This is a genomic window from Enterobacter sp. JBIWA003, from assembly GCF_019968825.1.
In the GTDB taxonomy this organism is placed as follows: Bacteria; Pseudomonadota; Gammaproteobacteria; order Enterobacterales; family Enterobacteriaceae; genus Enterobacter; species Enterobacter quasiroggenkampii.
Genome location: NZ_CP074170.1, coordinates 4,979,304 through 5,036,974, shown reverse-complemented (window position 1 = coordinate 5,036,974; position 57,671 = coordinate 4,979,304). Strand labels below are relative to the sequence as shown.

Here is a 57,671-nt window from a genome sequence, read left to right as displayed (position 1 = left end):
TTGGGTGGCGATGCTGCAGCAGTATTTCGCAACGGCATGGGTGCCAAATAACGACGGTACCAACAACTTCTACACCGCGAACCTGGGTAACGGTCTTGCCGCCATCGGCTACAAATCTCAGCCGGTTCTGGTACAGCCGGGTCAAACTGGTAAGCTGGCAAGCACCCTGTGGGTTGGCCCGGAAATTCAGGACAAAATGGCCGCTGTTGCGCCGCACCTGGATCTGACCGTGGATTACGGCTGGTTGTGGTTCATCTCTCAGCCGCTGTTTAAGCTGCTGAAGTTCATCCACAGCTTCCTGGGTAACTGGGGCTTCTCCATCATCGTTATCACCTTCATCGTTCGTGGCATCATGTACCCGCTGACCAAAGCGCAGTACACCTCCATGGCGAAGATGCGCATGCTGCAGCCGAAGATTCAGGCAATGCGTGAGCGTCTGGGCGATGACAAACAGCGTCAGAGCCAGGAGATGATGGCCCTGTATAAAGCAGAGAAAGTGAACCCACTGGGTGGTTGCTTCCCGCTGCTGATTCAGATGCCAATCTTCCTTGCGCTGTACTACATGCTGATGGGTTCCGTTGAGCTGCGCCACGCGCCGTTCGCACTGTGGATCCATGACCTGTCCGCACAGGACCCATACTACATCCTGCCGATCCTGATGGGCGTGACGATGTTCTTCATCCAGAAGATGTCGCCGACCACCGTGACCGACCCGATGCAGCAGAAGATCATGACCTTTATGCCGGTCATCTTCACCGTGTTCTTCCTGTGGTTCCCGTCAGGTCTGGTGCTGTACTATATCGTCAGCAACCTGGTGACCATTATCCAGCAGCAGCTGATTTACCGTGGTCTGGAAAAACGTGGCCTGCATAGCCGCGAAAAGAAAAAGTCCTGATCCGATAAGTTAACGCTAAAATAAGGGCGGTCGATTGACCGCCTTTTTTATTTGTATTGAACGAGAGCAACCATGAGCCATAACGACACTATCGTCGCCCAGGCAACCCCACCGGGACGCGGCGGTGTAGGCATTCTGCGCATCTCCGGCCTGAAGGCGCGCGAGGTCGCTGAAGCGGTACTGGGTAAGCTGCCAAAGCCGCGCTACGCTGATTACCTGCCGTTTAAAGATACCGACGGCACGCCGCTGGACCAGGGCATTGCGCTGTGGTTCCCCGGCCCGAACTCCTTTACCGGTGAAGACGTGCTGGAGCTGCAGGGCCACGGCGGCCCGGTTATCCTCGACCTGCTGTTAAAACGGATCCTGACCCTGCCGGGCCTGCGCATTGCGAAGCCGGGCGAGTTCTCCGAACGTGCCTTCCTCAACGACAAGCTCGACCTGGCGCAGGCGGAGGCGATTGCAGACCTGATCGACGCCAGTTCTGAACAGGCGGCCCGCTCCGCCCTGAACTCGCTACAGGGGGCATTCTCCGCGCGTGTGAATCACCTTGTGGAAGCACTTACTCACCTACGCATCTACGTGGAAGCGGCTATCGACTTCCCGGATGAGGAGATCGATTTTCTCTCTGACGGTAAAATTGAAGCCCAGCTCAACCAGGTGATGGCCGATCTCGACGCCGTTCGCGCCGAAGCGCGCCAGGGCAGCCTGCTGCGCGAAGGGATGAAGGTGGTGATTGCCGGACGCCCTAACGCCGGGAAATCAAGCCTGCTGAACGCCCTGGCGGGCCGTGAAGCGGCAATCGTGACCGACATTGCCGGTACCACTCGCGACGTGCTGCGCGAGCACATCCACATCGACGGCATGCCGCTGCACATCATCGATACCGCCGGTCTGCGCGATGCCAGCGACGAGGTTGAGCGCATCGGTATCGAACGCGCCTGGCAGGAGATCGAGCAGGCCGACCGCGTGCTGTTTATGGTGGACGGCACCACGACCGATGCCGTTGACCCGGCGGAGATCTGGCCGGACTTTATCGCCCGTCTGCCGGCTAAACTGCCGATCACCGTGGTGCGTAACAAAGCGGACGTGACCGGCGAAACGCTCGGTATCAGCGATGTGAATGGTCACTCACTGATTCGCCTGTCGGCACGGACCGGTGAAGGCGTGGACGACCTGCGTAACCATCTCAAGCAGAGCATGGGCTTTGACACCAGCATGGAAGGCGGCTTCCTCGCGCGTCGCCGTCACCTTCAGGCACTGGAAGAGGCGGCGAACCATCTCGTTCAGGGTAAAGCGCAGCTGATCGGCGCGTGGGCGGGTGAACTGCTGGCGGAAGAGCTGCGTCTGGCGCAGCAGAATCTGAGCGAGATCACCGGGGAGTTTACCTCGGACGATCTGCTGGGAAGGATCTTCTCGAGCTTCTGTATTGGTAAGTAATATTCCCGCTAATCCATGGTGATTTCCTCCAGGGAAATCACCATTGTCCAAATGGCAACTCGCCTATTCCCTTTTCACCCCCTATCCTGCATGCCTGCATCTATGGGGGGTTTATGGCGCGTTTTCTGTTTTGTAGTTTCGCATTAGTTCTGCTTTATCCGTCCGGTATTGATATGTATCTGGTGGGATTACCGCATATCGCCCGCGATCTGGGCGCCAGCGAAGCGCAGCTGCATATTGCGTTTTCGGCCTACCTCGCGGGGATGGCGTCGTCGATGGTCTTTGCCGGGAAGATCGCGGATAAAGCAGGCCGTCAGCCTGTCGCTATCGCCGGAGCCATCGTTTTTGCCCTGGCGTCCCTTCTTTGTTCACAGGCGCAAAACAGCACCGTGTTTCTGACCGGGCGCTTTATCCAGGGCATCGGGGCGGGCGGTTGCTACGTGGTGGCGTTTGCCATTTTGCGCGACACCTTAAGCGCCCAGCGTCGCGCCAAAGTGCTGTCGATGCTGAACGGCATTACCTGCATCATCCCGGTGCTGGCCCCGGTCGTGGGCTATCTGATCATGCTGAAATTCCCGTGGCAGAGCCTGTTCTGGACCATGGCGGCGATGGGCGCGCTGGTGTTTATCCTGTCGATCGCCGTGCTGAAAGAGACCCACCCGGGCTCGCGGAATACCGGCCATACCGCAACCATTCACCCGGCAGAGAAGCTTCTCAACCGCTTTTTCCTTAGCCGTCTGGCCGTGACCACGTTAAGCGTGGCGGTGATCCTGACCTATGTAAACGTTTCCCCGGTGTTGCTGATGGAGACCATGGGCTTCGATCGCGGTGAGTATTCCACGGTAATGGCATTAACCGCTCTGGTCAGTATGGCTGTGTCGTTCTCCACCCCGTTTGCGCTGAATATCTTCCGCCAGCGCACGCTGATGCTGGCCTCACAGGTTTTATTCCTCGCCGCAGGCGCGATTCTGGCGACCACCAGCTCACATGCGGTGATGCTGGTGGGCATTACGCTCATTTGCGCCGGGTTCTCGGTTGGCTTTGGCGTGGCGATGAGCCAGGCGCTTGGTCCCTTCTCGCTGCGGGCAGGCGTGGCCAGCTCGGTGCTGGGTATCGCGCAGGTCTGCGGCTCGTCGCTGTGGATTTGGCTGGCGGCAGTCATCGGGCTTAACGCGCTGAATATGCTGATCGGGGTTCTGATTGGCTGTAGCATACTCTGCATTACCTTACTTATGGTCATCCAGCCCGCGGCGCACTATGAAGAAGCCCATCAGCAGTCTCGATCTTAACCTGTTGCTCTGCCTGCAGCTTTTGCTGCAGGAGCGCAGCGTTACCAAAGCGGCGAAGCGGATGAACGTGACGCCGTCAGCGGTGAGCAAATCGCTGGCTAAGCTGCGCGACTGGTTCGATGATCCGCTGTTTGTCAAAACGCCGCTAGGGCTGCTGCCGACGCCGCTGACGGTGAGCCTGGAGCAGGATCTGACTGACTGGATGCAAATTGGCAACCAGATCCTCGATAAATTCCACCATGACTCTCCGGGCGGGCTGACGTTCGTGCTGGCCGCGGAAACGCCGCTGATGCTGATCCGCTTCAATACCCTGCTGGAGCAGGTGAACCAGCGCTATCCGCAGGCGACGGTGAAAATGCGCCAGTGGGATTACGACTCGCTGGACGCGATTACGCGTGGCGAGGTGGATTTGGGCTTCACCGGGCGTGAAACGCATCCGCGATCCCGCGAGCTGCTTAAGCTGATGCCGTGGTTTATCGACTACGAAATCCTGTTCAGCGACCGCCCCTGCGTCTATCTGCGCGAGGATCATCCGGCGCTTCAGCAAGAGTGGAATCTGGAGACCTTCCTGCGCTATCCCCATATCAGCATCTTCTGGGAACGCAGCGATACCTGGGCGCTGGATGAGGTGCTAAAGGAGATGGGACGCGAGCGCACGATCGCCATGAGCCTGCCGGGCTTCGAACAGGCGATGTTTATGGCGGCGCAGCCCGGCCATCACTATATCGCCACCGCCCCGCACTACTGTCACCACTACAATGAACTCCACCAGCGGAAGCTGATCGCCCTTCCCATTCCGATTGATGAGGAGCAGGCGGAAAAATTGACCGTGCCCTTCACGCTGATCTGGCATAAACGGAACAGCCACAATCCAAAAATCCTCTGGCTGCGGGAGACCATCAAGGCGCTGTACGGTGCGAGCGATCCAATTTTTGCCTAAGAAAATGTAAAGTTCGGTCCTAAGGCTTCTCTTACGCCCATTTACTGATTAAAACAGGAGGCAAGTTAAGCGATAATCATGTAACCGTTTAACCGATTACGACCATTATCAAGGAGCGAAAAATGGCTACGCACTTTGCAAGAGGGATACTGACAGAAGGACGTCTCGTATCGGCAAGAATTTCTTCAGCCTGTCACCGTGAAGCACTCACGCTTCCGGAGCACCGCAGGTCGCGGTTTTTAGCGTCCCGGGCGCTTCTCGCGGAACTGCTGTTTATGCTGTACGGCACCAGCGAGCTGCCGGATATCATTACCCAGCCAGAAGGCCGTCCGGTCTTTGCTGACCCGGATCTCCCTCGTTTTTCCATTGCCTACACGGGCAATATCATTGGCGTCGCGCTAACCACCGAGGGGGACTGTGGGCTCGATATGGAACTTCAGCGTGCGACGCGCAGCTTCCATGGCGCTAATGCGCATGAAGACTATCCGCTCTCCAGCAATGAGAAGCTGTGGGTACGCAACCAGAACGATCCTGTCGAAGCCAGAGCGCAGCTCATTACCTTGCGCCAGAGCATTCGTAAGCTCTGCGGATGTGCCTCAGACGACGCCAGCCTGCTGCAGCTGTTGCCAGGCTCTGGACGTCTGCGCGCCACCCAGGCCACGCTGGTAGAAGCGCTCTGCGACGCTGAGGATGTGCTCATTTGGTCCATCGCGGTGACCCCCGCCATCGAACGCATGAAAATCTGGGAATTTGACAGTCAACAGGGATGGCGTAGCCTTCCTGATGTGCCCGAGCGCGCCAACGAGCCCGCCGCACGTCTGATGCGATTAACCAGTTTACCGGCAGAAAAAGCATTTACCCTAAGCTGATCCAATCAGGGTCATCATGATGAAACAGGAGTAATCATGTCTGATACGTTGAAAGTCGTTACGTTACTGGGAAGCCTGCGCAAAGGTTCATTTAACGGGATGGTCGCCCGCACGCTGCCACAGCTGGCGCCTGCAGGTATGGAAATTAGCGCCCTGCCGTCTATTGGCGATATTCCGCTTTATGATGCTGACGTACAGCAGGAAGAAGGGTTCCCGCAGAGCGTTGAAGCGCTGGCCGAACAGATCCGCCAGGCTGACGGCGTGGTTATCGTCACGCCAGAGTACAACTACTCTGTACCCGGTGGTCTGAAGAATGCCATCGACTGGCTGTCCCGTTTACCTGAGCAGCCGCTGTCAGGCAAACCGGTGCTGATCCAGACCAGCTCCATGGGCGCGATTGGCGGCGCGCGCTGCCAGTATCACCTGCGTCAGATCCTGGTCTTCCTCGATGCGATGGTGATGAACAAGCCGGAATTTATGGGCGGAGTGATTCAGAACAAGGTCGACCCGCAAACGGGTGAGGTGGTGGATCAGAGCACGCGCGACCATCTCTCTGGCCAGCTGACGGCGTTCGGGGATTATATTAAGCGGGTTAAAGCCTGATAAAAAAGCCCGGTGGCGCTAGCGCTTACCGGGCCTACACTCGTCAGTAGGTCAGGTAAGCGAAGCGCCACCTGACACCACAAACCGCACCTTAGTGCGCGTCAATAAACACAATCTTCAGCACAAACAGCAGCGCCACAACGATGACGCACGGGCTGAGGTCGCGGAAACGACCGGTACCGATCTTCATTACGCAGTAAGAGATAAAGCCCAGCGCGATACCTTCGGTAATCGAGAAGCTGAACGGCATCATCACGGCGGTAATAAACGCCGGCACCGCTTCGGTTAAATCATCCCACTTCACGCGAGACAGGCTGGAGGTCATCAGCACCCCCACGTAGATCAGCGCACCCGCCGTCGCGTACGGAGGCACCATGCCCGCCAGTGGCGAGAGGAAGATCACCAGCAGGAACAGAATACCCACCACAACCGCCGTCAGGCCGGTACGGCCACCCACAGAAACCCCGGAAGAGGATTCAATGTAAGCGGTAACAGACGAGGTTCCGATAAATGAGCCGGTCACAGAGGAGATACTGTCCACAAACAGCGCCTGCTTCATGCGCGGGAATTTCCCTTTCTCATCAGCCAGACCCGCTTTGTCGGTCACGCCAATCAGCGTACCGGAAGAGTCGAACAGGTTCACCAGCATGAAGGAGAAAATCACGCCCGCCAGGCCCAGGTTCAGGGAACCCGCCAGATCAACATGGCCAACAACGGTAGAGACGCTCGGTGGCGCGGAAACGATGCCGTTATAGTGAACGTCGCCCAGCATCCAGCCCAGCAGCGTGGTCACCACAATGGACACCAGCACCGCCGCATGAATATTGCGGGAAGCCAGGATCGCGATGATAAAGAATCCCAGCACGCCCAGCAGCACGTTATGAGAGGTCAGGTGACCGATGCTCACCAGCGTATCCGGGTTCGCCACGATAACACCGGCGTTTTTCAGCCCCATCATCCCGATAAACAGACCGATACCACTGGTAATGCCCACGCGCAGGCTCACGGGGATGTTCGCAATCATCCAGTAACGCACGCGGAAAATGGTCAGCAGCAGCAGGCCAACCGCGCCCCAGAAGATGGCGCCCATACCCACCTGCCACGGCAGACCCATCGCCTGAACCACCACGAAGGCAAAGAACGCATTCAGACCCATCGCCGGGGCCAGCGCGACCGGCAGGTTAGCGAACACGCCCATCAGAATGCTGCCAAGGGCTGCGATCAGACAGGTTGTTACGAAGACGGCGCTGGTATCCATGCCAGCAACGCCCAGAATTTGAGGGTTAACAAAAACGATATAGACCATCGTCAGGAAGGTGGTGAAACCGGCGATCACTTCGGTACGTGCCGTCGTGCCGTGCTCGCGCAGTTTAAACACGCGCTCAAGCAGACCCTGACCAGATGTCTGGGTAGTGTGTTGTTGACTCATCATCAATTTCCGAACAAGGAGGGAAAATTCGTCGCTATCCTATACCAAAATGCGACAATAGTGGCGGTTACGTGATACTTTTTTCATTGAATTTGCTTATACGGCAACGATTGCGTTCCGGTGAACTGCCGTACGTAAACGTTAAACTGGTTAAAAGGGAAAGGCATGTCCGGAATTGAAGCGGTATTTTTCGACTGCGACGGTACGCTGGTCGACAGTGAGGTCATTTGTTCCCGCGCGTATGTGGCCATGTTCCAGGAATTTGGCATTACGCTGGAACTCGAAGAGGTGTTTAAACGCTTTAAGGGCGTGAAGCTCTACGAGATCATCGACATCATTAACGAAGAACACGGCGTCGTTCTTGAGAAGGCGGCTCTGGAACCGGTGTACCGCGCCGAGGTTGCACGCCTGTTCGATTCGGAGCTGGAGGTGATTCCGGGCGCAAACGCGCTGCTGGATGCCATGACGGTGCCGATCTGCGTGGTCTCCAACGGTCCGGTCAGCAAAATGCAGCACTCGCTGGGCAAGCTTGAGATGTTGCACCACTTCCCGGAAAAACTGTTCAGCGGCTACGATATCCAGCGCTGGAAGCCGGACCCGGCACTGATGTTCCATGCGGCAAAGGCGATGAACGTTAACGTAGAGAACTGCATTCTGGTGGATGACTCGTCTGCGGGCGCGCAGTCGGGGATTGATGCGGGAATGGAGGTGTTTTACTTCTGCGCCGACCCGCACAACAAGCCGATCGATCATCCCAAAGTCACGACCTTCACCGATCTGGCGCAGCTACCCGCGCTGTGGAAGGCCCGCGGGTGGGATATTACGCGTTAAGCAGACCCTCCCGGCAGGGAGGGCGACAGGTTTATCTGAAGAGCTTTTGAACAAACTCAGCATAGGCCGGACGCCAGACATCCATTTCGTGATTCAGACCGGGGTACATTTTATAGTCGAATTTGATGCCCTGCTTTTCCAGCTCCGCTTTCAGACCGGCGATATCTTTGCCGGTCACCGAATCGCGCTCTCCCACGACGACGGTGAAGTTATGCAGCTGACGGTTAATGGCCTCCGGCTGCTTAAAGCGTGCGGCCACGCCGTCGTCAGGCACGGTTGTTGTGGTAACGCCGCTGAACGTCCCCAGCCAGCCGAAGCTCTCCAGATGGTTCATACCGGATACGAGCGCCTGATAGCCGCCCTGTGACAACCCCGCCAGCGCCCGGCCGTCAGCATCTTTACGCACGTTGAAGCGTGTATCCACCAGCGGAATAATCTCGCTCATCAGTTCACGGTCTGCGGCTTTCGCATTAAGCGGGTAGAAGGATTTCCGGCGTTCTGCCGGGGGGAAATTCTCGGGAATGGCCTCAGCGCTCTCCGTCTCGGTGTCGGGAACGACCACCAGCATCGGTTTTATTTTCCCCTCGGCCATCAGGTTATCCATCATTTGCGGCAGGCGGCCCTGATCGATTGCCGAGAGCCCGGTATCCCCAAAGCCATGGTAGAAGTAGAGCACCGGTAGAGGTTCCCCTCTGCCGTTGTAGCCAGGGGGAGTCCATACATAAACGCGGCGCTCTGACTTGAGTGACGGCGAGTGCCAGGTCAGGGTGGTGAGATCGCCATGCGGTACGGCACGATCGTCGAGAATGCTGCCCGGAACCAGAATCAGGCTGGTGTTCACCTGCCGCTGAGGTTTTTGATAACGGCTTCCCGTGTCGACTGAACGGAAACCATCGATGTCGAAATAATATTCGTAGAGATTCGGGGCCATCGGCTCACTTTTCCATGTCCAGACGCCATTTTTCTCTTTCGTCATATCATGGGAAACCTGGGTTTCAGGCATTGACCCCGTCACCACGGAGACTCGCGTTGCGCCGGGCGCAAACAGGCGAAACGTAATGCTTTTATCCGCATTGACCTGCGTCACATAGCGGCTGACCGGGGTAGCCGGGTCGGGTGTCGCTGGCAACGGTGCGGCAATCACGTTTGTTCCAGCACCGATCCCGATGCTGATAGCCATCGCCAGGCATGCTAATGAATTTTTCATATCCCATCCTTTGCTGTTTTTTTCGTCTCACGTTAGCGCGTTTCGAACGTCAGGCAACGGATGAAGGGGAGAATTGTGATTACTATAGAAATAATAACGCCGGTAAGTACCGGCGTTATTATCAGATGACAGGATTACTCTTTCGGATCTTTACCCGCCAGAAGCTTGTCCAGCTCGTCGCCGCCCACGTGACGGAAGTCCTGACCCTTCACGAAGTAGAAAATGTATTCGCAAATGTTCTGGCAGCGGTCGCCGATACGCTCGATGGAGCGCGCGCAGAACAGGGCCGTCAGTACGCTTGGGATCGTACGGGAATCTTCCATCATGTAGGTCATCAGCTGACGCACGATGCCTTCATACTCCTGATCGACCTTCTTATCTTCACGGTAGATACGCACCGCTTCGTCCAGATCCATACGCGCAAAGGCATCCAGCACGTCGTGCAGCATCTGCACGGTGTGGCGGCCCAGCGACTCCAGGCTGACCAGCAGCGGCTGATGCTGCTGAGAGAACTTCTCCAGCGCGGTGCGGCAGATTTTATCGGCGACGTCACCGATACGTTCCAGCTCGGCGATGGTTTTGATGATCGCCATCACCAGACGCAGGTCGCTCGCCGTCGGCTGACGCTTCGCGATAATGCGCACGCAGGCTTCGTCGATAGCCACTTCCATCATGTTGACGTTTTTATCGCCTTCAATGACGCGCTTCGCCAGCTCGCTGTCCTGGTTGTGCATCGCCGTAATCGCATCAGAAAGCTGCTGCTCGACCATGCCGCCCATGGTCATCACCTGGGTGCGAATGCTTTCCAGCTCTGCGTTGAACTGGCCGGAAATGTGTTTATTAAGATTGAGGTTGTCCATGGTTTCTCCACATGCACTAAGGCAAATCAACCGTAGCGGCCAGTAATATAATCTTCGGTTTGTTTCTTCGCGGGCTTAGTGAACAGATCGTCCGTGTTACTGAACTCAATCAATTCACCCAGGTACATAAACGCCGTGTGATCGGAACAACGTGCAGCCTGCTGCATGTTGTGGGTCACGATAACCACGGTGTAATCCTGCTTCAGCTCGGTGATCAGTTCTTCAATACGACCGGTTGAAATCGGGTCCAGCGCTGAACACGGCTCATCCAGCAGCAACACTTCCGGGCGAATCGCAATACCGCGCGCAATGCACAGACGCTGCTGCTGACCACCGGAGAGAGAGTACCCGCTCTGGTGCAACTTATCTTTGGTTTCGTTCCATAATGCGGCCTTGGTCAAAGCCCACTGCACGCGCTCATCCATATCGGCACGGGAGAGCTTTTCAAACAGGCGAACGCCAAAGGCGATGTTGTCATAAATGGACATCGGGAACGGCGTGGGTTTCTGGAACACCATCCCCACTTTCGCGCGCAGCAGGGCAATATCCTGAGCCTGGGTCAAAATGTTTTCGCCATCGAGGATGATTTCCCCTTCAGCGCGCTGCTCCGGATAGAGCGAATACATTTTGTTAAAGGTACGCAGCAGCGTGGATTTCCCGCAGCCGGACGGACCGATAAATGCCGTGACCTGGTTCTTTGCGATATCCAGGTTGATGTTCTTCAGGGCATGGAATTTGCCGTAGTAGAAGTTCAAATCACGAACCTGAATCTTACCCGGGGCAGTATCAACCATACTCATTGACTCATTTCCTCATTCGGCGCCGCGAGCTGCCGCGCCGTAAAAAATTAACCGTGTTTCTTCTTCGCGAAAATGACGCGCGCCAGAATGTTCAGCAACAGTACGCAAAGGGTAATGATCAGCACCCCGGCCCAGGCCAGCTGCTGCCATTCCGCGAAGGGGCTCATCGCAAATTTAAAGATCGTCACCGGCAGGTTGGCGATCGGCTGCATCATATCCGTGCTCCAGAACTGGTTGGAGAGGGACGTAAACAGCAGCGGTGCCGTTTCACCCGCGATACGCGCCACCGCCAGCAGGATACCGGTCATGATCCCGGAGACCGACGCCTTCAGCGTAATCGCAGAGATCATCTTCCATTTCGGCGTACCCAGCGCGTAAGCCGCTTCACGCAGGCTGTCCGGCACCAGTTTCAGCATGTTCTCGGTGGTTCGAATCACAATCGGCACCTGCAGCAGTGCCAGCGCAATGACGCCCGCCCAGCCGGAGAAGTGTTCCATCTGCGCCACCACCACGGTGTAAACGAACAGACCCACGACGATAGACGGGGCTGACAACAAAATGTCGTTAATGAAGCGAATCACTTCCGCCAGCCAGGATTTACGGCCGTATTCTGCCAGGTAGATCCCCGCCATGATGCCCAGCGGCGTGCCGAAGACCGTCGCCCAGAGGATCAGCAGTCCGCTGCCCGCCAGGGCATTCGCCAGGCCACCACCCGCCGTGTTCGGCGGCGGCGTCATTTCGGTGAACAGCGACAGTGACATTCCGTCAATCCCGCGAACGACCGTCGAGAAGAGGATCCAGACAAGCCAGAACAGGCCGAATGCCATCGTCGCCATAGAGAGCGTCAGGGCAATGCGGTTTTTCATGCGGCGTCTGGCCTGCATTTTGCGGCGGGATTCCGCCAGTTCAGCAGTTGCTTGCATTTCGAGAGTGGCCATTAGCGTGCTCCCTCATTTTTAGCGAGACGCATAATCATCAGCTTGGAAATCGCCAGAACAATGAAGGTAATAACGAACAGAATCAGACCCAGCTCCATCAGCGCCGCGACGTGCAGACCCGATTCCGCTTCCGCAAATTCATTCGCCAGCGCAGAGGTAATACTGTTACCCGGCATATAGAGCGACGCGCTGTCGAGCTGGTAGGTGTTACCGATGATAAAGGTGACCGCCATGGTTTCACCCAGCGCGCGACCTAAGCCCAGCATCACGCCCCCGATCACCCCATTTTTGGTGAACGGAAGGACAATGCGCCAGATCACTTCCCAGGTGGTGCAGCCGATACCGTAGGCCGACTCTTTCATCATCACCGGCGTTTGTTCGAAAACATCGCGCATAACCGCCGCAATGTACGGAATAATCATGATGGCGAGAATCACGCCAGCCGCCAGAATGCCGATACCGAAAGCCGGGCCAGAGAACAGGGCCCCCACAAACGGAATGGCAGAGAGGACGTTACCCACCGGTTCCTGGAAGTACGTGGCGAACAGCGGCGCAAAGATGAACAGGCCCCACATGCCGTAGACGATACTCGGAATAGCTGCCAGCAGTTCGATGGCGATCCCCAGCGGACGACGCAGCCAGCCCGGCGCCAGCTCCGTCAGGAACAGGGCAATACCAAAGCTTACCGGAACCGCAATCAGCAGGGCGATGAACGAGGTCACCAGCGTGCCGTAAATTGGCACCAGGGCACCGTAGATGTCGTTCGGCGCGTCCCACTCTTTGGTCCACAGGAAGGAGAAACCGAATTTCTGGATGCTCGGCCAGGAGGAGAAAATCAGAGACACGATAATGCCGCCCAGCAGCAATAGCACAATCAGCGCAGCCAGTTTGACCAGCGCGCTGAAAATCATGTCACCTTTTTTACCCGGAGGGTTAAATGCAGGCTTGGTTGCAGCCATAAATTACTCTTCTGTTAAACGCGTTTACGAAATCGCCGGGTGGCGCTTGCGCTTACCCGGCCTACAGTCGGAACCGTAGGGCGGGTAAGCGCAAGCGCCACCCGCCATTTTCGTCAGAATGCTAAATTAATACAATGCTTTACCGCTGCTGTCTTTTACGTTGGTTTTCCATGCAGCGCGAATCTGCTCAACCACGTTTTCCGGCAGGGTGGCGTAATCCAGAGCGTTAGCCTGTTTGCCGCCGTTTTTGTATGCCCAGTCGAAGAACTTCAGCACTTCAGCGCCCTGCTCAGGTTTCTTCTGCTCTTTGTGCACCAGGATGAAGGTGGTAGAGGTGATTGGCCATGCACCTTCGCCCTTCTGGTTAGTCAGATCCTGCGCGAAGGATTTGCTCCAGTCAGCGCCTTTGGCAGCGTTAGCAAAGTTCTCTTCGGTCGGGCTAACCGGCTTGCCGTCGGCAGAAACCAGTTTGGTGTAAGACAGGTTGTTCTGCTTCGCGTACGCATACTCTACGTAGCCGATGGAGCCAGGCAGACGCTGTACGAACGCGGCGATACCGTCGTTACCTTTACCGCCCAGACCGGTAGGCCAGTTAACGGTAGAACCGGAGCCGACTTTAGATTTCCACTCTTCGTTCACTTTCGCCAGGTAGCTGGTGAACACGAAAGAGGTACCGGAACCATCCGCGCGGCGAACCACGGCGATGTTCTGAGAAGGTAGCTTCAGGCCTGGGTTGAGCTTAGCGATCGCTTCGTCATCCCATTTTTTGATGTTGCCCAGGTAGATGTCACCCAGCGTTTTGCCGTCCAGCACCAGCTCGCCCGACTTCACGCCCGGCAGGTTGATGGCCAGAACCACGCCACCGATCACGGTAGGGAACTGGAACAGACCTTCCTGAGCCAGTTTGTCATCAGACAGCGGAGCGTCAGACGCGCCGAAATCAACCGTGTTCGCGGTAATTTGTTTCACGCCACCGGAGGAGCCGATACCCTGATAGTTAACCTTGTTACCGGTTTCTTTCTGGTAGGTATCCGCCCATTTGGCATACACCGGCGCAGGGAAGGTTGCACCAGCGCCAGTCAGGCTTGCTTCTGCAAATACAGAGAACGCGCTCAGAGATAAGGTCGCGGCGACAACAGTTGCGACAGTGGTACGCATAACTTTCATAATGTCTCCTGCAAGATTTTCGTAAATCGTTGTTTAGTGGCTACGATGAGCAAAATAGGACAAACAGGTGACAGATAAATGTACGAATTATGACAGTTTTATGACAATGAAAATTTAACTTAAAATTAAACAAAATAAAGCTTAATTTTCATCAAGTTAGCCACTTTTATGACAGGTTGTTTTCAGAAATATTTTCTTTATGTGACACTGAAAAAAGTAGCTGAAGATGACAAATTGTCATTATTAAAAATGAGAAAGGATTGATGAAAAACAAACCAGGCAGGATAAAAAAGCTCCACCCGAAGGTGGAGCCTGAAGGGTTTATTCTACAGTGACCGATTTCGCCAGGTTACGCGGCTGGTCGACGTCGGTGCCTTTGATCAGCGCCACGTGGTAAGCCAGCAGCTGCAGCGGAACGGTGTAGAAGATCGGTGCAATCACCTCTTCCACATGCGGCATCTCGATGATGTGCATGTTGTCGCTGCTGGCGAAACCGGCATCTTTGTCGGCGAAGACGTACAGGACACCGCCGCGGGCGCGCACTTCTTCGATGTTAGATTTCAGTTTTTCCAGCAGTTCGTTGTTGGGTGCCACAACGATGACCGGCATATCGGCGTCAATCAGCGCCAGCGGGCCGTGTTTCAGTTCGCCTGCCGCATAGGCTTCAGCGTGAATATAGGAGATCTCTTTCAGCTTCAGCGCGCCTTCCAGCGCAATCGGATACTGATCGCCACGCCCCAGGAACAGGGCGTGATGCTTGTCAGAGAAATCTTCCGCCAGCACTTCAATGCGTTTGTCCTGAGACAGCATCTGCTCAATACGGCTCGGCAGCGCCTGCAGACCATGAACGATGTCATGCTCAACGGAAGCATCTTCGCCTTTCAGACGCGCCAGCTTCGCCACCAGCATCAGCAGAACGGTCAGCTGAGTGGTAAACGCTTTAGTGGAGGCCACGCCGATTTCGGTACCCGCTTTGGTCATTAGCGCCAGATCGGATTCACGCACCAGGGAAGAGCCCGGGACGTTACAGATGGCCAGAGAGCCCAGGTAACCCAGCTCTTTAGACAGTCGCAGCGCAGCCAGGGTATCCGCCGTTTCACCAGACTGGGAAAGGGTGATCATCAGGCTGTTACGACGCACCGCAGATTTGCGATAGCGGAATTCAGACGCAATTTCCACATCACACGGCACGCCCGCCAGGGATTCAAACCAGTAGCGAGAGACCATACCGGAGTTGTAGGAGGTGCCGCAGGCCACGATCTGAATATGCTCAACCTTGCTGAGCAGTTCGTTCGCGTTTGCGCCCAGCTCGCTCAGATCCACTTCACCGTGGCTGATGCGCCCGGTCAGGGTGTTTTTGATGGCGTTTGGCTGCTCGTAAATCTCTTTCTGCATGTAGTGACGGTAAGCGCCTTTGTCGCCCGCGTCGTACTGCAGGTTAGATTCGATCTCCTGGCGCTTCACCTGCTCGCCTTTGGTATCGAACACGGTCACGCTGCGGCGAGTCACTTCGGCGATATCCCCCTCTTCCAGGAAGATAAAGCGGCGGGTGACCGGCAGGAGCGCCAGCTGGTCAGAGGCGATAAAGTTTTCACCCATGCCCAGACCGATAACCATCGGGCTACCGGAACGCGCGGCCAGCAGCGTGGACGGATCGCGGGAATCCATGATCACCGTACCGTACGCACCGCGCAGCTGAGGGATAGCACGCAGCACCGCATCACGCAGTATGCCGCCCTGCTCCAGCTCCCAGTGCACCAGGTGAGCAATCACTTCGGTGTCCGTTTCAGAGACGAAGGTGTAGCCGCGCGCTTTCAGTGCTTCGCGCAGCGGTTCGTGGTTTTCGATAATGCCGTTGTGCACAACCACGATGTGTTCAGACACATGCGGGTGCGCGTTGCCTTCAGACGGTTCGCCGTGCGTCGCCCAGCGGGTATGCGCAATACCGGTTCCCCCGTGCAGCGGATGTTCTTCCGCGGCCTGGGCCAGCATCTGCACTTTACCGAGACGACGCAGACGGGTCATATGACCTTCTGCATCCACGACAGCCAGACCGGCAGAGTCGTAACCACGGTATTCCAGACGACGTAAACCTTCGAGAAGGATTTCAGCAATATCACGCTGCGCAACTGCGCCAACAATTCCACACATAATTTATATTCCGAATTTAGGCATTATGCCTGCGTTGTCGCTGACCTGTATTTGCCCTTTCCGGGCGCCCCGAGCCTTGTAGAGAGTGGGGTTATTGTTATGGGTACTGCTTGTGGGGGGAGATATATATTTATCTCCTCTCCCGGGTTTGCCTGATGACGGCTACGCCTTATCAGGCCTACTCAATCGTAGGGCGGGTAAGCGTAGCGCCACCCGCCTTGCTGTTACTTTTTCTTCACCGGGCGTTTCCAGCCCTGCTTGCTGACCTGCGGAACGCGGCTTAATACCAGCTCGTTCTCGGCCACATCGCGCGTTACGGTTGTTCCGGCAGCAATAGTCACCCCGTTACCCACGGTAACAGGCGCCACCAGCTGCGTATCGGAGCCAACGAACACGTCATCACCAATGATCGTTTTAAACTTATTGGCGCCGTCATAGTTACAGGTAATCGTCCCTGCACCAATATTCACGTTATTGCCAATTTCCGCGTCGCCCAGATAGGTCAGATGACCGGCTTTAGAGCCTTTACCCAGACGCGCTTTTTTCATCTCCACGAAGTTACCAACGTGAGCGCCTTCCAGCAGCTCAGCCCCCGGGCGCAGGCGCGCAAACGGGCCGATAGTACAGGCCACGTCCAGACGGGCATCTTCCACCACGCTGTACGGGCTGATTTCGCAGTCGTCACCGATGATGCTGTTTTTGATCACGCAGCCGGCGCCAATTTTGACGCGGTTGCCCAGCGTCACGTTACCCTCGAGGATGACGTTAGTATCAATTTCAACGTCACGCCCGTGAGATAATGAGCCACGCAGATCGAAACGCGCCGGATCGCGCAGCATTACGCCTGCCAGCAGCAGTTTTTCAGCCTGTTCGGACTGATAAACACGCTCAAGGCGAGAAAGCTGAAGACGGTTATTCACCCCTTCGGTTTCGCTGATGCGCGCCGGATGGACCGCCGCAATCTCGCGCCCTTCGTGGTACGCCATCGCAATAATGTCGGTGATGTAGTATTCACCCTGCGCATTGTTGTTGTTGAGCTTCGACAGCCAGCGCTTCATATCCGCGCCATTGGCAATCAGGATCCCCGTGTTGATCTCCTGAATCTGACGCTGCGCCTCACTGGCATCTTTATGCTCAACAATACCCGTAACGTTGCCGTTTTCACGGGTGATACGACCATAACCGGTTGGATCGTCCAGCACGACGGTTAATAAACCGATGCCGCCCTGCGGTTTGGCTTCACGCAGGCGAGTCAGTGTTTCAACAGAGATCAGCGGGACATCGCCGTAGAGCATCAAAATGTCTTCGTCATCCGCAAAGAAGGGCGCTGCCTGCTGCATGGCATGGCCTGTACCCAACTGTTCAGCCTGAAGCACCCAGTTGAGCTTGTCGTCGCTCAGCGTCTTTTTAAGCAGATCGCCGCCGTGGCCGTAGACCAGGTGAACCTGATTAGCCCCCAGTTCATTCGCTGCATCAATGACATGCTGCACCATTGGCTTTCCTGCAAGCGTGTGAAGCACTTTAGGCAGGTCGGAATACATGCGGGTCCCTTTGCCTGCGGCAAGGATCACCACGCTCATCGCACTGTTTGACATACGCATCCTGACGGTAGTTTGAGTGAGAAGTAAAAACGTTTGATGCTTAAAATTCTACATCTTTTTCATCATGAATTAAGGCCGAAAAAAAAAGCCAGCCTGGTATCCAGACTGGCTTTTGTGCTTTTCAAGCCGGTGTTACATCGCTTTTTTGGTCAACTCGATAACGCGCAGTTTCGCGATCGCTTTGGCCAGCTCCGCAGACGCCTGAGCGTAATCCACGTCACCATGAGAGCTGTTAATGTGCTCTTCAGCCTTACGCTTCGACTCCAGGGCTCGCGCTTCGTCGAGATCCTGGCCACGAATAGCGGTATCGGCCAGAACGGTCACACTGCCAGGCTGCACTTCAAGAATGCCGCCGGACAGATAGATAAACTCTTCGTGACCGAACTGTTTAACGATGCGGATCATACCAGGCTTAATGGCGGTGAGCAGCGGTGCGTGACCCGGGAAAATACCCAGTTCACCTTCACTACCCGTTACCTGGATTTTCTCGACCAGACCAGAGAACATTTGTTGCTCTGCGCTGACGACGTCCAGGTGGTAAGTCATTGCCATATCACCCTCCGATTAAGGCGTTAAAGTTTTTTGGCTTTTTCCACAGCTTCTTCGATGGAACCAACCATGTAGAACGCCTGCTCTGGCAGGTGATCGTATTCGCCTTCCATGATGCCTTTAAAGCCACGGATGGTGTCTTTCAGGGAAACGTATTTACCCGGAGAACCGGTGAATACTTCCGCAACGAAGAACGGCTGGGACAGGAAGCGCTGGATCTTACGCGCACGTGCTACCACCAGTTTGTCTTCTTCAGACAGTTCATCCATACCCAGGATGGCGATGATGTCTTTCAGTTCCTGGTAACGCTGCAGCAGGGACTGTACGCCACGCGCGGTGTCGTAGTGTTCCTGACCAACAACCAGTGGATCCAGCTGACGGCTGGTGGAGTCCAGCGGGTCAACGGCTGGGTAGATACCCAGAGACGCGATCTGACGGCTCAGTACCACGGTTGCATCTAAGTGCGCAAAGGTGGTGGCTGGTGATGGGTCAGTCAAGTCATCCGCAGGTACGTATACCGCCTGAACAGAGGTGATAGAACCGGTTTTGGTAGAGGTGATACGTTCCTGAAGAACACCCATCTCTTCCGCCAGCGTAGGCTGATAACCTACCGCTGAAGGCATACGACCCAGCAGTGCAGATACTTCAGTACCGGCCAGGGTGTAACGATAGATGTTATCAACGAACAGCAGAACGTCACGGCCTTCGTCACGGAACTTCTCAGCCATCGTCAGGCCGGTCAGCGCAACGCGCAGACGGTTTCCAGGTGGCTCGTTCATCTGACCGTAAACCAGGGATACTTTGTCCAGAACGTTGGAGTCAGTCATTTCGTGGTAGAAGTCGTTACCCTCACGAGTACGTTCACCTACGCCCGCAAACACAGAGTAACCGGAGTGCTCGATCGCGATGTTACGGATCAGCTCCATCATGTTTACGGTTTTACCTACACCCGCACCACCGAACAGACCAACTTTACCGCCCTTCGCAAATGGACACATCAGGTCGATAACTTTGATACCGGTTTCCAGCAGTTCCTGAGAGCTGGACAGCTCTTCGTAGGAAGGTGCCGCGCGGTGGATAGCCCAACGCTCTTCTTCACCGATGTCGCCTTTCATGTCGATTGGCTGACCCAATACGTTCATGATACGACCCAGTGTTGCTTTACCTACCGGGACTTCGATCGGGTGCTCAAGGTCTTTTACTTCCAGACCACGACGCAGACCGTCGGAAGAACCCATCGCGATGGTACGCACGATACCGCCGCCGAGCTGCTGCTGAACTTCCAGCACCAGGCTCTCGTTACCATTCTGTACCTCAAGCGCGTCGTACACGCGTGGTACGGCGTCCTGAGGGAACTCGACGTCCACCACGGCGCCGATTACCTGGACAATCTTTCCAGTAGCCATCTTGAATCCTCTACGTAATTCGTAAACCTGGTTAAACCGCGGCGGCCCCCGAGACGATCTCGGTGAGTTCCTGAGTAATGCTGGCCTGACGAGCTTTGTTGTAAACCAACTGCAGCTCTTTAATCAGGCTGCCGCCATTATCGGTCGCGGCTTTCATCGCCACCATTCGTGCGGCCTGCTCGCTGGCCAGGTTTTCTACAACGCCCTGATAAACCTGAGATTCAACGTAACGACGCAGCAGGGTATCCAGCAGCGGTTTCGGATCGGGTTCATACAGGTAATCCCAGGTTTTTTGCTTCAGCTCGCCATCTTCTGATGCCGGTAACGGCAGCATCTGAGTGAGCGTTGGAACCTGAGACATGGTGTTAATGAATTTGTTGCTGACAACGTACAGTCTGTCCAGACGGCCTTCATCATAAGCCTGCAACATCACTTTAACCGGGCCGATCAGTTCGGACAGGGACGGGTTATCACCCATACCGGTCACCTGAGCGACAATGTTGCCACCAACGGAGTTAAAGAAAGAGACGCCTTTAGAGCCGATCATTGCGATATCGCACTGAACGCCTTTTTCAGACCATGCTTTCATATCCGCCAGCAGTTTTTTGAACAGGTTAATGTTCAAGCCGCCACACAGACCACGGTCGGTCGACACCACCAGGTAGCCCACGCGCTTAACGTCGCGTTCTTCCAGGTAAGGGTGCTTATATTCCAGATTACCGTTTGCAAGGTGACCAATCACTTTGCGCATGGTTTCTGCATAAGGACGGCTGGCCGCCATGCGATCCTGCGATTTACGCATTTTGGAAGCGGCGACCATCTCCATCGCTTTAGTGATCTTTTGCGTGTTCTGGACGCTTGCGATCTTACTACGTATCTCTTTTGCGCCGGCCATGAGCTTCTCCTCAATGCCAGGCGGCTTGTCCTGAGACAAGCCGCCGGACGATTACCAGGATTGGGTTGCTTTGAAGGAATCGAGGATAGCTTTCAGCTTGCCTTCGATTTCGTCGTTATAGCCACCGGTCTGGTTGATCTCTTGCATCAGCGGAGCGTGATCACGGTCGACGTAAGCCAGCAGAGCGGCTTCGAAGCTACCGATTTTCGCCAGTTCCACATCTTCGAGGTAACCGCGTTCAGCCGCGAACAGAACCAGGCCCTGCTGAGCAACAGACATTGGTGCGTACTGTTTCTGCTTCAGCAGCTCGGTCACTTTCTGACCGTGGCTCAGCTGTTTACGGGTTGCTTCGTCCAGATCGGATGCGAACTGAGAGAACGCAGCCAGTTCACGATACTGTGCCAGCGCGGTACGGATACCACCGGACAGTTTCTTGATGATCTTGGTCTGAGCAGCACCACCAACACGGGATACGGAGATACCCGGGTTAACTGCCGGACGAATACCGGAGTTAAACAGGTTGGTTTCCAGGAAGATCTGACCATCGGTAATGGAGATTACGTTGGTCGGAACGAACGCAGAAACGTCACCCGCCTGGGTTTCAATGATCGGCAGAGCGGTCAGAGAGCCCGTTTTACCCTTCACTTCACCTTTAGTGAAGTTCTCGACGTATTCCGCGTTAACGCGGGAAGCACGCTCCAGCAGACGAGAGTGGAGGTAGAATACGTCGCCAGGGAACGCTTCACGTCCAGGTGGACGACGGAGCAGCAGGGAAACCTGACGATAAGCAACAGCCTGTTTAGACAGGTCATCGTATACGATCAGCGCATCTTCACCGCGGTCACGGAAGTATTCGCCCATTGCGCAACCGGCGTATGGCGCCAGGTATTGCAGTGCAGCAGATTCAGACGCGGTCGCCACCACAACGATGGTGTTAGACAGTGCGCCGTGCTCTTCCAGTTTACGAACCACGTTGGAAATGGTGGACGCTTTCTGGCCGATGGCCACGTACACACATTTGATGCCGGAGTCACGCTGGTTGATGATGGCGTCGATAGCCATCGCGGTTTTACCGGTCTGACGGTCACCGATGATCAGTTCACGCTGACCACGACCGATTGGGATCATGGCATCAACGGACTTATAACCTGTCTGAACAGGCTGATCTACGGACTGACGGTCGATAACGCCCGGTGCGATAACTTCGATTGGGGAGAAGCCATCGTGCTCAACCGGACCTTTACCGTCGATTGGCGCACCCAGGGTGTTAACAACGCGACCCAGCAGGCCACGGCCAACCGGCACTTCCAGAATACGGCCAGTACACTTAACCTTCATGCCTTCGGCGAGGTCAGCGTATGGACCCATCACAACTGCACCAACGGAGTCGCGCTCCAGGTTCAGTGCGATAGCGTAACGGTTACCCGGCAGGGAAATCATCTCACCCTGCATACAATCGGCCAGGCCGTGGATGCGGATAACACCGTCACTTACAGAAACAATAGTACCTTCGTTGTGAGCTTCACTCACAACATTGAACTGAGCAATGCGCTGCTTGATCAGTTCGCTGATTTCGGTGGAATTCAGTTGCATGCTCCAGTCCCCTTAAGACTGCAAGACGTCTGCAAGGCGCTCAAGACGGCCGCGTACGCTGCCATCAATGACCATATCACCCGAGCGGATGATTACGCCTGCCATTACAGACTTATCGATTTTGCAATTCAGCTTAACTTTGCGTGACAGACGTTTTTCCATCGCGGCGGTAATTTTCGCAAGCTGTTCGTCACTCAGTTCAGTCGCAGAAGTCACTTCGACTTCAGCGGTAGCTTCACTAAGGGCACGTAAGTGCTCAAACTGCTCGAGAACATCCGGGAGCACACGGAGACGACCATTCTCTGCCATCACCTTAATCAGGTTCTGGCCGTTGGCATCCAGTTGCTCTCCGCACACGGCGATAAACGACGCGGCGAGGGTTTCAGGTGCTAACGCACCGGAAAGCAACTCGGCCATTTGTTCGTTTTTCGTCACCTCAGCGGCAAACGCCAGCATATTCTGCCAGCGATCGACATTTTGGTGTTCGATAGCAAAGTCAAAAGCTGCTTTGGCGTAGGGGCGAGCTACCGTAACAAATTCAGACATCAGCCCCTCCCTCCTTACAGTTCAGCGACAAGTTTGTCCACGATGTCGCTGTTAGCAGCTTCATCCACGGAACGTTCGATGATCTTCTCGGCGCCAGCAACAGCCAGAATCGCAACCTGCTTACGCAGTTCTTCACGAGCACGTTTACGCTCAGCTTCAATTTCAGCCTGAGCCTGTGTCACGATCTTAGTACGTTCCTGTTCTGCTTCAGCTTTGGCTTCGTCCAGGATCTGCGAACGGCGTTTGTTAGCCTGTTCGATGATAACCTGAGCTTCCGCTTTCGCTTTTTTCAGCTGGTCTGTCGCGTTGGCCTGTGCAAGGTCCAAATCTTTCTTAGCGCGTTCTGCAGAAGCCAGACCGTCAGCAATTTCTTTCTGACGTTTTTCGATGGCAGCCATTAAAGGCGGCCATACATACTTCATGCAGAACCAGACAAAGAGAATAAACGCGATGGCCTGGCCGAGGATTGTTGCGTTCATGTTCACAGCACAATACCTCTTTAATATCTGTGGCTTAGGGTTTTAAAACTACTACTACGCGACAGCAAACATCACGTACAGACCCAGACCTACAGCGATCATTGGGATAGCATCCACCAGACCCATAACGATAAAGAACTGAGTACGCAGCAGAGGAATCAGATCAGGTTGACGCGCAGCGCCTTCCAGGAATTTGCCCCCGAGGATGCCGATACCGATCGCAGCACCGATAGCCGCCAGACCCATCATCACAGCGGCAGCCATGTACAGCAGATCCATATTCAGGTTTTCCATGACAGTCTCCAGTTTGTTTCAATTAAAACGTAGTAGTGTTGGTAAAAAATCAGTGCTCTTCAGACGCCATCGACAGATAGACGATCGTCAGAACCATGAAGATAAAGGCTTGCAGCGTAATGATCAGGATGTGGAAAATGGCCCACGGCACATTCAGAACCCACTGTGACCACCACGGCAGAAGACCCGCGATCAGAATGAAAATCAGCTCACCCGCATACATGTTGCCGAACAGTCGCAGACCCAGTGAAACAGGTTTGGACAGCAGGCTAACGCCTTCCAGGATCAGGTTGACCGGAATAAACGCCCAGTGGTTGAACGGCTGCAAGGTAAGCTCTTTCACAAAGCCGCTTACGCCTTTCATTTTGATGCTGTAGAAAAGAATCAGGATAAACACGCCCAGCGCCATCGACAGGGTGATGTTCACGTCCGCAGACGGTACCACACGCAGTGCTGGCAGGCCGAAGATGTGCTCGCCGATGAACGGCAGCAGATCGATTGGCAGCAGGTCCATCAGGTTCATCAGGAAGACCCAAACGAACACGGTCAGGGCCAGCGGAGCAATCAGCTTGCTCTTGCCATGGTACATGTCTTTGACGCTGCCATGGACGAAGCCGATGATCATTTCGATGAAGGTCTGGAATTTCCCTGGTACACCGCTGGTCGCTCGTTTAGCAACACCGCGGAACATGGCCAGGAACAGAAGACCCAAAACCACCGAGAAGAACATGGAGTCGATGTTGATCGTCCAGAAGGTGGCCGGGGGGTTATGTGGATCCACCAGCGAGAATGTACGCAGGTCCAGCTGAAGGTTATTCAGATGGTGACCTATGTAATCCTGCGGCGTCATATTTTCTGAAGCCATGATGCCTTTTACCCTTTGTTATTGATTACAGCTGGAGCCAGAACTTGTACCACCAGCACCAAAACCCACGTTGCTATCAGCGGCATGAAGACCACTTTCAAAACCGCCAGCGCCATCACCAGTAGAGCAAAGGTCAGCAACACCTTACACACTTCGCCGAGGGCGAAGGACCAGGCCACGCGGCCTTTGGCAGGTGTATGCGCCTGATGACGCCAGGCAAAAATCATAAACAACACGTTTGGCAGCACAACCGCCAAACCCCCACACACGGCGGAGATGCCCCAGAAGGGGTCTTTGAGGCTAAACAGCAGTCCACTTGCTATCACAGCCAGAAACTGAATGAACAGAAGCTTACGAGCAACGTTTCTACTCAAGAGCGACACAGACATCACGTTTTTACTCCTGCTCCCTTCGAGGTATGCCGCGTGTCGTATAAAACGTCCTTTAAGGCTCAGAGTCAAGCATCAAAAAGCGGTCAAATTATACGGTGCGCACCCGTGATTTCAAACATTAAGTAGCGAAAAGGTGAATAAATGTTTAAATATTTTTCCCCACCGCTATTTTTTAACTTTCGCTGAAAGCGTCAACCTTCGACCAAAACTGCAAACAGCGCGAAAACGTTGACGATAAAGCGTGCACGAGATCACAAAACACACATTTGCAATAAGGTTGTATTTATCAAAGGCGCAAATCGCGGAAATTTATCTTTATGAAATTAAACGCAAAACGTCGTAACTATTTTCAAAACAGCCCAGTACACAATAAAAACCTTTTATTGACATTCTTAATAAATAATTAACATTGCGTTCTGGTTACTGCCTTCCACTTTTAGCAGACTTATATTTTCACAGATGACTATCTTCTCGGTGAATAATAGTTACTTCGTTAACCGGAAGAAAAACCTTAGTGAAACAGAGGTTAAAAGCTGCCCGATAAATCCCCGCTAGTTGTGCTGTTTTTTAACATGATAAGAACAGCACGAATTCCACATTTTTTATTAATTTTTTAAAAATTGTTTGGCTTAATTATCACCAGGTGACGTTCACCTTCGAGCTGAGGAATCTCTAATTTCTCAATAGACTCGACAGCAAAACCGTCCGGAAGCTGTTCAATCTCATCGCCTGGCAACTGCCCTTTCAGCGCATAAAAGCGGCCGTTCTCCGCAGGTAAGTGTTTGCACCAGCTCACCATATCGTTGAGCGACGCAAATGCGCGGCTGATAACCCCGTCAAACGGCGGCTCTGCCGGGAACTCCTCTACCCTGCTCTGCACGGGCGTGATGTTCTCAAGCTTCAGCTCATGCTGTACCTGACGTAAAAAGCGCACGCGTTTGCCGAGGCTGTCCAGCAGCGTGAAATGGCTCTCAGGGCGAACAATCGACAGCGGAATACCCGGCAGACCAGGGCCCGTCCCCACGTCGATAAAGCGTTCACCTTTCAGCCAGGGGGCAACCACGATGCTGTCGAGAATGTGGCGAACGAGCATCTCGTTGGGGTCGCGAACAGACGTCAGGTTGTACGCTTTGTTCCATTTGTTCAGCATATCGACATAGGCCACCAGCTGATTTTTCTGGTGATCGGTGAGCGAAATACCTGCCTGATCCAGCAGACGAGAGAGTTTGTTGAGCACGGTGAATACCTGTTGAGAGACTTAAGTGGCGGGTGGCGCTTCGCTTACCCGCCCTACGGAGTTCAGTAGGCCCGGTAAGCGCAGCGCCACCGGGCAATTTCAAGGCTTTACGCGCTACGGCGCAGCATGCCCTGCTTTTTCAGCCACACCAGCAGGATCGAAATCGCCGCTGGAGTCACGCCCGATATGCGGGAAGCCTGGCCGATCGATACCGGTTTGTGATCGTTCAGCTTAGCGATCACTTCGTTGGAAAGGCCCGTCACCTGGCGGTAGTCCAGCATTTCCGGCAGCAGCGTGTTTTCGTTACGCTGCTGTTTTTCAATCTCATCCTGCTGACGCGCGATGTAACCTTCGTACTTCACCTGGATCTCAACCTGCTCCGCCGCTTCAGCATCTTCCAGGCCCGGCGCGAACGCGGTCAGTTTGACCAGGTTCTCGTAGGTGACTTCAGGACGGCGCAGCAAATCTTCACCGCTGGCCTCGCGCGACAGCGGCGCGGTTAAGTGAGCGTTTACTTCAGCAGCGGTTTCCGCCTGCGGATTCACCCAGGTGGTTTTCAGACGCTGACGTTCCTGTTCAATGCGCTCCAGCTTCTCGTTGAAGCGCGCCCAGCGTTCGTCATCGACCAGACCGAGCTCGCGGCCCATTTCGGTCAGACGAAGGTCGGCGTTATCTTCACGCAGCATCAGGCGATATTCTGCGCGAGAGGTAAACATACGGTACGGTTCTTTGGTACCCAGCGTGCAGAGATCGTCAACCAGCACGCCCAGGTACGCCTGAGAACGGCCGGGTGCCCAGCCTTCTTTCTCGGCAGAGAAGCGCGCAGCGTTCAGGCCGGCAAGCAGGCCCTGTGCAGCAGCTTCTTCGTAGCCGGTGGTGCCGTTAATCTGACCCGCGAAGAACAGACCGTGGATGAATTTGCTCTCCAGGGTAGGCTTCAGGTCACGCGGATCGAAGAAATCGTACTCAATAGCGTAGCCAGGGCGAACGATTTTTGCGTTCTCCATACCCTGCATTGAGCGAACAATTTGCATCTGCACGTCGAACGGCAGGCTGGTGGAGATGCCGTTCGGGTAAATTTCGTTTGAGGTCAGCCCTTCCGGCTCCAGGAAGATCTGGTGCTGGTTACGATCGGCGAAGCGCATCACTTTGTCTTCGATCGACGGGCAGTAGCGCGGACCGATCCCTTCGATCACGCCAGCGTACATCGGGCTGCGATCGAGGTTATTGCGGATCACGTCGTGGGTTTTCTCGTTGGTATGCGTGATATAGCACGGCACCTGCTGCGGATGCTGTGCCGCATTGCCCATGAACGAGAAGACCGGCATTGGGTTGTCACCGTGCTGTTGCGCCAGCACGCTGAAATCAATGGTACGCGCATCAATACGCGGCGGCGTACCGGTTTTCAGGCGGCTAACGCGCAGCGGCAGTTCGCGCAGACGGCGAGACAAGGGAATAGACGGCGGATCGCCAGCACGACCACCGCTGTAGTTATCCAGGCCGATATGAATTTTACCGTCCAGGAATGTCCCCACGGTCAACACCACGGCTTTGGCGCGGAATTTGAGGCCCATCTGGGTCACCGCGCCTACGACGCGATCGTTCTCAACGATAAGATCTTCGACCGCCTGCTGGAAGATCATCAGGTTCGGCTGGTTCTCCAGCGCGGTACGCACCGCCTGACGATAAAGTACGCGGTCTGCCTGTGCACGGGTCGCTCGAACAGCAGGCCCTTTGCTCGCGTTTAGTATCCTAAACTGGATGCCGGCATGATCGATCGCTTTCGCCATCAGGCCGCCAAGCGCATCCACTTCTTTTACCAGGTGTCCTTTCCCAATGCCGCCAATCGCCGGATTACAGGACATTTGTCCCAGCGTGTCGATATTGTGTGTCAAAAGCAGGGTCTGCTGACCCATTCGCGCTGCGGCCATTGCGGCCTCAGTGCCTGCGTGACCCCCGCCAATGATGATGACGTCAAAAGGATCCTGATAAAACATGGTGGTCTGCCTCGCGTAAAGCGGTATGAAAATGGATTGAAGCCCGGGCCGTGGATTCTACTCAACTTTAGTCTTTCGAGAAAGCATTGGGATCCTGGGCTATTAAAAAGAAGATCTTTTTATTTAGAGATCTGTTCTATTGTGATCTCTTATTAGGATCGCGAACCCATGTGGATAAGTCCGATCTCATAAAGAAGATCATGCAGTTAGAAAGGATCGTTTGCTGTGAATGATCGGTGATCCTGGACCGTATAAGCTGGGATCAGATCGCGACTTTATACACAGGCCAAAAACGACGCTACGGTTGTTCTTTGGATAACTACGGGTTAATACGAGCTTTTACCCTGAGTTATCCACATCTGTTCGCGCGATCTTTAATCGTTTTTGAGTAAATTTTTCCATTCCGCGAGCCAGATCTCGGCTGGATCCTCCGGAATGTCATGATCGAGGATATTGATCTTGAGTGTTTCACCCAGCTGTTTTGCTCCGCAGGAGGTCACAGCGGCTTCGACTTTCTCTATTGCCCCGCAAAAGGTGTCATATTCACGACTGCCGATCCCTACTGCGCCAAAACGGACGTTTGACAGATCGGGCTGCTGTTCCAGCAGTTCATCATATAAAGGTTGCAGGTTATCCGGCAGATCGCCCGCGCCGTACGTGGAGGTGATCAGCAGCCAGACCCCATAAGTCGGGAGATCTTCCAGCAACGGGCCGTGCAGGGTTTCCGTGGAAAAGCCCGCCTCTTCCAGCTTTTCAGCCAGATGTTCCGCTACGTATTCTGCACCACCCAGGGTGCTGCCGCTGATAAGGGTAATGTCCGCCATTGATCGCTCGCCCAGATAAAGAGACGGCCATTGTACGCTGTGAACGAGCTGGGATCTACCTGTGGAAAATGTGGGAATGGATTTGCCCGATCACGGGCGGATGGTACGCATGATCGGGTTTTGCAGGGAGATCAGGGTCTCGGTGGACTGAATTTCATCGATTGTTTGGATCTTGTTGATAAGTACCTGCTGGAGCGCGTCGATGGATCGGCACATGACTTTAATAAAGATGCTGTAGTGCCCGGTGGTGTAGTACGCCTCGGTGACTTCATCCAGCGCGTTCAGTTTCGCCAGGGCGGAAGGGTAGTCTTTGGCGCTTTTAAGAATGATGCCGATGAAGCAGCAGACGTCGTAACCCAGCTGCTTCGGGCTGACGTCAATGCGAGCACCGGTAATGATCCCTGCCTGCTTCATCTTCTCTACGCGAACGTGAATGGTTCCCGGGCTGACGCCAAACTGTTTCGCCAGTTCGGCGTAGGCGGTACGGGCATTGGCCATTAACGCCTCCAGAATGCCGCGGTCGAGATTGTCGATCTGATAATTTTCCATACCTTTTTCTTATGAAGATTAATGAATCACTCTATTCTAGCGCCTTATTTTATCGAATCAAAAGTGAAGGTGGCTTTTTGTTGATGGGTTATTGAATAAGGTGCCATTTCTGTTGCTTAATCAATATCAACAGGACGCAGGAGTATAAATAATGAAAACCGCTTACATCGCAAAACAACGCCAGATCAGTTTCGTAAAATCCCATTTTTCCCGCCAGCTGGAAGAGAAGCTTGGGCTGATTGAAGTCCAGGCGCCGATCCTCAGCCGCGTGGGTGACGGGACGCAGGATAACCTCTCTGGATGCGAAAAAGCGGTACAGGTGAAAGTGAAAACACTGCCAGATGCTCAGTTCGAAGTGGTTCATTCACTGGCGAAATGGAAGCGTCAGACCCTGGGACAACACGACTTCAGCGCGGGCGAAGGGCTCTACACGCACATGAAAGCCCTTCGCCCCGATGAAGACCGCCTTTCTCCGATTCATTCCGTTTATGTTGACCAGTGGGACTGGGAGCGCGTGATGGGTGATGGCGAGCGTCACATCGGCACGCTGAAATCCACCGTTGAGGCGATCTACGCCGGGATAAAAGCAACCGAAGCGGCCGTAAGCAAAGCGTTTGGTCTGGCACCGTTCCTGCCGGAATCGATCCACTTTGTGCACAGCCAGGAATTGCTGACCCGTTTCCCGGATCTGGATGCCAAAGGCCGCGAGCGCGCAATTGCTAAAGAGCTGGGTGCGGTGTTCCTGATTGGGATCGGCGGCAAGCTGTCTGACGGTAAGCGCCATGACGTTCGTGCGCCGGATTATGATGACTGGAGCACCACCGGTGAGGGTGAATTTGCCGGTCTGAACGGCGATATTCTGGTCTGGAACCCGGTACTGGAAGACGCATTCGAGCTTTCTTCTATGGGGATCCGCGTGGATGCTGACGCGCTGAAGCGCCAGCTGGCGGTGACCGGTGATGAAGATCGTCTCAAACTGGAGTGGCACCAGGCGCTGCTGCGTGGGGAGATGCCGCAGACGATTGGCGGCGGTATCGGCCAGTCCCGTCTGACCATGCTGCTGCTTCAGTTGCCCCATATTGGTCAGGTTCAGTGTGGCGTCTGGCCGCAGCAGGTTCGCGAAAGCGTCGGCTCTCTTCTGTAATTAACGCTGCCAGCGTCTGAGCAGGCGGCTGCGCAACCCGGTATCAAAGCGCCAGATATGATCGAAGATGCGCATGATGCCGGGTTTTCCATGGGCGGACATCGCCACTGCATGAAAACGGTGCTGATGCACACGCTGTAATTCCTTCACTTTATTTATCACGTCATCCGGCAGCCGCTGGGCGATAAAATCGGAAATCACCACCGCGTCAGCGTCGTACCAGTCGCCGCCCTGCATCCGCTCAACGATGCTGCGAAAACAGCTGGCCAGATCGGTGCCGCCGCGAAAACGCTGGCTCAGGAAGCGGATTGCCTGCTCGATCCCCTGCTGGTTCGTCAGCTCATAGCCTACGACTTCGCTGGAGAACAGCATGATGAAGCAGCGACGGCGATCGGCGAGCGCCACGCGCATCAGCGCCAGACAGAATGCTTTTGCACACTGCTCGTTAAACCCACCCATCGAGCCGGACGTATCCACGCAAACGATGAAGGGTCCGTGCGGCTGTTCATCAAAATCCTGATGAACGACCGGCCGCTGGCTGATTTTCTCACGCCAGGCTTCGCCGTGCAGCCGGTAGGTGAGGAGCTGTTTTTCCACCAGCCGACGATAAAACTCATACTCCAGCTCGGTCATCCCCAGCGTGCTCAGCTCCGTGGGCAGCAGACGCAGAATATCATCGCTCTGCTGGAGCCCGTCGACCTGCTCCGGAACGGTGGCCGGTTCACGCACCAGGGCGCGGAAGGTTTCCATCGGGGCGTCTTTCTTTGGAACTGACTTCGCCTCCCTTGAGCGTCCCAGCTGTTCTGCAAGCTTCATCAACTCGGGCTGCTGCGTCAGAAAATCGCCGTATTTGACGATCAGCTGATAGTCCCCGCGCCGGAGCTGGCCGGCGCTCATATCCCAGAGACGCCCTGCCGCGTTCTCATTTTCCACCAGCACCTGCTCAAGCTGGCCGCTTAAGGTCATGCGTTCCTGAACTTCACTGAGCAGCTGTTCGCGCTCTTCATCCAGCAGCTGCTGGTTTAGCGTCGTGGCCTGCACCACCAGGCTGAGACGCCAGCGCTGTAAAAAGAGGGTGTGCAGTGCGGGAGTAAACGTGGCGTTGTCCGTGACCAGCCCCCGGGCCTGGCTGGCAAACGGGGAGTGGACCTTGTCGAGCAACGTCAGGGTCTGCGGAAGCTGGACGATAAACTGCGGCGTGGAGAGCCGCTGGCACTGCTGATAGCAGGCCACCTCTTCCGTTAACTCAGGCGGAACTTCGGTCTCCCTGAAGCGCTGACGCAAATTTTCGCGCCAGCGCGGAAGATCGTCCGTCATCGCCTTTTTGAGCTTCGGAAATTTTTCAAAGAAGGCTGCCAGCTGCGGCGAAGCCAGAAGGGTTATGACCACTTCTTCGATCAACCCTTCCTCGCTGACAGCCAGCATGACGTTAAGCGTATCCAGAGTTAGCATTGACGCGCCTGTTTAATCTGCGCGCTGACGTCCTGCAGGCTGGCTTCAATGCGACCTAACCAGTCGCTATGAATAAAGAGGCATTTTTGCTGCTCGCTAAAGCGGGTGTGCTGCTGGTGCCATTCGGTATCCAGCGCGTCCAGCTGCTGCTTAATCTCTTCGGGAACGCTGTCAGAGGCGGTTCCCGGAAGCGCGAGACGCGAGCCCTGCAGGCTGACGTCGCGGATCACCAGGTGCTGGCTGCTGTCGACTTCCATATTCAGCGGCTGCGCGAAACCGATGCCGTTGAGCTTTCCGCGGATCTCTCCGCCCTTATCCAGCCACTGCGCCAGCGCCTCGCGCTCAATCGTCACGTGCACCACCTGCATATCATGCAGCTTAAGCGGCTGCTGGAGCAGCAGGGTCAGCGTCGGGCTGGTGAGTTCGGCGGGTAATTCATAGTGCGGTTTGCGGGCGAACATCCCCCCCAGGCGATTCACTTTCAGCGCGGTTTTATCACTTTGCTGCTGCTGAAGCTGGATGCGCCGCTGGGCAATTGCCCCCAGTTGGTTGAGCATCGCCTGCTGTCCCCAGGCGTGTCCGGTCATCAAAACGTCAAGCTGCTGCTGCATCAGATTCATGCCTTCCGCGTCGTGCCAGAGGCAATCTTTCAGCAGGATCAGATCGATGGGGGCAACAGCATCGCGGCCGCTAAACAGGGCGCTGGCCTGCAGGAGGCGGATCGCTTTTTTCCAGCGGCGATCGGAGACATAGGGCGCAGAAGGAAGGTGATCAAGCTGCTGACGCAGCAGATAGATCAGCTCGAATACCGCGTCCGGCAATGTGATTTTGCCAATATCCTGCTGCCACTGATAATACTCTTCATCCGTCACCTGCAGCGAAGCGGATACCGGGTTTTCACTTTCATCCTGCTGGCTGATCAGCATGGAGCGGAAGTTGGATTTATCCTGTACTTTGTCCAGCCACAGGCGGATGAGCATACGGTCATACAGCGCTTCCAGGCTGCTGTCGGCTTCGGGCAGTTCGTTAGAGGCGGCCACCAGCAGGCGCATCGGGATTTTCTCTTCACTGGCGCCGTTACGGAACCGACGTTCATTTATCGCCGTGAGCAGGGTGTTCAGAATGGCCGGTCCCGCTTTCCAGATCTCATCAAGAAAGACAATTTCTGCCTCAGGCAGATACCCCGCCGTCAAACGTTCGTAGCGCCCTTCATCTTTCAGCGCCTGAATGGAAAGGGGGCCAAACACCTCTTCTGGGGTGGAAAAGCGGGTCATCAGGTATTCAAACGCGCGGGCGTTCTGAAAAGCAAACTTAAGCCTGCGGGCAATCAGGCTTTTGGCGATGCCCGGCGGCCCTAGCAGAAACACGCTTTCACCGCTCAGCGCCGCCAGCAAACAGAGGCGAATGGCGTGGCTACGCTCGAAAAGGCCTTTCTCCAGCGCGCTGCTGAGGCGGGAAATTCTTTCTGCTAATAAATGTGAGTGAGCCATAATAGTTTTGCATCCTTTCGCCGTCGTGGCGGCCAATTGAAGCGAGTATAGACGTTTCAGTCAGGGCTGGTAATAGACTGAAGTGCGGCGCAATTTTCTTTGCGCTACATTAATGCGGTTGCATTTAGGGGTACGATTTTGCATTGAATCGTGCATACTGTGCGCTTTTTGTGGGCCAAGGGACCAGGAACACATTTGTTATTCAAACGAAAAGACTAGTCTATGAGCACTGATAATAAGCAATCATTACCCGCAATAACGCTTGCGGCGATCGGGGTTGTCTACGGTGATATTGGCACCAGCCCGCTTTATACGCTTCGTGAATGTCTGTCCGGCCAGTTTGGCTTTGGTGTTGAGCGCGATGCCGTATTTGGCTTCCTGTCCCTCATCTTCTGGCTGCTGATCCTGGTGGTTTCTGTTAAATATCTCTCCTTCGTTATGCGCGCTGATAACGCGGGCGAAGGCGGTATCCTGACCCTGATGTCCCTTGCAGGGCGCAACACCTCCGCCAGAATGACCTCCGTGCTGGTGATTATCGGCCTGATTGGCGGCAGCTTCTTCTATGGCGAGGTGGTTATCACGCCCGCGATTTCGGTCCTCTCGGCGATAGAGGGGCTGGAGATCATCGCGCCACAGCTTGATACGTGGGTGGTCCCGCTGGCGATAATCGTGCTGACGCTGCTGTTTGTGATCCAGAAGCACGGTACCGGGCTGGTGGGTAAACTGTTTGCACCAATTATGCTGGCCTGGTTCCTGATCCTGGCCGCGCTTGGCTTGCGCAGCATTATTGCTAACCCGGAAGTGCTGCATGCGCTGAACCCCTACTGGGCCGTGCATTTCTTCCTCGAATACAAAGTGGTTTCCTTCGTAGCGCTGGGGGCGGTCGTGCTCTCCATTACCGGCGTTGAAGCGCTGTATGCTGACATGGGTCACTTCGGGAAACTGCCTATCCGCGTGGCCTGGTTTATTGTGGTGCTGCCGTCGCTGGTGCTGAACTACTTTGGCCAGGGCGCGCTGTTGCTCAAAAATCCGGAAGCGATAAAGAACCCGTTCTTCCTGCTGGCGCCTGACTGGGCGCTGGTGCCGATGCTGATCCTGGCGACGCTGGCGACCGTCATTGCCTCTCAGGCGGTGATTTCCGGCGTGTTTTCTCTGACGCGCCAGGCCGTGCGTCTGGGGTATCTCTCGCCGATGCGCATCATCCATACTTCAGAGATGGAGTCGGGCCAGATCTACATCCCGTTCGTTAACTGGCTGCTCTATTTCGCGGTTGTGATTGTTATCGTCAGCTTCGAGCATTCCAGCAACCTGGCGGCGGCGTACGGTATTGCAGTAACCGGTACGATGGTGCTGACATCGCTTCTCTCCACTACGGTGGCGTACCGAAACTGGCACTGGAATAAATTCCTCGTGGCGATGATTCTGGTGGGCTTCCTGTGTATTGACGTGCCGCTGTTCTCCGCGAACCTCGACAAGATTGTCTCCGGCGGCTGGCTGCCACTGACGCTGGGTCTGGTGATGTTCATCGTCATGACCACCTGGAAAAGCGAGCGTTTCCGCCTGCTGCGGCGCATGCATGAGCACGGGAATTCTCTGGAGGCGATGATCGCTTCGCTGGAGAAATCTCCGCCGGTCCGCGTGCCGGGCACTGCGGTGTATATGTCTCGCGCCCTGAACGTCATCCCGTTCGCGCTGATGCATAACCTCAAGCACAACAAAGTGCTGCACGAGCGTGTGATCCTGCTGACGCTGCGCACCGAAGATGCGCCTTACGTTCATAACGTGCGTCGCGTGCAAATCGAGCAGCTCTCTCCGACATTCTGGCGTGTGGTGGCGAGCTACGGCTGGCGTGAAACGCCAAACGTGGAAGAGGTGTTCCACCGCTGTGGTCTGGAAGGGCTGAGCTGCCGGATGATGGAGACGTCGTTCTTTATGTCTCACGAGTCGCTGATCATCGGCAAGCGCCCATGGTATTTGCGCCTGCGCGGCAAGCTGTACCTGATCCTGCAGCGTAACGCCCTGCGCGCGCCTGACCAGTTTGAGATCCCGCCTAACCGCGTGATAGAGCTGGGTACGCAGGTCGAGATTTAAGTCCTTTCGAAAATGCCGGGTGGCGCTTCGCTTACCCGGCCTACCCAACCCGTAGGCCCGCGCAAGCGAAGCGCCGCCGGGCAATATCTCCCATCAATATTTCACTTAGCGAAACGTTTCGACGTCGATCACAAATCTGTTACGTCACGGTGGTTTTCTGAACATTTCTGAGGCTACACTTCTTTTAGCGAAACGTTTCGCTAGTGGAGCAATAAAATGAAGAAAGGCACTGTACTCAACTCAGAAATCTCGTCGGTGATTTCCCGTCTTGGGCATACCGATACGCTGGTGGTTTGCGATGCAGGCTTACCGGTTCCGCGCAGCACAACCCGTATCGATATGGCGTTAACGCAGGGCGTACCTTCGTTTATGCAGGTACTGGACGTGGTGACCGCGGAGATGCAGATTGAGGCGGCTATTCTCGCGGCGGAAATCAAACAACATAATCCGCAGCTCCACGAAACGTTGCTCAGCCATCTTGAGCAGCTGCAACAACACCAGGGAAACACCATCGAAATTCGTTACACAACGCACGAACAATTCAAACAACAAACCGCAGACAGTCAGGCGGTGATTCGCAGCGGGGAGTGTTCCCCGTATGCGAATATCATTCTCTGTGCTGGCGTCACCTTCTGAGGCCATCATGGACGCATTACTGCAACTCAAAGGGATCGATAAGTCGTTCCCGGGCGTAAAAGCCCTCTCCGGCGCGGCGCTGAACGTTTACCCCGGGCGCGTGATGGCGCTGGTGGGCGAAAACGGCGCCGGCAAATCCACCATGATGAAAGTGCTGACCGGTATCTATCAACGCGATGCCGGTTCACTCCTCTGGCTGGGTAAAGAAACCACCTTCACTGGCCCGAAATCTTCTCAGGAAGCGGGTATCGGCATTATTCACCAGGAGCTGAACCTGATCCCGCAGCTCACCATTGCGGAGAACATCTTCCTCGGCCGTGAATTCGTGAACCGCTTCGGCAAGATCGACTGGAAAACCATGTATGCCGAAGCCGACAAGCTGCTGGCGAAGCTGAACCTGCGCTTTAAGAGCGACCGGCTGGTCGGCGATCTCTCCATCGGCGATCAGCAGATGGTGGAAATCGCGAAGGTGCTGAGCTTTGAGTCGAAGGTCATCATTATGGATGAACCGACCGACGCCCTGACCGATACCGAAACCGAATCCCTGTTCCGCGTTATCCGCGAGCTGAAATCGCAGGGGCGCGGGATTGTCTATATTTCTCACCGCATGAAAGAGATCTTTGAAATCTGCGATGACGTCACCGTCTTCCGCGACGGGCAGTTTATTGCCGAGCGCGAAGTAGCCACGCTGACCGAAGATACGCTCATCGAAATGATGGTGGGACGTAAGCTGGAAGATCAGTATCCGCATCTGGATAAAGCGCCGGGTGAGATCCGCCTGAAGGTGGACAACCTCTGCGGTCCGGGTGTGAACGACGTCACCTTTACCCTGCGCCAGGGCGAGATCCTGGGTGTGGCGGGACTGATGGGCGCGGGACGTACCGAGCTGATGAAAGTGTTGTACGGCGCACTGCCGCGCACCAGCGGTTATGTCACCCTCGACGGCCATGAAGTGGTCACCCGCTCCCCGCAGGATGGTCTGGCGAACGGCATCGTCTATATCTCCGAAGACCGCAAACGCGACGGCTTAGTGCTGGGCATGTCGGTAAAAGAGAACATGTCCCTGACTGCGCTGCGCTATTTCAGCCACAGCGGCGGCAGCCTGAAGCATAAAGATGAACAGCAAGCGGTCAGCGATTTCATCCGTCTCTTTAACGTTAAAACCCCGTCGATGGAGCAGGCGATTGGCCTGTTGTCCGGCGGGAATCAGCAGAAAGTGGCGATTGCGCGCGGGCTGATGACGCGCCCGAAAGTGTTGATCCTCGACGAACCAACCCGCGGCGTGGACGTGGGGGCGAAAAAAGAGATCTATCAGCTGATTAACCAGTTCAAGGCCGACGGTCTGAGCATCATTCTGGTCTCTTCCGAGATGCCAGAAGTATTAGGCATGAGCGATCGTATTATCGTCATGCATGAAGGGCATCTCGGCGGTGAATTCACTCGCGAGCAGGCCACCCAGGAAGTTCTGATGGCTGCCGCTGTGGGCAAGCTTAATCGCGTGAATCAGGAGTAAGAAGATGACAACCCAGGCTGTTTCTGGTCGCCGCTATTTCACAAAGGCGTGGCTGATGGAGCAAAAATCGCTGATTGCCCTGCTGGTGCTGATCGCGATTGTGTCGACCATGAGCCCGAATTTCTTCACCGTAAATAACTTGTTCAACATTCTGCAGCAGACGTCGGTGAATGCCATTATGGCGGTCGGCATGACGCTGGTGATTTTGACCTCAGGGATCGATCTGTCCGTCGGTTCCCTGCTGGCCCTCACCGGCGCGATCGCCGCTTCGCTTGTCGGGATTGAAGTTAACGCGCTGGTGGCCGTGGCCGCGGCCCTGGCGGCAGGCGCGGCGATTGGCGCCGTCACCGGCGTGATTGTGGCAAAAGGCCGCGTTCAGGCGTTCATCGCGACGCTGGTGATGATGCTGCTGCTGCGCGGGGTGACCATGGTTTATACCAACGGCAGCCCGGTCAATACCGGCTTCACCGATAACGCCGATCTGTTTGGCTGGTTCGGTATCGGTCGCCCGCTGGGCGTCCCGACCCCGGTCTGGATCATGGCTATCGTCTTCCTGGCGGCGTGGTACATGCTGCACCATACCCGTCTGGGTCGTTACATCTATGCGCTGGGCGGTAACGAAGCGGCAACGCGCCTGTCCGGGATTAGCGTTAATAAAGTCAAAGTCATCGTGTATTCCCTGTGCGGTCTGCTGGCGTCACTGGCGGGCATCATCGAAGTGGCGCGCCTCTCTTCCGCGCAGCCGACGGCGGGTACGGGGTATGAGCTGGATGCTATTGCAGCAGTGGTTCTGGGCGGTACGAGTCTGGCGGGCGGTAAAGGTCGCATTGTTGGGACATTGATCGGCGCACTGATTCTCGGTTTCCTGAATAATGGTTTGAATTTGTTAGGTGTTTCCTCCTATTACCAGATGATCGTTAAGGCAGTGGTGATTTTGCTGGCGGTACTGGTAGACAACAAAAAACAGTAACTGACGACACTACAGGACATCTTAGATATGAACATGAAAAAACTGGCTACCCTGGTTTCCGCTGTCGCGCTGAGCGCAACCGTAAGTGCTAACGCCATGGCGAAAGATACCATCGCGCTGGTTGTCTCTACGCTGAACAACCCGTTCTTCGTCTCCCTGAAGGACGGTGCGCAGAAAGAAGCGGATAAACTGGGCTATAACCTGGTGGTACTGGATTCACAGAACAACCCGGCGAAAGAGCTGGCTAACGTTCAGGACTTAACCGTTCGTGGCACCAAGATTCTGCTGATCAACCCAACCGATTCTGATGCCGTAGGCAACGCCGTGAAGATGGCAAACCAGGCAAAAATTCCGGTGATCACCCTGGACCGTCAGGCAACCAAAGGCGACGTGGTGAGCCATATCGCGTCTGACAACGTGCTGGGCGGCAAAATCGCGGGTGACTACATTGCGAAGAAAGCAGGCGAAGGCGCGAAAGTTATCGAACTGCAGGGGATTGCCGGTACGTCTGCCGCCCGCGAGCGTGGCGAAGGCTTCCAGCAGGCGGTTGCAGCGCATAAATTCAACGTACTGGCCAGTCAGCCTGCGGACTTCGACCGTACTAAAGGTCTGAACGTCATGCAGAACCTGCTGACCGCACATCCTGACGTACAGGCGGTCTTCGCGCAGAACGACGAAATGGCGCTGGGCGCGCTGCGTGCCCTGCAGACTGCAGGTAAATCTGATGTGATGGTTGTCGGATTTGACGGCACGCCGGATGGTGAAAAAGCAGTAAACGATGGCAAACTGGCTGCGACCATCGCTCAGCTGCCTGAGCAGATTGGCGCCACTGGCGTTGAAACTGCCGACAAAGTGCTGAAGGGCGAAAAAGTTCAGGCTAAATACCCTGTTGACCTGAAACTGGTTATCAAGCAGTAAAAGGCGAATCAGGTCGTCACTGGCGGCCTGAGGGACACCAATAAAGAAAAGTGTGGCATACGCCACCGGGTAACACCGGTGGCGCTCTCAGATGGACAACCCAACCATGAAAACCGCAGGCAACCTCGTCGTCCTTGGCAGTATCAATGCCGATCACATTCTTAACCTTGAATCGTTCCCTGCACCGGGCGAAACCGTCACGGGTAGCCAGTATCAGGTCGCTTTTGGCGGTAAAGGGGCAAACCAGGCCGTTGCCGCTGGCCGCAGCGGAGCGAATATTGCGTTTATCGCCTGCACGGGCGATGACGATACCGGTGAGCGCGTACGCAAGCAGCTGGCAAGCGACAACATTGATATCGCACCGGTCAGCGTTGTTGCAGGAGAGTCTACCGGCGTGGCGTTGATTTTCGTCAACGCAGAAGGTGAGAATGTTATCGGTATTCATGCTGGCGCTAACGCAGCGCTGACGACGGAGCGCGTAGAAGCGCAACGTGCAATCATCGCCGGAGCGGAAGCCCTGCTCATGCAGCTGGAGTCACCGGTTGAAAGCGTGCTTGCCGCGGCGAACATTGCGCATGAAAATCATACCACTGTCGTACTTAATCCGGCCCCTGCCCGTGTATTATCTGACGAGCTGCTGGCGCTGGTGGACATCATCACGCCGAACGAAACCGAAGCCGAAAAGCTGACGGGCATTCGCGTTGAAAACGATGATGATGCCGCGCGAGCCGCGCGTGCGTTGCACGACAAAGGCATCGGAACGGTGATCATCACCCTGGGCAGCCGTGGGGTATGGGCAAGCGTAAACGGTGAAGGCCGTCGCGTGCCGGGCTTTAAGGTGAAGGCGATTGATACCATTGCAGCGGGAGATACCTTCAATGGTGCACTGGTGACCGCGCTGCTGGAAGGCAAGAGTATGGATGATGCGATCCGCTTCGCGCATGCGGCTGCCGCGATTGCGGTGACGCGCAAGGGCGCTCAGCCTTCCGTTCCGTGGCGTAAAGAGATCGATGAATTCTTAAGTCAGCAGGGGTAACGCTTGGCCACAATGAAAGATGTCGCTCGCCTGGCGGGCGTTTCTACCTCGACGGTGTCTCACGTCATTAATAACGATCGCTTCGTCAGCGAGGCTATTCGGGAAAAAGTCGAAGCGGCAGTAAAAGATCTCAACTATGCGCCGTCTGCGCTGGCGCGCAGCCTTAAGCTCAACCAGACGCGTACGATCGGTATGCTGATCACTGCCAGTACCAATCCCTTTTATTCTGAGCTGGTTCGCGGCGTGGAGCGCAGCTGCTTCGAGCGTGGCTACAGCCTGGTGCTGTGCAATACCGAAGGGGACGAGCAGCGCATGAACCGTAACCTGGAAACGCTGATGCAAAAACGCGTCGACGGGCTACTGCTGCTGTGTACCGAAACGCACCAGCCCTCGAAAGAGATTATCCAGCGCTACCCCTCCATTCCCACGGTGATGATGGACTGGGCGCCGTTCGACGGCACCAGCGATCTTATTCAGGATAACTCTCTGCTGGGGGGCGATATGGCCACCCAGTATCTGATCGATAAAGGCTATACCCGCATCGCCTGTATTACCGGTCCGCTGGACAAAACCCCGGCGCGTTTGAGACTGGAAGGGTATCTCGCCGCGATGGCGCGGGCGGGCCTTTCCGTGCCGGAAGGGTACCGTATTACCGGTGATTTTGAGTTTCACGGTGGTTTTGAAGCGATGCAGACGCTGCTGGCGCAGCCGCAGCGTCCGCAGGCGGTGTTTATCGGCAACGACGCCATGGCGTTTGGCGCCTATCAGGCGTTATATCAGGCCGGTTTGCGTGTTCCCGACGATATGGCGGTAATCGGCTACGATGATATTGAGCTGGCCAGCTATATGACGCCGCCGCTCACCACCATCCATCAGCCAAAAGATGAGCTGGGCGAGCTGGCCATCGATGTGTTGATCCACCGAATGGCTCAGCCCACGCTGCAGCAGCAACGCCTGCAGCTTACTCCTGTTCTGATGGAACGGGGTTCGGTTTAGCTTTCGCCTTATGGCGTTCTTTTATCAGGTTACGGCCATCTTTCGGTTTTAACAGCATAAAGACCAGCGCTGAAACGACGGTGAGTGCGCCCATGGTAATAAAAGTATAGTGGAACTGCTCGACGGTGTTCGCGCTGTCGAAACCTTCATAAAACCGCAGTACCGCCGCGCTCACGGCCACCCCTAAACTGATCGACAGCTGCTGGGTGACTGCCAGCACGCTGTTGCCGCTACTGGCGTTCTCGTCGGTCAGATCCGCAAGGGTGATGGTGTTCATTGATGTGAACTGCGTCGACATCGCCATGCCCAGCACAAACAGCGGCAGGATCAGCATCCAGACAGGAAGCGAGGCGGACTGCAGCGAGAACTGCGCAATCATCAGACCGATAAAGACCGTCACGCCAACCAGCGTCTTGCGATAGCCAAACCAGCGTAGCACCTGCGTCACGGTCGATTTTGCCAGAATCGAGCCCATCGCCGTAGGGGCCATCATGCAGCCGGCAATCAGGGCCGGATAGCCGAAACCGACCTGCAGCATCAGTGGCATCAGGAAAGGTACGCAGCCGGTTCCCAGACGCGAGGCAATGTTTCCCGCGATCCCGACGGAAAAGGTTCGGGTGTTGAAGAGCCCAAGAGAGATTAACGGCGTCGGGTGACGGCGCGCGTGACGTATATAAAGAAGGAACAGCAGAATCCCGGCGAGGATAACGGAGAGCGCCATCCACGTCGCGACGATCTTCTCGCCAAACAACTCCATCCCGCTGGAGAAGAGCACCAGGCTCAGGCCAAACAGGAAAAAGCCCCCCATGTCGAAACTGCGTCTTGGCGTGGTGAAGTTCGGCATATATTTGCGGGCATACAGCAGCCCCGCAACGCCAATCGGAATATTAATCAGGAAGATCCAGTGCCAGCTTGCCCAGGTGACAAACACGCCACCGAGTACCGGGCCAAGTATCGGGCCGACCAGTCCCGGCATGGTGACGAAGTTGAGCACGGGAAGCAGTTCGCTTCGAGGGTAGGCTCGTAATAAGGCAAGGCGTGCCACGGGCATCATCATCGCGCCGCCAATGCCCTGTAATACGCGGAAGATAACCAGCTCCGTTAAGGACGAGGAGAGCGCACAGGCCAGCGAACCGAGCGTAAAGAGTGTTACGGCCAGCATGAAAACTCTGCGGGTGGCCAGCCAGCCGCTAACCGGAATTAACATTGCGACCGTCAGGGTGTAGCTGATGATGGCGGACTGCATCGCCAGCGGGGAGCGGTTAAGGCTTTGCGCAATAGCGGGAAGCGCGGTGTTGAGGATGGTGGCATCCAGTGCCTGCATAAAAAACGCCATGGCTGCAATCCACGGCAATCCGGCCATGCTGCGCGCTTTTTTCTTTGTCATTTATTTACCTGCTGGTGGGTTGGCGCAGCCAGTAATGCCTGGCACGCACTCAGGGCTCGCTGCCCGTCGCTTTCCTGAATGGCATCCACTATCGCCTGATGCAATTCCAGTTTTACCACGTCGTTTTGTGTAATAGAGGTAAAGTAAGTGTGGTACACCGAATGGAATAATGAGGCAAACGAGGTGAGGAACGGATTGGCGCTCATCATATAGATATGTTCATGCCAGGCCATATCGACTTCAACCCAGCGTTCGCGGTTGAAGTGTTTTTTCAGAAACACCATCTCTTCCATCAATGCGTTAAGCTGCGCTTTTTGCTCTGCCGTGCCAAGCGTGGCGGCAAGCAGACATGCCTGAGGTTCAAGACTGTTGCGCATCACCAGAAAGTGATCGACAACCTGATGAAAGTTATCTTCCGTCATCCACCAGGAGAGCAGCTCCTGATCGAGAAAATTCCAGTTACTCTGTGGCATCACGCGTGTGCCAATACGCGGGCGTGGAAGCACCATACCTTTTGCCGTCAGGGTTTTCACCGCCTCGCGAACCGCGGTACGGCTCACCCCAAACTGCTCACCCAGCTCCATTTCACCCGGCAGGATGCTACCCGGGGCATATTTACCCGCTAAAATTCGCTGCGCCAGCTTTTCTGCCAGCACATACGACAGGTTTTTTTGGGCGGCCAGCTGTTGTGCGCTTAATGGCATCGCTTTTATTCCTTAAAGATTCATGCTGATAATTATGCCACCTCGAATGTGATTGTGGTTGCAGATACATCAAATAGAACAATTTGTAGCTTGATTTCACCGCTGCTGGTGAAAAAAAACACGGATAGAAACTTTTTTTAAATTTCCTCTTGTCACGCCGGAATAACTCCCTATAATGCGCCTCCACTGACACGGAACAACGGCACACACGCCGCCGGGTCAGCAGAGAAAAGCGAAAATAAACGCTTGACTCTGAAGCGGGAAAGCGTAATATGCACACCCCGCGCCGCAGCGAAAACGAAGCGGCACTGCTCTTTAACAATTTATCAGACAATCTGTGTGGGCACTCAAAGTGACATGGATTCTTAATGTCTTCGGACAATAAATGAATACCAAGTCTCTGAGTGAACATGCGTAATTCATTACGAAGTTTAATTCACGAGCATCAAACTTAAATTGAAGAGTTTGATCATGGCTCAGATTGAACGCTGGCGGCAGGCCTAACACATGCAAGTCGAGCGGCAGCGGAAAGTAGCTTGCTACTTTGCCGGCGAGCGGCGGACGGGTGAGTAATGTCTGGGAAACTGCCTGATGGAGGGGGATAACTACTGGAAACGGTAGCTAATACCGCATAACGTCGCAAGACCAAAGAGGGGGACCTTCGGGCCTCTTGCCATCAGATGTGCCCAGATGGGATTAGCTAGTAGGTGGGGTAACGGCTCACCTAGGCGACGATCCCTAGCTGGTCTGAGAGGATGACCAGCCACACTGGAACTGAGACACGGTCCAGACTCCTACGGGAGGCAGCAGTGGGGAATATTGCACAATGGGCGCAAGCCTGATGCAGCCATGCCGCGTGTATGAAGAAGGCCTTCGGGTTGTAAAGTACTTTCAGCGGGGAGGAAGGCGGTGAGGTTAATAACCTCATCGATTGACGTTACCCGCAGAAGAAGCACCGGCTAACTCCGTGCCAGCAGCCGCGGTAATACGGAGGGTGCAAGCGTTAATCGGAATTACTGGGCGTAAAGCGCACGCAGGCGGTCTGTCAAGTCGGATGTGAAATCCCCGGGCTCAACCTGGGAACTGCATTCGAAACTGGCAGGCTAGAGTCTTGTAGAGGGGGGTAGAATTCCAGGTGTAGCGGTGAAATGCGTAGAGATCTGGAGGAATACCGGTGGCGAAGGCGGCCCCCTGGACAAAGACTGACGCTCAGGTGCGAAAGCGTGGGGAGCAAACAGGATTAGATACCCTGGTAGTCCACGCCGTAAACGATGTCGACTTGGAGGTTGTGCCCTTGAGGCGTGGCTTCCGGAGCTAACGCGTTAAGTCGACCGCCTGGGGAGTACGGCCGCAAGGTTAAAACTCAAATGAATTGACGGGGGCCCGCACAAGCGGTGGAGCATGTGGTTTAATTCGATGCAACGCGAAGAACCTTACCTACTCTTGACATCCAGAGAACTTTCCAGAGATGGATTGGTGCCTTCGGGAACTCTGAGACAGGTGCTGCATGGCTGTCGTCAGCTCGTGTTGTGAAATGTTGGGTTAAGTCCCGCAACGAGCGCAACCCTTATCCTTTGTTGCCAGCGGTCCGGCCGGGAACTCAAAGGAGACTGCCAGTGATAAACTGGAGGAAGGTGGGGATGACGTCAAGTCATCATGGCCCTTACGAGTAGGGCTACACACGTGCTACAATGGCGCATACAAAGAGAAGCGACCTCGCGAGAGCAAGCGGACCTCATAAAGTGCGTCGTAGTCCGGATTGGAGTCTGCAACTCGACTCCATGAAGTCGGAATCGCTAGTAATCGTAGATCAGAATGCTACGGTGAATACGTTCCCGGGCCTTGTACACACCGCCCGTCACACCATGGGAGTGGGTTGCAAAAGAAGTAGGTAGCTTAACCTTCGGGAGGGCGCTTACCACTTTGTGATTCATGACTGGGGTGAAGTCGTAACAAGGTAACCGTAGGGGAACCTGCGGTTGGATCACCTCCTTACCTTAAAGAACCTGCCTTTGCAGTGCTCACACAGATTGTCTGATGAAAAGTAAATAGCAAGGCGTCTTGCGATTGAGACTTCACGTCCCCTTCGTCTAGAGGCCCAGGACACCGCCCTTTCACGGCGGTAACAGGGGTTCGAATCCCCTAGGGGACGCCACTTGCTGGTTCGTGAGTGAAAGTCACCTGCCGTCATATCTCAAAACTGACTTGCGAGTCACGTTTGAGATATTTGCTCTTTAAAAATCTGGATCAAGCTGAAAATTGAAACGACACATCTTTAAGGTGTGTTCGAGTCTCTCAAATTTTCGCAATCAGAAGATGAAACATCTTCGGGTTGTGAGGTTAAGCGACTAAGCGTACACGGTGGATGCCCTGGCAGTCAGAGGCGATGAAGGACGTGCTAATCTGCGAAAAGCGCCGGCGAGGTGATATGAACCTTTGACCCGGCGATGTCCGAATGGGGAAACCCAGTGCAATTCGTTGCACTATCGTTAACTGAATACATAGGTTAACGAGGCGAACCGGGGGAACTGAAACATCTAAGTACCCCGAGGAAAAGAAATCAACCGAGATTCCCCCAGTAGCGGCGAGCGAACGGGGAGCAGCCCAGAGTCTGAATCAGCTTGTGTGTTAGTGGAAGCGTCTGGAAAGTCGCACGGTACAGGGTGACAGTCCCGTACACGAAAACACACAGGTTGTGAACTCGAAGAGTAGGGCGGGACACGTGGTATCCTGTCTGAATATGGGGGGACCATCCTCCAAGGCTAAATACTCCTGACTGACCGATAGTGAACCAGTACCGTGAGGGAAAGGCGAAAAGAACCCCGGCGAGGGGAGTGAAAAAGAACCTGAAACCGTGTACGTACAAGCAGTGGGAGCACCCTTGTGGTGTGACTGCGTACCTTTTGTATAATGGGTCAGCGACTTATATTCTGTAGCAAGGTTAACCGTATAGGGGAGCCGAAGGGAAACCGAGTCTTAACTGGGCGTTAAGTTGCAGGGTATAGACCCGAAACCCGGTGATCTAGCCATGGGCAGGTTGAAGGTTGGGTAACACTAACTGGAGGACCGAACCGACTAATGTTGAAAAATTAGCGGATGACTTGTGGCTGGGGGTGAAAGGCCAATCAAACCGGGAGATAGCTGGTTCTCCCCGAAAGCTATTTAGGTAGCGCCTCGTGAACTCATCTTCGGGGGTAGAGCACTGTTTCGGCTAGGGGGCCATCCCGGCTTACCAACCCGATGCAAACTACGAATACCGAAGAATGTTATCACGGGAGACACACGGCGGGTGCTAACGTCCGTCGTGAAGAGGGAAACAACCCAGACCGCCAGCTAAGGTCCCAAAGTCATGGTTAAGTGGGAAACGATGTGGGAAGGCACAGACAGCCAGGATGTTGGCTTAGAAGCAGCCATCATTTAAAGAAAGCGTAATAGCTCACTGGTCGAGTCGGCCTGCGCGGAAGATGTAACGGGGCTAAACCATGCACCGAAGCTGCGGCAGCGACACTATGTGTTGTTGGGTAGGGGAGCGTTCTGTAAGCCGTTGAAGGTGTGCTGTGAGGCATGCTGGAGGTATCAGAAGTGCGAATGCTGACATAAGTAACGATAAAGCGGGTGAAAAGCCCGCTCGCCGGAAGACCAAGGGTTCCTGTCCAACGTTAATCGGGGCAGGGTGAGTCGACCCCTAAGGCGAGGCCGAAAGGCGTAGTCGATGGGAAACAGGTTAATATTCCTGTACTTGGTGTTACTGCGAAGGGGGGACGGAGAAGGCTATGTTAGCCGGGCGACGGTTGTCCCGGTTTAAGCATGTAGGCGGAGGTTCCAGGTAAATCCGGTACCTTTTAACGCTGAGGTGTGATGACGAGGCACTACGGTGCTGAAGTAACAAATGCCCTGCTTCCAGGAAAAGCCTCTAAGCATCAGGTAACATCAAATCGTACCCCAAACCGACACAGGTGGTCAGGTAGAGAATACCAAGGCGCTTGAGAGAACTCGGGTGAAGGAACTAGGCAAAATGGTGCCGTAACTTCGGGAGAAGGCACGCTGATATGTAGGTGAAGCCCCTGCGGGTGGAGCTGAAATCAGTCGAAGATACCAGCTGGCTGCAACTGTTTATTAAAAACACAGCACTGTGCAAACACGAAAGTGGACGTATACGGTGTGACGCCTGCCCGGTGCCGGAAGGTTAATTGATGGGGTTAGCGGCAACGCGAAGCTCTTGATCGAAGCCCCGGTAAACGGCGGCCGTAACTATAACGGTCCTAAGGTAGCGAAATTCCTTGTCGGGTAAGTTCCGACCTGCACGAATGGCGTAATGATGGCCAGGCTGTCTCCACCCGAGACTCAGTGAAATTGAACTCGCTGTGAAGATGCAGTGTACCCGCGGCAAGACGGAAAGACCCCGTGAACCTTTACTATAGCTTGACACTGAACACTGGTCCTTGATGTGTAGGATAGGTGGGAGGCTTTGAAGTGTGGACGCCAGTCTGCATGGAGCCGTCCTTGAAATACCACCCTTTAATGGCTGGTGTTCTAACGTAGACCCGTAATCCGGGTTGCGGACAGTGTCTGGTGGGTAGTTTGACTGGGGCGGTCTCCTCCCAAAGAGTAACGGAGGAGCACGAAGGTTAGCTAATCCTGGTCGGACATCAGGAGGTTAGTGCAATGGCATAAGCTAGCTTGACTGCGAGAGTGACGGCTCGAGCAGGTGCGAAAGCAGGTCATAGTGATCCGGTGGTTCTGAATGGAAGGGCCATCGCTCAACGGATAAAAGGTACTCCGGGGATAACAGGCTGATACCGCCCAAGAGTTCATATCGACGGCGGTGTTTGGCACCTCGATGTCGGCTCATCACATCCTGGGGCTGAAGTAGGTCCCAAGGGTATGGCTGTTCGCCATTTAAAGTGGTACGCGAGCTGGGTTTAGAACGTCGTGAGACAGTTCGGTCCCTATCTGCCGTGGGCGCTGGAGAATTGAGGGGGGCTGCTCCTAGTACGAGAGGACCGGAGTGGACGCATCACTGGTGTTCGGGTTGTCATGCCAATGGCACTGCCCGGTAGCTAAATGCGGAAAAGATAAGTGCTGAAAGCATCTAAGCACGAAACTTGCCCCGAGATGAGTTCTCCCTGAGACTTTAAGTCTCCTGAAGGAACGTTGAAGACGACGACGTTGATAGGTCGGGTGTGTAAGCGCAGCGATGCGTTGAGCTAACCGATACTAATGAACCGTGAGGCTTAACCTTACAACGCCGAAGCTGTTTTGGCGAAGAGACGAACAATCAAATTTCAGCCTGATACAGATGAACAGAATTTGCCTGGCGGCTTTAGCGCGGTGGTCCCACCTGACCCCATGCCGAACTCAGAAGTGAAACGCCGTAGCGCCGATGGTAGTGTGGGGTCTCCCCATGTGAGAGTAGGGAACTGCCAGGCATCAAACAAGTGAAGAGGCCATCCGAAAGGATGGCCTTTTTGCGTTTATACGCCAAAAAAACGGCAGGCCGGGTAAGGCAAAGGCGCCACCCGGCACGTCAGACCGCACTCCACGTCACAATAAAACCCGCAATCCCATCCACATCATTTAAGTCCAGCACCGGAACCTCAAGCGGCAATACCACATCACTGGCCACCGCAATCACATGCTCATCCAGCGTTAACTCGCTGAAATCATGTCCGGCATCGCTTCTGAACAGCAGGATCTTAGGTACTGCCTCATGCTTAAATCCCTCAATCAGCACCAGATCCAGGGTGGAATGATCCATCCGACTGACCAGATAAGCGAGATCCAGCGGGGCCTCATCCGACGTTTCTGTCATTAACGCCCAGCGCTGAGGACTTGCTACCATCGTTTGTGCTGCTCCGGCCTTACGCAGCTCATAGCTGTCTTTTCCTGGCGTATCGATATCCATGTTGTGATGACTATGCTTAATCAATCCCGGACGAAGGCCTCTGGCACACAGCGCGGGTATCAGCTTTTTCAGCAGCGTGGTTTTCCCGGTCCCACTCCATGCGGAAATGGCTAAAAGAGGTATCATTTTTTCTCCTGCATCATCTGCAAATCTTCATGTGTATTCACGTTCACAAACGCTGATTTCACATCGCTAAAATCAACGGAATGGCCGCCAGACTCACGCATGAAGACCATCACCCTGCGCTCTCCCGCAGCCAGATAGCTCTGCAGAGCAGGCACTAGCGATCGATGCATCAACGCGATAGCAGGATGGTCACGCTCGCCGTCATGTACCCAAACCACAGGTGCTGTACCACGAAGCAGGAACAGACGCTCGACGAGATCGGAGGGAATAAACGGGTTATCGCAGGGACAGAAGATAAACCACTCTCCGTGCGACTGTTGCATGACCGAAAGCATACCGGCAAGCGGGCCCGGGTAATTCTCAAGGCTATCCTGATAAACGGCGTACCCGCTTTGCCGGTAAGTGTCGATATGCCTGTTCGCGCTGATGGCCATTGCCGTCACCTGGCCGGCGAGCGTATCGGCGACATGCTGCCACAAGGGTTTTCCATTAAGAAGCTGAAGCCCCTTATCTTTACCGCCCATTCGCGTTGCTCTGCCGCCTGCCAGAACGACCCCGATGATTTCCTGGCTAACATTCACGAATATCGCCTCTTTTATTGTGGGATTGACCCTGCTAACGTGTCACTCTAAATGAAAGGAGCACCACCATGAAATGTAAACGTCTGAATGAAGTTATTGAACTCCTCCAGCCCGCCTGGCAAAAAGAGCCAGAGCTAAATCTGATGCAATTTTTACAGAAACTGGCGAAAGAGTCAGGTTTTGACGGCGATCTGGCAGACCTTTCTGACGACATCCTGATCTACCACCTTAAAATGCGCGACTCCGCCAAAGATGCTGTTATTCCTGGTATTCAGAAAGATTATGAGGAAGATTTTAAGACCGCATTGCTGCGCGCCCGAGGCGTAATTAAAGAGTAAAAGCTTGTAAGCGGCGGCACCGAAATCGCCACAAGATGATATCCTGAATCATTCGTATAATTTCCGGATGATCGGATGAACGACCAGGCTTTTACTTTCCAGACATTACACCCGGACACCATTATGGATGCCCTGTTTGAACAGGGTATTCGGGTGGATTCCGGGCTAACACCGTTAAACAGCTACGAAAACCGCGTCTATCAATTTCAGGACGAGGATCGTCAGCGCTACGTCGTAAAATTCTATCGTCCTGAACGCTGGTCCGCTGAACAAATTCAGGAAGAGCATCAGTTTGCTCACGATCTGCTGGATGACGATGTCCCCGTTGCCGCGCCCCTGAAATTCAATAACCAAACGCTCCTCACGCACGAAGGGTATTACTACGCAGTATTCCCAAGCCTGGGTGGTCGTCAGTTTGAAGCGGATAATATCGATCAGATGGAGTGGGTTGCCCGCTATCTTGGGCGTATACACCAGACGGGACGCAAAAAAGCCTTTATTGCCCGCCCGACGATGGGGATTCAGGAATACCTTCTTGAACCGCGCGAACTATTCGAAACGTCTGCAATGATCCCCGCTGCGCTAAAGGATGATTTCCTCAACGCCACCGATAAGCTTATTGCTGCAGTGAAAACCGGCTGGCGCGATGATATTTCCGTCCTGCGCCTGCATGGCGATTGTCACGCCGGGAATATTCTCTGGCGTGATGGCCCGCTGTTTGTCGATCTCGATGATGCGCGTATGGGGCCAGCGGTTCAGGACCTGTGGATGCTGCTCAATGGCGACAAAGCCGAGCAACGCATGCAGCTTGAAACCATTATTGAAGCTTATGAAGAATTTAGCCCGTTTAATTCAGACGAAATTGCCCTGATTGAGCCTTTACGTGCGATGCGTTTTGTTTATTATCTCGCATGGTTAATCAGGCGTTGGGACGATCCGGCATTTCCTCGCAATTTCCCGTGGCTTACCGGAGAGGATTACTGGCGTAGCCAGATATCTACATTTACTGAGCAGGTTAAGGTTCTTCAGGAGCCCCCTCTGCAATTAACGCCGATGTATTAATTGGACACACCCAGGAGAGAGTTAATCATGAAAAAAATTTGGCTGGCGCTGGCAGGTATGATTCTGGCATTTAGCGCTTCTGCTGCGCAGTTTACCGACGGCAAACAGTTCATCACGCTGGACAAGCCGGTCGCTGGCGAGCCACAGGTTCTGGAGTTCTTCTCGTTCTATTGCCCACACTGCTATCAGTTCGAGCAAGTGCTGCATGTTTCTGACAACGTGAAGAAAAAGCTGCCGGAAGGCACCAAAATGACCAAGTACCACGTTGAGTTCCTGGGCCCATTGGGTAAAGACCTGACTCAGGCATGGGCGGTGGCGATGGCACTGGGCGTGGAAGATAAGATCACTTCGCCAATGTTTGAAGCCGTACAGAAAACCCAGACCGTTCAGACCACTGCGGATATCCGTAAAGTGTTCGTTGATGCGGGCGTGAAAGGTGAAGAGTACGATGCCGCATGGAACAGCTTCGTGGTGAAATCACTGGTTGCCCAGCAGGAAAAAGCGGCTGCTGATCTCCAGCTTCAGGGCGTTCCGGCGATGTTTGTTAACGGCAAATATCAGCTGAACATGCAGGGCATGGACACCAGCAGCATGGATATTTTCGTACAGCAGTATGCAGATACCGTGAAATACCTGGTTGAGAAGAAGTAATTTCGTTGATGTAAAAACGCCGGTCACTGACCGGCGTTTTTGTATGAAGATTTTATCTTGTCTATCTGTTCGCCTTTCTCTTTCCAGAGCGTATTAAGCCACTGCTGGAAACGACGTTTGAAGTTCTTATCGTTTACGTAATCACCGTGCAGTTCAGCGTCAATCGGAACCAGATCGACGTGCACGACAATGCGCGTCAGTTTGCCGCTGAGCATATCGAAGAACGGTGTCCTGTCGTTTTCCGGATAGCAGAGCGTGACGTTAAGAAGTTTATCGAACTGTGCTCCCAGTACGTTAAGCGCCATCGCAATCCCTGCCGCTTTTGGCGGCAACAGGTGCTGATAAGGAGAGCGAGTTTGCTGGCGCTTCTCTTCCGTAAACCGGGAACCTTCAACAAAGTTCACGATGGTCGTAGGATGTGCACGAAACTTTTCACAGGAACGGCGCGTGGTCTCCACATCCTTACCGCGACGTTCCGGATGACGAATCAAATAGCTGCGCGAATAGCGTTTCATAAACGGCATATCGAGCGCCCAGCAGGCCAGCCCGATAAAAGGCACCCAGGCGAGCTGCTGTTTCAGGAAGTATTTGTTCATCGGGATGTGTTTGCGAAAAAGCACGCATAACACCACGATGTCCGCCCAGCTGTGGTGATTGCAGATCAGCAGGTACCAGTTCTTTTTGTTGAGACTCTCGAGCCCTTTGACATCCCACTTCAGATGCGGGTTAAGGCACAACAGGATCGCCAGCCCTTCGCACCAGCAATACATCATGAAGTTACAAAATGCGGACACGGCTCGCCACACCACGGGTACGGGCAGCAGCAGTTTAATGATCCCGGCGAGAATGATCGGCACGGAACAGGCGATCGTCACCAGGATAGTTAAAATGATGCTTAGCAGTAATGTTATTGCAGCGAGCAATCTCGACATGATGAGCTTTTTCAAATAGTTAGCTGTAAGTGAGCGACCGGCTAGTCGACGCTGGGCGCTGATTTTACCAGAAAACAGACGAATGAATGGCGCTTTCACATGATGATTTGGCGGCTTTTACCCTGGCGCAGCAGATTTCTCTGGGGTTCTGCGCTAATCAAGGCTTATATCCACATAGACTAAATTGCCATCAGTTGACCATATAGATAAGATCTAACAACATAACAGCCTGATAATTAAGATTTAAATATTACCTCATATGTGTTTTTCGCGTCTGTTATTCATATGAAGTGAAAATATTCACAAACTTATCCACAGTTTTATTTTTGCGAGCGATCCTCACGATCGCAAAATCTTTTCCTGTATCTGGCGCTAATAACTGATGTTTTCATCCTTCTGTGGCATCCTTTACTCATAAATTGATTAAAGGCACGGACATTATGGTTCAGATCCCAGAAAACCCTCTTATTCTCGTCGATGGCTCTTCTTACCTGTATCGGGCATACCATGCGTTTCCTCCTCTGACCAATAGCGCAGGGGAACCTACCGGCGCAATGTACGGCGTGCTGAATATGCTGCGCAGCCTGATCCTGCAGTATCAGCCAACCCATGCGGCCGTCGTTTTTGATGCAAAAGGCAAAACGTTCCGCGACGAGTTGTTTGAACATTACAAATCCCACCGTCCGCCAATGCCTGACGATCTGCGTGCGCAGATAGAGCCGCTGCATGCCATGGTAAAAGCCATGGGGCTACCGCTGCTGGCCGTTTCTGGCGTTGAAGCCGATGACGTCATCGGTACGCTGGCGCGTGAAGCCGAAAAGATGGGGCGTCCCGTGCTGATCAGCACCGGTGATAAAGATATGGCACAGCTGGTGACGCCAGGGATCACCCTGATTAACACCATGACCAACACCATTCTGGGGCCTGAAGAGGTCGTCACTAAGTATGGCGTGCCGCCAGAGCTGATTATCGACTTCCTCGCGTTGATGGGCGACTCCTCGGATAACATCCCTGGTGTTCCTGGCGTCGGTGAGAAAACCGCGCAGGCGCTGCTTCAGGGGCTGGGCGGGCTGGATACGCTCTACGCCGAATCAGACAAAATCGCCGGGCTCTCCTTCCGTGGTGCAAAAACCATGGCCGGGAAGCTGGAAGAGAACAAAGAGGTGGCTTATCTCTCTTATAAGCTGGCAACCATCAAAACCGATGTCGAACTGGAGCTGGGCTGTGAGCAGCTGGAAGTGCAGCAGCCTTCTGCGGACGAGCTTCTAAGTCTGTTTAAGAAATACGAATTTAAGCGCTGGACCACTGACGTGGAAGCCGGCAAGTGGCTGCAGGCAAAAGGGGCGAAACCTGCTGCAAAGCCGAAGGAGACGATTGTCGTTGATGCAGAAGAGCAGGCGGAAGAAGAAGCCGTGGCGCTTTCCTTCGACAACTACGAAACCCTTCTTGAAGAGTCGCAGCTCATTGCGTGGATCGAAAAACTGAAAAAAGCGCCGGTCTTCGCCTTTGACACCGAAACGGACAGTCTCGATAACATTTCTGCCAATATGGTAGGCCTGTCATTTGCGACAGAGCCTGGTCATGCGGCCTATGTTCCCGTGGCGCACGATTACCTGGACGCGCCGGAACAGATCTCCCGTGAGCGCGTGCTTGAGCTGCTGAAGCCGATCCTGGAAGACGAAAAGGCGCTTAAGGTTGGGCAAAACCTCAAGTACGACCGCGGTATTCTGCAAAACTACGGCATTGAACTGCGCGGGATCGCCTTCGACACCATGCTCGAATCCTACATTCTGGACAGCGTCGCGGGCCGCCATGATATGGATTCCTTATCTGACCGCTGGCTTAAGCACAAAACGATCACCTTTGAAGAGATTGCCGGTAAAGGGAAAAATCAGCTCACCTTTAACCAGATTGCTCTCGAAGAGGCAGGACGCTACGCGGCGGAAGACGCTGACGTCACGCTGCAGCTGCACCTGAAGATGTGGCCAAAGCTGCAGAAGCACGAAGGTCCGCTGAATGTGTTCCAGCATATTGAGATGCCGCTGGTGCCCGTGCTGTCCCGCATTGAGCGCAACGGCGTGAAAATCGATCCAACGGTGCTGCATAACCACTCCGGGGAACTGGCGCAGCGTCTGACCGAGCTGGAGCAAAAAGCGCATGAGCTTGCAGGCGAGCCGTTTAACCTCTCTTCGCCGAAGCAGCTGCAAACCATTCTGTTTGAAAAGCAGGGCATCAAGCCGCTGAAGAAAACCCCTGGTGGTGCGCCTTCAACCTCTGAAGAGGTGCTGGAAGAGCTGGCGCTGGATTACCCGCTGCCAAAAGTGATTCTGGAGTACCGTGGTCTCGCGAAGCTGAAGTCTACCTACACTGATAAGCTCCCGCTGATGATTAACCCGAAAACGGGCCGCGTGCACACCTCATACCATCAGGCTGTCGCGGCGACCGGTCGTCTCTCGTCAACCGATCCCAACCTGCAGAACATCCCGGTACGTAACGAAGAGGGCCGCCGTATTCGCCAGGCTTTCATCGCACCAGAGGATTATCTGATTGTCTCGGCGGACTACTCGCAAATCGAACTGCGCATTATGGCGCACCTGTCCCGCGACAAAGGCCTGCTGAGCGCTTTTGCCGAAGGGAAGGATATCCACCGGGCGACTGCAGCCGAAGTCTTCGGTCTGCCGCTGGACAGCGTAACCAACGAACAGCGCCGCAGCGCTAAGGCGATCAACTTTGGGCTGATTTACGGCATGAGTGCATTTGGGCTTTCGCGCCAGCTCAACATTCCGCGTAAAGAGTCGCAGAAGTATATGGATCTCTACTTCGAGCGTTATCCGGGCGTGCTGGAATATATGGAACGTACCCGCGCGCAGGCGAAAGAGAAAGGCTACGTTGAAACCCTGGACGGCCGCCGTCTCTATTTACCGGACATCAAATCCAGCAACGCCGCGCGCCGTGCTGGCGCAGAGCGTGCCGCGATCAACGCCCCGATGCAGGGTACTGCGGCGGACATTATTAAGCGTGCAATGATCGCCGTTGATGCCTGGCTCGAGAAAGAGAAACCGCGCGTGAAAATGATCATGCAAGTACACGATGAACTGGTATTTGAAGTGCACAAGGACGACCTCGACGCCGTGTCGAAGAAGATCCACGAACTGATGGAAAGCAGCATGACGCTGGACGTGCCGTTGCTGGTGGAAGTGGGAAGTGGTGAAAACTGGGATCAGGCTCACTAACGGTTCTTCGCATAACGCGCTGTTTATGTAAGTTTGCAACATAAGAACGCGCGTTTTGTGACGATCATTAGAATTCCCTATGTAAAGAATGAAAAAAAACTACAAAAAGTGCTTTTTCTGCAGCACAAAAAGGGGTAGAGTTATCGGCGTAGGGTACAGAGGTAAGATGTTCTATCTTTCAGACCTTTTACTTCACGTAATCGGATTTGGCTGAATATTTTAGCCGCCCCAGTCAGTAATGACTGGGGCGTTTTTTATTGCGGCAAAGAAACTTTCGGGCAAAAAAAAGCGCGGCCATCGCCGCGCCCGGTATTACTCTTCTTCCGCTTCCGTCGCGGGTTCCAGCTCGTTAAACCAGGTGTCGAGCTTTTGACGCAGCTTGTCCACGCCCTGCTTTTTCAGCGAGGAGAACGGTTCAACCTGCACATCCCCGTTGAACGCCAGCACCGCTTCGCGAACCATATTCACCTGCGCTTTACGCGCGCCGCTTGCCAGCTTATCGGCTTTTGTCAGCAGTACCAGCACGGCGATATCGCTTGCCACCGCCCAGTCGATCATCTGCTGATCCAGATCTTTCAGGGGATGGCGAATATCCATCAGCACCACCAGACCTTTCAGGCACAGGCGTTTTTCCAGGTATTCACCCAGCGCACGCTGCCACTTGATTTTCATCTCTTCGGGTACCTGCGCGTAACCGTACCCCGGTAAGTCGACCAGGCGTTTGCCCTCTGCAACTTCAAACAGGTTGATCAGCTGGGTACGGCCAGGTGTTTTTGAGGTACGCGCCAGGTTCTTCTGATTGGTCAGCGTATTCAGGGCGCTGGATTTCCCCGCATTAGAGCGGCCAGCAAAGGCCACTTCAATACCGGTATCAGAGGGGAGGTGGCGAATATCGGGCGCACTG

49 protein-coding genes, 1 tRNA gene and 3 rRNA genes (2 of these 53 cut by a window edge) are annotated in these 57,671 nt (G+C 54.6%); 23 read left to right on the top strand and 30 right to left on the bottom strand.

The genetic code is table 11. The features are described 5' to 3' along the window. The 6 genes from yidC to KGP25_RS24370 all read left to right on the top strand — a co-directional run. Nucleotides 1-895: the 3' portion of a membrane protein insertase YidC gene (yidC, locus tag KGP25_RS24395; protein ID WP_023617679.1), read on the top strand. Its footprint begins 749 nt before the window's first position; 895 of the gene's 1,644 nt are visible here — the last part of the coding sequence; its start codon lies beyond the left edge, outside the window; the stop codon is at nucleotides 893-895. A 72-nt stretch (nucleotides 896-967) separates the two neighbouring features. Then, nucleotides 968-2,332, top strand: coding sequence for a tRNA uridine-5-carboxymethylaminomethyl(34) synthesis GTPase MnmE (gene mnmE / locus KGP25_RS24390; RefSeq protein WP_021242672.1), 1,365 nt, complete (start codon nucleotides 968-970; stop codon nucleotides 2,330-2,332). Between the two features lie 113 nt (nucleotides 2,333-2,445). Then, nucleotides 2,446-3,621: an MFS transporter gene (locus KGP25_RS24385; RefSeq protein WP_223539732.1), complete on the top strand. Its 1,176-nt coding sequence runs from the start codon at nucleotides 2,446-2,448 to the stop codon at nucleotides 3,619-3,621. After that, on the top strand, nucleotides 3,590-4,561 hold the full coding sequence (gene yidZ / locus KGP25_RS24380; protein WP_223539731.1) for an HTH-type transcriptional regulator YidZ: 972 nt from the start codon (nucleotides 3,590-3,592) through the stop codon (nucleotides 4,559-4,561). The genes KGP25_RS24385 and yidZ overlap by 32 nt, the downstream gene beginning before the upstream one ends. 122 nt (nucleotides 4,562-4,683) lie before the next feature. Then, nucleotides 4,684-5,430, top strand: a complete 747-nt coding sequence (locus KGP25_RS24375; RefSeq protein WP_045909358.1) for a 4'-phosphopantetheinyl transferase — start codon at nucleotides 4,684-4,686, stop codon at nucleotides 5,428-5,430. A 36-nt stretch (nucleotides 5,431-5,466) separates the two neighbouring features. Beyond that, nucleotides 5,467-6,033: an NADPH-dependent FMN reductase gene (locus tag KGP25_RS24370; protein WP_014833835.1), complete on the top strand. Its 567-nt coding sequence runs from the start codon at nucleotides 5,467-5,469 to the stop codon at nucleotides 6,031-6,033. 91 nt (nucleotides 6,034-6,124) lie between these two features. Here KGP25_RS24370 and adeP read toward each other — a convergent pair whose 3' ends face one another. Beyond that, entirely contained in the window at nucleotides 6,125-7,462 is a 1,338-nt protein-coding gene (gene adeP, locus KGP25_RS24365; RefSeq protein WP_223540609.1) for an adenine permease AdeP, read from the bottom strand. A 165-nt stretch (nucleotides 7,463-7,627) separates the two neighbouring features. Between adeP and yieH the strand changes: the two genes are divergently transcribed. Beyond that, nucleotides 7,628-8,293, top strand: coding sequence for a 6-phosphogluconate phosphatase (gene yieH / locus KGP25_RS24360; protein WP_032648584.1), 666 nt, complete (start codon nucleotides 7,628-7,630; stop codon nucleotides 8,291-8,293). Nucleotides 8,294-8,324: 31 nt separating this feature from the next. Here the strand turns inward: yieH and KGP25_RS24355 are convergent, their stop codons facing one another. The 21 genes from KGP25_RS24355 to asnC all read right to left on the bottom strand — a co-directional run bounded on the left by KGP25_RS24355 (nucleotide 8,325) and on the right by asnC (nucleotide 29,602). Continuing rightward, a complete protein-coding gene (locus KGP25_RS24355) occupies nucleotides 8,325-9,500 on the bottom strand; it encodes an alpha/beta hydrolase-fold protein (protein ID WP_164712110.1) in 1,176 nt (391 codons plus the stop codon). A gap of 134 nt (nucleotides 9,501-9,634) precedes the next feature. After that, nucleotides 9,635-10,360, bottom strand: coding sequence for a phosphate signaling complex protein PhoU (gene phoU, locus KGP25_RS24350; protein WP_008500182.1), 726 nt, complete (start codon nucleotides 10,358-10,360; stop codon nucleotides 9,635-9,637). 26 nt (nucleotides 10,361-10,386) lie between these two features. Continuing rightward, nucleotides 10,387-11,160 (bottom strand): phosphate ABC transporter ATP-binding protein PstB, encoded by a 774-nt coding sequence (gene pstB, locus KGP25_RS24345; protein ID WP_008500183.1) that lies wholly within the window; start codon nucleotides 11,158-11,160, stop codon nucleotides 10,387-10,389. A 47-nt stretch (nucleotides 11,161-11,207) separates the two neighbouring features. After that, a complete protein-coding gene (pstA, locus tag KGP25_RS24340; protein WP_024907882.1) occupies nucleotides 11,208-12,098 on the bottom strand; it encodes a phosphate ABC transporter permease PstA in 891 nt (296 codons plus the stop codon). Next, on the bottom strand, nucleotides 12,098-13,057 hold the full coding sequence (gene pstC, locus KGP25_RS24335; RefSeq protein ID WP_023309793.1) for a phosphate ABC transporter permease PstC: 960 nt from the start codon (nucleotides 13,055-13,057) through the stop codon (nucleotides 12,098-12,100). The genes pstA and pstC overlap by 1 nt, the downstream gene beginning before the upstream one ends. Nucleotides 13,058-13,183: 126 nt before the next feature. Continuing rightward, nucleotides 13,184-14,224, bottom strand: a complete 1,041-nt coding sequence (pstS, locus tag KGP25_RS24330) for a phosphate ABC transporter substrate-binding protein PstS (RefSeq protein WP_223539730.1) — start codon at nucleotides 14,222-14,224, stop codon at nucleotides 13,184-13,186. A 321-nt stretch (nucleotides 14,225-14,545) separates the two neighbouring features. Continuing rightward, the gene (glmS, locus tag KGP25_RS24325; protein WP_223539728.1) at nucleotides 14,546-16,375 is read right to left on the bottom strand and encodes a glutamine--fructose-6-phosphate transaminase (isomerizing); all 1,830 of its coding nucleotides are present in this window, start codon (nucleotides 16,373-16,375) and stop codon (nucleotides 14,546-14,548) included. Between the two features lie 224 nt (nucleotides 16,376-16,599). Then, entirely contained in the window at nucleotides 16,600-17,970 is a 1,371-nt protein-coding gene (gene glmU / locus KGP25_RS24320) for a bifunctional UDP-N-acetylglucosamine diphosphorylase/glucosamine-1-phosphate N-acetyltransferase GlmU (RefSeq protein ID WP_126535069.1), read from the bottom strand. A gap of 138 nt (nucleotides 17,971-18,108) precedes the next feature. Further along, a complete protein-coding gene (locus tag KGP25_RS24315; protein WP_003862360.1) occupies nucleotides 18,109-18,528 on the bottom strand; it encodes a F0F1 ATP synthase subunit epsilon in 420 nt (139 codons plus the stop codon). Nucleotides 18,529-18,548: 20 nt separating this feature from the next. Continuing rightward, nucleotides 18,549-19,931, bottom strand: coding sequence for a F0F1 ATP synthase subunit beta (gene atpD / locus KGP25_RS24310; RefSeq protein ID WP_003862362.1), 1,383 nt, complete (start codon nucleotides 19,929-19,931; stop codon nucleotides 18,549-18,551). 31 nt (nucleotides 19,932-19,962) lie between these two features. Beyond that, a complete protein-coding gene (gene atpG / locus KGP25_RS24305) occupies nucleotides 19,963-20,826 on the bottom strand; it encodes a F0F1 ATP synthase subunit gamma (RefSeq protein ID WP_024907886.1) in 864 nt (287 codons plus the stop codon). A 51-nt stretch (nucleotides 20,827-20,877) separates the two neighbouring features. After that, nucleotides 20,878-22,419 carry a F0F1 ATP synthase subunit alpha gene (gene atpA, locus KGP25_RS24300; RefSeq protein ID WP_003862367.1) on the bottom strand — a complete coding sequence of 514 codons (1,542 nt, stop codon included), beginning with the start codon at nucleotides 22,417-22,419 and terminating at the stop codon, nucleotides 20,878-20,880. 12 nt (nucleotides 22,420-22,431) lie between these two features. Beyond that, nucleotides 22,432-22,965, bottom strand: a complete 534-nt coding sequence (atpH, locus tag KGP25_RS24295) for a F0F1 ATP synthase subunit delta (RefSeq protein WP_008500192.1) — start codon at nucleotides 22,963-22,965, stop codon at nucleotides 22,432-22,434. A gap of 14 nt (nucleotides 22,966-22,979) precedes the next feature. Continuing rightward, a complete protein-coding gene (gene atpF / locus KGP25_RS24290; protein ID WP_003862370.1) occupies nucleotides 22,980-23,450 on the bottom strand; it encodes a F0F1 ATP synthase subunit B in 471 nt (156 codons plus the stop codon). 48 nt (nucleotides 23,451-23,498) lie between these two features. Continuing rightward, complete coding sequence (atpE, locus tag KGP25_RS24285; RefSeq protein ID WP_000429386.1) at nucleotides 23,499-23,738, bottom strand: F0F1 ATP synthase subunit C; 240 nt, start codon at nucleotides 23,736-23,738, stop codon at nucleotides 23,499-23,501. Between the two features lie 49 nt (nucleotides 23,739-23,787). After that, entirely contained in the window at nucleotides 23,788-24,603 is an 816-nt protein-coding gene (gene atpB, locus KGP25_RS24280; protein WP_008500193.1) for a F0F1 ATP synthase subunit A, read from the bottom strand. 8 nt (nucleotides 24,604-24,611) lie between these two features. After that, complete coding sequence (gene atpI / locus KGP25_RS24275) at nucleotides 24,612-24,992, bottom strand: F0F1 ATP synthase subunit I (RefSeq protein ID WP_008500194.1); 381 nt, start codon at nucleotides 24,990-24,992, stop codon at nucleotides 24,612-24,614. Between the two features lie 616 nt (nucleotides 24,993-25,608). Continuing rightward, complete coding sequence (gene rsmG / locus KGP25_RS24270) at nucleotides 25,609-26,232, bottom strand: 16S rRNA (guanine(527)-N(7))-methyltransferase RsmG (protein ID WP_045909355.1); 624 nt, start codon at nucleotides 26,230-26,232, stop codon at nucleotides 25,609-25,611. A gap of 107 nt (nucleotides 26,233-26,339) precedes the next feature. Then, nucleotides 26,340-28,229 (bottom strand): tRNA uridine-5-carboxymethylaminomethyl(34) synthesis enzyme MnmG, encoded by a 1,890-nt coding sequence (gene mnmG, locus KGP25_RS24265; RefSeq protein WP_014072433.1) that lies wholly within the window; start codon nucleotides 28,227-28,229, stop codon nucleotides 26,340-26,342. 374 nt (nucleotides 28,230-28,603) lie between these two features. Next, a complete protein-coding gene (gene mioC / locus KGP25_RS24260; RefSeq protein ID WP_223539726.1) occupies nucleotides 28,604-29,053 on the bottom strand; it encodes an FMN-binding protein MioC in 450 nt (149 codons plus the stop codon). A 90-nt stretch (nucleotides 29,054-29,143) separates the two neighbouring features. Next, on the bottom strand, nucleotides 29,144-29,602 hold the full coding sequence (gene asnC / locus KGP25_RS24255; protein ID WP_008500198.1) for a transcriptional regulator AsnC: 459 nt from the start codon (nucleotides 29,600-29,602) through the stop codon (nucleotides 29,144-29,146). A gap of 151 nt (nucleotides 29,603-29,753) precedes the next feature. Here asnC and asnA point away from each other — a divergent pair, with 151 nt between their 5' ends. Next, nucleotides 29,754-30,746 (top strand): aspartate--ammonia ligase, encoded by a 993-nt coding sequence (gene asnA, locus KGP25_RS24250; RefSeq protein WP_063622966.1) that lies wholly within the window; start codon nucleotides 29,754-29,756, stop codon nucleotides 30,744-30,746. Here asnA and viaA read toward each other — a convergent pair whose 3' ends face one another. After that, entirely contained in the window at nucleotides 30,747-32,198 is a 1,452-nt protein-coding gene (gene viaA, locus KGP25_RS24245) for an ATPase RavA stimulator ViaA (protein ID WP_223539725.1), read from the bottom strand. After that, a complete protein-coding gene (gene ravA / locus KGP25_RS24240) occupies nucleotides 32,192-33,688 on the bottom strand; it encodes an ATPase RavA (protein ID WP_032675673.1) in 1,497 nt (498 codons plus the stop codon). Before ravA ends, viaA begins: the two co-directional genes overlap by 7 nt. A 222-nt stretch (nucleotides 33,689-33,910) precedes the next feature. On the opposite strand from ravA, the gene kup reads away from it, so the two are divergent. From kup to rbsR, 7 genes are all read left to right on the top strand, one after another. Continuing rightward, the gene (gene kup, locus KGP25_RS24235) at nucleotides 33,911-35,779 is read left to right on the top strand and encodes a low affinity potassium transporter Kup (protein WP_008500202.1); all 1,869 of its coding nucleotides are present in this window, start codon (nucleotides 33,911-33,913) and stop codon (nucleotides 35,777-35,779) included. A 216-nt stretch (nucleotides 35,780-35,995) separates the two neighbouring features. Then, nucleotides 35,996-36,415 (top strand): D-ribose pyranase, encoded by a 420-nt coding sequence (rbsD, locus tag KGP25_RS24230; protein WP_223539724.1) that lies wholly within the window; start codon nucleotides 35,996-35,998, stop codon nucleotides 36,413-36,415. Nucleotides 36,416-36,422: 7 nt separating this feature from the next. Then, the gene (gene rbsA, locus KGP25_RS24225; protein ID WP_021242658.1) at nucleotides 36,423-37,928 is read left to right on the top strand and encodes a ribose ABC transporter ATP-binding protein RbsA; all 1,506 of its coding nucleotides are present in this window, start codon (nucleotides 36,423-36,425) and stop codon (nucleotides 37,926-37,928) included. A 4-nt stretch (nucleotides 37,929-37,932) separates the two neighbouring features. Continuing rightward, nucleotides 37,933-38,898 (top strand): ribose ABC transporter permease, encoded by a 966-nt coding sequence (rbsC, locus tag KGP25_RS24220; RefSeq protein ID WP_021242657.1) that lies wholly within the window; start codon nucleotides 37,933-37,935, stop codon nucleotides 38,896-38,898. Between the two features lie 27 nt (nucleotides 38,899-38,925). Then, nucleotides 38,926-39,816, top strand: coding sequence for a ribose ABC transporter substrate-binding protein RbsB (gene rbsB / locus KGP25_RS24215; RefSeq protein WP_008503498.1), 891 nt, complete (start codon nucleotides 38,926-38,928; stop codon nucleotides 39,814-39,816). Between the two features lie 106 nt (nucleotides 39,817-39,922). Beyond that, on the top strand, nucleotides 39,923-40,852 hold the full coding sequence (gene rbsK / locus KGP25_RS24210) for a ribokinase (protein WP_048030351.1): 930 nt from the start codon (nucleotides 39,923-39,925) through the stop codon (nucleotides 40,850-40,852). A 3-nt stretch (nucleotides 40,853-40,855) separates the two neighbouring features. Next, nucleotides 40,856-41,848 carry a ribose operon transcriptional repressor RbsR gene (gene rbsR / locus KGP25_RS24205; protein ID WP_074180468.1) on the top strand — a complete coding sequence of 331 codons (993 nt, stop codon included), beginning with the start codon at nucleotides 40,856-40,858 and terminating at the stop codon, nucleotides 41,846-41,848. Here the strand turns inward: rbsR and mdtD are convergent. Together mdtD and KGP25_RS24195 are read right to left on the bottom strand one after the other, a co-directional pair. Next, nucleotides 41,814-43,235: a multidrug transporter subunit MdtD gene (mdtD, locus tag KGP25_RS24200; protein WP_223539723.1), complete on the bottom strand. Its 1,422-nt coding sequence runs from the start codon at nucleotides 43,233-43,235 to the stop codon at nucleotides 41,814-41,816. The genes rbsR and mdtD overlap by 35 nt on opposite strands. Beyond that, nucleotides 43,232-43,939, bottom strand: a complete 708-nt coding sequence (locus KGP25_RS24195) for a FadR/GntR family transcriptional regulator (protein WP_223539722.1) — start codon at nucleotides 43,937-43,939, stop codon at nucleotides 43,232-43,234. The genes mdtD and KGP25_RS24195 overlap by 4 nt, the downstream gene beginning before the upstream one ends. 453 nt (nucleotides 43,940-44,392) lie before the next feature. Between KGP25_RS24195 and KGP25_RS24190 the strand changes: the two genes are divergently transcribed. The 4 genes from KGP25_RS24190 (at nucleotide 44,393) to rrf (ending at nucleotide 49,368) form a co-directional block, all read left to right on the top strand. Then, nucleotides 44,393-45,934 (top strand): 16S ribosomal RNA (locus KGP25_RS24190). An 84-nt stretch (nucleotides 45,935-46,018) separates the two neighbouring features. After that, nucleotides 46,019-46,094 (top strand) — tRNA-Glu (locus KGP25_RS24185). Nucleotides 46,095-46,277: 183 nt separating this feature from the next. Beyond that, a 23S ribosomal RNA gene (locus KGP25_RS24180) occupies nucleotides 46,278-49,181 on the top strand. Nucleotides 49,182-49,252: 71 nt separating this feature from the next. After that, nucleotides 49,253-49,368 (top strand): 5S ribosomal RNA (rrf, locus tag KGP25_RS24175). The 16S, 23S and 5S rRNA genes sit together here with 1 tRNA gene alongside, the layout of an rRNA operon. A gap of 98 nt (nucleotides 49,369-49,466) precedes the next feature. Here rrf and mobB read toward each other — a convergent pair. Together mobB and mobA are read right to left on the bottom strand one after the other, a co-directional pair. Then, nucleotides 49,467-49,970: a molybdopterin-guanine dinucleotide biosynthesis protein MobB gene (gene mobB, locus KGP25_RS24170; protein WP_196353178.1), complete on the bottom strand. Its 504-nt coding sequence runs from the start codon at nucleotides 49,968-49,970 to the stop codon at nucleotides 49,467-49,469. Beyond that, on the bottom strand, nucleotides 49,967-50,551 hold the full coding sequence (mobA, locus tag KGP25_RS24165; RefSeq protein ID WP_045909079.1) for a molybdenum cofactor guanylyltransferase MobA: 585 nt from the start codon (nucleotides 50,549-50,551) through the stop codon (nucleotides 49,967-49,969). Before mobA ends, mobB begins: the two co-directional genes overlap by 4 nt. Before the next feature lie 68 nt (nucleotides 50,552-50,619). Here mobA and KGP25_RS24160 point away from each other — a divergent pair, with 68 nt between their 5' ends. The 3 genes from KGP25_RS24160 to dsbA all read left to right on the top strand — a co-directional run bounded on the left by KGP25_RS24160 (nucleotide 50,620) and on the right by dsbA (nucleotide 52,602). Further along, complete coding sequence (locus KGP25_RS24160) at nucleotides 50,620-50,889, top strand: YihD family protein (RefSeq protein ID WP_008501866.1); 270 nt, start codon at nucleotides 50,620-50,622, stop codon at nucleotides 50,887-50,889. A gap of 75 nt (nucleotides 50,890-50,964) precedes the next feature. Continuing rightward, nucleotides 50,965-51,951 (top strand): serine/threonine protein kinase, encoded by a 987-nt coding sequence (locus KGP25_RS24155; RefSeq protein WP_223539721.1) that lies wholly within the window; start codon nucleotides 50,965-50,967, stop codon nucleotides 51,949-51,951. 27 nt (nucleotides 51,952-51,978) lie between these two features. After that, the gene (gene dsbA, locus KGP25_RS24150) at nucleotides 51,979-52,602 is read left to right on the top strand and encodes a thiol:disulfide interchange protein DsbA (RefSeq protein ID WP_045909081.1); all 624 of its coding nucleotides are present in this window, start codon (nucleotides 51,979-51,981) and stop codon (nucleotides 52,600-52,602) included. 23 nt (nucleotides 52,603-52,625) lie between these two features. On the opposite strand, the gene KGP25_RS24145 is transcribed toward dsbA, so the two are convergent. Then, entirely contained in the window at nucleotides 52,626-53,534 is a 909-nt protein-coding gene (locus KGP25_RS24145; RefSeq protein WP_223539719.1) for an acyltransferase, read from the bottom strand. Nucleotides 53,535-53,974: 440 nt separating this feature from the next. Here KGP25_RS24145 and polA point away from each other — a divergent pair, with 440 nt between their 5' ends. Continuing rightward, a complete protein-coding gene (polA, locus tag KGP25_RS24140) occupies nucleotides 53,975-56,767 on the top strand; it encodes a DNA polymerase I (RefSeq protein WP_048226809.1) in 2,793 nt (930 codons plus the stop codon). 312 nt (nucleotides 56,768-57,079) lie between these two features. On the opposite strand, the gene yihA is transcribed toward polA, so the two are convergent. Further along, nucleotides 57,080-57,671 carry the 3' portion of a ribosome biogenesis GTP-binding protein YihA/YsxC gene (yihA, locus tag KGP25_RS24135; RefSeq protein ID WP_048226811.1) on the bottom strand. The gene runs 38 nt beyond the window's last position, so 592 of the gene's 630 nt are visible here — the last part of the coding sequence; its start codon lies beyond the right edge, outside the window — the gene reads right to left on this strand; the stop codon is at nucleotides 57,080-57,082.

Bases quoted from the DNA above. Each gene is read 5' to 3' on its own strand.
- KGP25_RS24370 (WP_014833835.1), top strand. From the start codon at position 5,467: ATGTCTGATACGTTGAAAGTCGTTACGTTACTGGGAAGCCTGCGCAAA.
- KGP25_RS24375 (WP_045909358.1), top strand. From the start codon at position 4,684: ATGGCTACGCACTTTGCAAGAGGGATACTGACAGAAGGACGTCTCGTA.
- glmS (WP_223539728.1), bottom strand. From the start codon at position 16,375: ATGTGTGGAATTGTTGGCGCAGTTGCGCAGCGTGATATTGCTGAAATC.
- rbsC (WP_021242657.1), top strand. From the start codon at position 37,933: ATGACAACCCAGGCTGTTTCTGGTCGCCGCTATTTCACAAAGGCGTGG.
- kup (WP_008500202.1), top strand. From the start codon at position 33,911: ATGAGCACTGATAATAAGCAATCATTACCCGCAATAACGCTTGCGGCG.
- rbsA (WP_021242658.1), top strand. From the start codon at position 36,423: ATGGACGCATTACTGCAACTCAAAGGGATCGATAAGTCGTTCCCGGGC.
- KGP25_RS24145 (WP_223539719.1), bottom strand. From the start codon at position 53,534: ATGTCGAGATTGCTCGCTGCAATAACATTACTGCTAAGCATCATTTTA.
- atpA (WP_003862367.1), bottom strand. From the start codon at position 22,419: ATGCAACTGAATTCCACCGAAATCAGCGAACTGATCAAGCAGCGCATT.
- pstS (WP_223539730.1), bottom strand. From the start codon at position 14,224: ATGAAAGTTATGCGTACCACTGTCGCAACTGTTGTCGCCGCGACCTTA.
- KGP25_RS24160 (WP_008501866.1), top strand. From the start codon at position 50,620: ATGAAATGTAAACGTCTGAATGAAGTTATTGAACTCCTCCAGCCCGCC.
- KGP25_RS24355 (WP_164712110.1), bottom strand. From the start codon at position 9,500: ATGAAAAATTCATTAGCATGCCTGGCGATGGCTATCAGCATCGGGATC.
- glmU (WP_126535069.1), bottom strand. From the start codon at position 17,970: ATGTCAAACAGTGCGATGAGCGTGGTGATCCTTGCCGCAGGCAAAGGG.
- atpH (WP_008500192.1), bottom strand. From the start codon at position 22,965: ATGTCTGAATTTGTTACGGTAGCTCGCCCCTACGCCAAAGCAGCTTTT.
- pstC (WP_023309793.1), bottom strand. From the start codon at position 13,057: ATGGCTGCAACCAAGCCTGCATTTAACCCTCCGGGTAAAAAAGGTGAC.
- atpI (WP_008500194.1), bottom strand. From the start codon at position 24,992: ATGTCTGTGTCGCTCTTGAGTAGAAACGTTGCTCGTAAGCTTCTGTTC.
- rbsB (WP_008503498.1), top strand. From the start codon at position 38,926: ATGAACATGAAAAAACTGGCTACCCTGGTTTCCGCTGTCGCGCTGAGC.
- atpB (WP_008500193.1), bottom strand. From the start codon at position 24,603: ATGGCTTCAGAAAATATGACGCCGCAGGATTACATAGGTCACCATCTG.
- rbsK (WP_048030351.1), top strand. From the start codon at position 39,923: ATGAAAACCGCAGGCAACCTCGTCGTCCTTGGCAGTATCAATGCCGAT.
- ravA (WP_032675673.1), bottom strand. From the start codon at position 33,688: ATGGCTCACTCACATTTATTAGCAGAAAGAATTTCCCGCCTCAGCAGC.
- atpG (WP_024907886.1), bottom strand. From the start codon at position 20,826: ATGGCCGGCGCAAAAGAGATACGTAGTAAGATCGCAAGCGTCCAGAAC.
- rbsD (WP_223539724.1), top strand. From the start codon at position 35,996: ATGAAGAAAGGCACTGTACTCAACTCAGAAATCTCGTCGGTGATTTCC.
- yidZ (WP_223539731.1), top strand. From the start codon at position 3,590: ATGAAGAAGCCCATCAGCAGTCTCGATCTTAACCTGTTGCTCTGCCTG.
- viaA (WP_223539725.1), bottom strand. From the start codon at position 32,198: ATGCTAACTCTGGATACGCTTAACGTCATGCTGGCTGTCAGCGAGGAA.
- mnmE (WP_021242672.1), top strand. From the start codon at position 968: ATGAGCCATAACGACACTATCGTCGCCCAGGCAACCCCACCGGGACGC.
- mdtD (WP_223539723.1), bottom strand. From the start codon at position 43,235: ATGACAAAGAAAAAAGCGCGCAGCATGGCCGGATTGCCGTGGATTGCA.
- KGP25_RS24195 (WP_223539722.1), bottom strand. From the start codon at position 43,939: ATGCCATTAAGCGCACAACAGCTGGCCGCCCAAAAAAACCTGTCGTAT.
- mobB (WP_196353178.1), bottom strand. From the start codon at position 49,970: ATGATACCTCTTTTAGCCATTTCCGCATGGAGTGGGACCGGGAAAACC.
- pstB (WP_008500183.1), bottom strand. From the start codon at position 11,160: ATGAGTATGGTTGATACTGCCCCGGGTAAGATTCAGGTTCGTGATTTG.
- adeP (WP_223540609.1), bottom strand. From the start codon at position 7,462: ATGAGTCAACAACACACTACCCAGACATCTGGTCAGGGTCTGCTTGAG.
- asnC (WP_008500198.1), bottom strand. From the start codon at position 29,602: ATGGAAAATTATCAGATCGACAATCTCGACCGCGGCATTCTGGAGGCG.
- polA (WP_048226809.1), top strand. From the start codon at position 53,975: ATGGTTCAGATCCCAGAAAACCCTCTTATTCTCGTCGATGGCTCTTCT.
- atpE (WP_000429386.1), bottom strand. From the start codon at position 23,738: ATGGAAAACCTGAATATGGATCTGCTGTACATGGCTGCCGCTGTGATG.
- KGP25_RS24385 (WP_223539732.1), top strand. From the start codon at position 2,446: ATGGCGCGTTTTCTGTTTTGTAGTTTCGCATTAGTTCTGCTTTATCCG.
- asnA (WP_063622966.1), top strand. From the start codon at position 29,754: ATGAAAACCGCTTACATCGCAAAACAACGCCAGATCAGTTTCGTAAAA.
- pstA (WP_024907882.1), bottom strand. From the start codon at position 12,098: ATGGCCACTCTCGAAATGCAAGCAACTGCTGAACTGGCGGAATCCCGC.
- mioC (WP_223539726.1), bottom strand. From the start codon at position 29,053: ATGGCGGACATTACCCTTATCAGCGGCAGCACCCTGGGTGGTGCAGAA.
- atpD (WP_003862362.1), bottom strand. From the start codon at position 19,931: ATGGCTACTGGAAAGATTGTCCAGGTAATCGGCGCCGTGGTGGACGTC.
- phoU (WP_008500182.1), bottom strand. From the start codon at position 10,360: ATGGACAACCTCAATCTTAATAAACACATTTCCGGCCAGTTCAACGCA.
- KGP25_RS24155 (WP_223539721.1), top strand. From the start codon at position 50,965: ATGAACGACCAGGCTTTTACTTTCCAGACATTACACCCGGACACCATT.
- yieH (WP_032648584.1), top strand. From the start codon at position 7,628: ATGTCCGGAATTGAAGCGGTATTTTTCGACTGCGACGGTACGCTGGTC.
- KGP25_RS24315 (WP_003862360.1), bottom strand. From the start codon at position 18,528: ATGGCAATGACTTACCACCTGGACGTCGTCAGCGCAGAGCAACAAATG.
- mnmG (WP_014072433.1), bottom strand. From the start codon at position 28,229: ATGTTTTATCAGGATCCTTTTGACGTCATCATCATTGGCGGGGGTCAC.
- dsbA (WP_045909081.1), top strand. From the start codon at position 51,979: ATGAAAAAAATTTGGCTGGCGCTGGCAGGTATGATTCTGGCATTTAGC.